This is a genomic window from Rhodovulum strictum (assembly GCF_009649175.1).
Lineage (GTDB): Bacteria > Pseudomonadota > Alphaproteobacteria > Rhodobacterales > Rhodobacteraceae > Rhodovulum > Rhodovulum strictum.
The window spans coordinates 1-55949 of sequence record NZ_WJPO01000017.1 but is presented as its reverse complement, the minus strand read 5'-3'; the positions used below and the strand labels follow the sequence as shown (position 1 = coordinate 55949).

Below are 55949 nucleotides of genomic sequence, written 5' to 3'. Positions count from 1 at the left end.
CGCAAAGGCGGCGCTGGTCGCGTCGCAGATCGTCAGGCCCTGACGGTCTGCCGGGATCGCATCGCCATTCGGCACGCGCACGCCCGAGGTGGTGCCGTTCCAGGTAAAGACCACGTCCTTGTCGAAATCGACCTCGGCGAAATCCACGATCTCGCCATAGGGCGCCTCGCGCACGGTGGCGTCCAGTTTCAGTTGCTTGACGACATCCGTCACCCAGCCCGCGCCGAAGCTTTCCCAGGCCAGCATCTCGACGCCGCGCGCACCCAGCAGCGACCACATCGCCATTTCAACGGCGCCGGTGTCCGAGCCGGGCACGATCCCGATGCGGTACTCGGCGGGGATCCCGAGGATCGCGCGGGTCTCCTCGATCGCGGCCTTCAGCCTGGCCTTGCCGATGGCGGCACGGTGCGACCGCCCCAGGGGCGCGTCTGCCAGCATGTCGAGGGAAAAACCGGGGAGTTTGGCGCAGGGGCCAGAGGAGAAACGCGGGTTTGCCGGCCGCGCAGCCGGAGTCTCGATGACCATTGATGCTATCCTTCCAGATAAGCGCCCCTCGTTGGGGAGGGGTGTCCCACCGCCGCCATTACGCCTGTTCCCTCACTGGCGCAAGGGGGAAAACCGCGCGCAAGCGCCGCTTTCGCCGCCGTTTGCGACATCAGCGTAGCGGATCGGAAACCGGCGGGATCACGGCGGTCGCGGCGCCCGTCCGGGTGAACATCGCGCGCGCGTCCAAGGCCACGACCAGCGCCGCCAGCGCCACGAAGAACACCGTGTCGTTCGGCTGGGCGTCGGGCCAGAGGGGGCTGTTCAGCTGGGCATGGGCCAGCACCGGCAGCAACAGGCTGCCGCGGGCGGCGTTGACCATCCCGGTAACGATGACGCCCACCGCGACCGAGCCCGCCAGAAACGGCAGGAACCCCCAGGCACTTTGCGGCGTGCCCGACAGGAAGAAGGCCGGCAGGTGCCAGACGCCCCAGACCGTGCCCACGGCAAGCCCGGCCCAGAGCGGCGCCATGTGCCGTTGCAGCAGGGGTTGCAGAACCCCGCGCCAGCCGAGTTCCTCGACGGGGCCGGTCAGGCTGCGCAGCGCGACAAGGCCCAGCAGTGGCCCCCACCCGACCGCCAGCGGCTCGGTCAGGGACGCACCCTTGACCAGCGCCCCCGCCACGAAGGCGGCCGGCATGCCGACCAGCAGCACAAGGTACCAGCCCGGGGCGCATCGCCACAGCAGCAGCCGGCCGAGGAATCGCGCCAGGCCAGCGCGGCCACCCCGCGCCAGCACCAGCACCAGGGCGGCGATGGCCGGGGCGTAGACCGCCAGCAGGAAGCTGGGGTTGGAACCCGAGATCTCGCCGAAGAGGGCGGCCATCGGCCCCGGCGCGGCCATCCACAGCCCCAGGATGCCCCAGGACAAGCCGAAGGTGATGGCAAGGAAGGGCAGGATGGCACCGGTGCCCAGGTCGGCCGGTGCCGGGCTTTCGGATCGTGGCGTCGCCATCGAGGCTCTCCGGTTGCGGCGCGTTCCGGGGAGAGCCTGCGCAACCGGGCCGCCGCCGTCCTTGATCGGGGACAAACCGCCGTCCGCTGCTCTGGCCCTTGCCGCGCGGGCGTGCTTAAAGACGCCCGATCCCTGTGAGGCCGGAGCCCGCCCATGCATGTCGTCACCCTGCTGACCAATCCCGCCCGCCCGGTGCTTGACCCTGCGGCGGTCGAGGCGTTGCGCAATGCCTGGGGCGGGGGCGATCTGCGCTGGCTGGCGCCGGGCATCGCGGCCGAGTTCGGGGTGCCCGCCCTGCCCGCCAACCTGTGGGAGGTGTGGACCGAAATGCAGGCCCTCGGCATCGACCTGATCGCCCAACCGGCCGAGGGGCGCAGGAAACGCATGCTGATCGCCGACATGGATTCGACCATGATCGGGCAGGAATGCATCGACGAACTGGCCGACGAGGCCGGCGTCGGCGCCCGCGTGGCCGAGATCACCGCCCGCGCGATGAACGGCGAGCTGGACTTCGAGGGCGCGCTCCGCGAACGCGTGGGCCTGCTGGCCGGCCTGCCCGCCGAGGTGATCGGCAAGGTGCTGGCCACCCGCATCACCCACACCCCCGGCGGGCGCGAACTGATCGCCACGATGAAGGCCAGCGGCGCCTATTGCGTGCTGGTCTCGGGCGGCTTCACCAGCTTCGCCGCGCGCGTCGCCGCCGATCTGGGCTTCGACGAATACCGCGCGAACACGCTGCTGGTCGCGGACGGCAAGCTGACCGGAAAGGTGGCCGAGCCGATCCTGGGGCGCGAGGCCAAGGTGGCCGCGCTGACCGAGATCTCCGCCCGGCTGGGCATCGCGCCCGACCAGGTGATGGCGGTGGGCGACGGCGCGAACGATCTCGGCATGCTGGGCCTTGCCGGGGCGGGTGTCGCGCTGCATGCCAAGCCCGCGGTCGCCGCCCAATGCGATATTCGCATCAATCACGGCGACCTGACGGCGCTTCTGTTCGTCCAGGGCTACACACAGGCCGAATTCATCGCCTGACCCGCCAGCCGCGTTGCGGCCACGTCACCCGCAGGGCCGCACCCTGCCCTTCTTCTTGGCCGAAATACCCCGGGGGTCCGGGGGCAGCGCCCCCGGCATGGGTCGCCCGGGCGTTAGCCCGGGCGAAAACTCTCAAATGCAGAGGACGACAACCCTAGCGCCGGTTGCCCATCCGGTCGGCGGTTTCCTGCACGATGTTGAACATCCGCGACGACAGTTGCACGCCGGTCCGCATCTTGCCCAGGATCACGGTGGTTGCCTGCCCGGTATCGTCGGTGATGACCCATTGGCGCAGTTCCACCGGGTTGCCGGTAAAGACCAGCGCGATGGTGCCGTATTCGGGATGCTCGGGATCCTGCGCGATCACCCGTGTCGTGGTCGCGTCGCCGTCATGGCCCACCACCATCCGCGCCCGCGACAGATCCACGTTGCGTTCCAGGATGATGTTCAGCGGGGTACGGCGCAGCGGGTATTGTTCGGGCGGCTGGTTCGACTTGGTGTCGAAGATCGCCACCTGCCCGCCGCCCGCGATCACCAGCCCGCCATTGGGCGGATCGTATTCGAAGCGCGCCCGGCCGGGCCGCTGAAGCAGCATCCGCCCGGTCGAGATCGAGCCGTCGGCGTTGACCTGCGTGAACTCGGCCCGCGCGGTCGAGAAGCTGTTGAGATAACCCGAGAGTGCCGACAGGGGAATCTTGTCGGCAAGTCCGGGGGCGGCGGTGGCCGCCCAGAGGGCAAGGCCAAGGGCAAGGCGTCTGATCATGGCGGCAATCTAGTCGCTTGCATGCGCCTTTGCATCAGCCAAAGCGTCACGAATTGGCGAGGGCGCCCGGCCCCCGCCCGCGCGCCCGTTCAGCCCTGTTCGGGCACCAGGATCTCGCGCTTGCCGACATGGTTGGCCGGGGTGACCACGCCCTGTTCCTCCATCTGCTCGACCAGCCGCGCGGCCTTGTTGTAGCCGATGGCCAACTTGCGCTGGATGTAGGAGGTGGAGCATTTGCGATCCTTCAGCACGATCGCCACCGCCTGATCGTAAAGCGCGTCGTCGCCATCGGCAGTGCCGCCCAGCCCAAGGACCATGTCGATCTCGCCCTCGCGATCCTCGTCCGGCCCCTCGACCACGCTGCCGACATAGGAGGGCGGGCCGAACCCTTTCAGGTAGGTGACGATCTCCTCGACTTCCTCATCCGACACGAACGGCCCGTGAACCCGGCTGATTCGTCCGCCGCCTGCCATGTAAAGCATGTCGCCCATGCCCAGCAGCTGTTCGGCCCCCTGTTCGCCCAGGATCGTGCGGCTGTCGATCTTGCCGGTCACCTGGAAACTGATCCTTGTGGGGAAGTTCGCCTTGATCGTGCCGGTGATGACATCGACCGAGGGCCGCTGGGTGGCCATGATCAGGTGAATCCCGGACGCGCGCGCCATCTGCGCCAGCCGCTGGATGCAGGCTTCGATCTCCTTGCCCGCCACCATCATCAGGTCGGCCATCTCGTCGACGATCACCACGATATAGGGCAGCGTCTCGGGCAGGAATTCCTGGGTCTCGAAGACCGGTTCGCCGGTCTCGTCATCGAATCCGGTCTGGATGGTGCGCTTGAACAGCTCGCCCTTGGTCTGCGCATCGCTGACGCGGCCATTATAGCCCTCGATGTTGCGCACGCCCATCTTGGACATCTTGCGATAGCGTTCCTCCATCTCGCCCACGACCCATTTCAGCGCGACGACGGCCTTTTTCGGGTCGGTGACGACGGGCGAAAGCAGATGCGGGATGCCGTCATAGACCGACAGTTCCAGCATCTTGGGGTCGATCATGATCAATCGGCATTCGTCGGGCGTCAGCTTGTAGAGCAGCGACAGGATCATGGTGTTGATCGCCACCGACTTGCCCGAGCCGGTGGTCCCCGCGATCAGCAGGTGGGGCATCTTGGCCAGGTTCGCCACCACGGGCTCGCCGCCGATATCCTTGCCCAGCGCCAGCGGCAGCCGCATCGTGCTGTCGCCAAAGGCGCGCGCCGACAGGATCTCGCGCAGGACCACCTTTTCGCGCTGGGCGTTGGGCAGTTCGATCCCGATCACGCTGCGCCCGGGCACGGTCGAGACCCGCGCCGACAGCGCCGACATGCTGCGCGCGATGTCATCGGCCAGCCCGATCACGCGGCTGGCCTTCAGCCCCGGCGCGGGTTCCAGTTCGTACATGGTCACGACCGGGCCGGGCCGGACGCTGACGATCTCGCCCTTGACGCCGTAATCGTCCAGCACGTTTTCCAGCATCCGGGCGTTTTCCTCCAGCGCCTCGTCGGACAGGACATGGCGCGTCACCGCGTCGGGGCTGGCCAGCAGCGACAGCGGAGGGTGTTCATAGCCGCTGCCGGGTTCGTCGAATTGCAGCGCCGGTTGCGCCTCCTCAATGGCGCGGCGCGAGGGCGGCGCGGGCTTGCGGACAGGGTGCTGCACCACGCGGCGCGGCTCGTCGATCAGTTCGTCGTAATCGGGCAGGGCCGCATCCATGACCGGCGCGCTCAGCGGCGGTTCGACCGGCAGTGCATCCAGCGCCGCCTGATCGCGCCGCACGGGCGGTTCGGCACGAAAGGCCGGGCGGGCGGTCTGGCGGCTGCGGTTGCGGATCACATCGGCGATGCGCGCTTTGATCCGGTCCTCGGAAATCGGGCCGATCCCGTCCGCCGTGTCGGGCAGGTCGCGCTCGATCAGCTCCAGCTCGGGATCGGCCATCCGCCGTCCCAGAACCGGCACCCGCGCCAGAAGCCCGCCAAGACCCCCGGGCCGCGCAGGTTCGGCGGCCGCCGGGGCCCGGGTGGCGACAAGCCGCGCGCCGCCCTGGACGCGGGCGGGCTGGGCCGCCTCGGCGCGGCGATTCTGGACGCTTTCGCCCAGCCGCAGCCCGGCGGTCAGCGCGCCGCGCGCGGATTTCCCGGCCAGCCGGCGCAGCCCCTCATAGCTCAGGATCAGGCCGAACAGCAGGAACCGGCCAAAATTGCGCAGCTCGTTCCGGTCCACGCCCGCCACGAACAGCCCCATGCCGATGGCCGCCATCCAGACCAGCGCCGCCACCACACGCAGCCCCGCGACCGTGTCCACCGGCGCCACGCCCAGGATCGCGCCCAGTACCGTATCGCCAAAGAGCCCACCCATGCCGAAGGCGTGGGTCCAGCTTGCGGGCGGCACATGGGTCGAGGCATAGACCGCTGCCAGCGCCACCGCGACGGGGGCAAAGATCAGCCGTGACAGCGCGCGTTCCTCGCCCCAATGGCCCGCAAAGCGCAGCCCCCAGACCGCCGGAATCGCCACCAGCCCCCAGGATCCCCAGCCCACGATGATATGCAGCGGCGCCGCGATCGAGGCGCCGAACCGGCCCAGCATGTTTTCCGCCGGGGCGTCCGTTGCCGACAGCCAGCTTGGGTCGTCGGGGACGTAGGAGCCCAGGATCAGCGCCATGACCAGCGCGGCGCCGATCAGCGAGAAGCCCAGCAATTCCTTGCCGCGCCGCTCGATCGCGGCCTGGACATTGGAATCGAGCAGAGGTTCACGCCGTTTCATCTGATACGAAGCCATAGCCTTGCCGTCCTTACCCGTAGAGGCAGTCACGCAGCCGCATCAGCCCGTGCCGCATTTCTTGTTCTGGGGCGACCATCGCGACCCGGACATATCCCGCACCCGGGTTTTCACCGTTCACCGCGCGCGACAGATACGCACCGGGCAGCACCCGAACCCCCGTCTCGCGCCAGAGCTTCAGCGCCGCCGCCTCGCCATCGCCGACCGGCAGCCACAGGAAGAACCCGCCTTCGGGCGGGCGATAGCCCGGCACCGGCCCGAGGATTTCGTCCGCGATGGCATATTTGCGCCAGTACTGCGCAAGGCTTTCGGCCACATGCGCCTCGTCCGCCCAGGCCCGTTCCGCCACCCGTTGCAAGGGCAGGGGCAGGGGCGCCCCGGCATAGGCGCGCAGCCGCTTGATATGGGCCAGGCTCTCGGCCCCGCCCGCGCAGAATCCAGACCGCAACCCCGGCAGGTTCGAGCGTTTCGAGAGCGAGTGAAACACCAGCACCCGTTCGGGATCGGCGCCGATCTCGCGGGCCACGTCCAGCGCGCCGGGGGGCGGGTTGCCCCGGTAGATCTCGGAATAGCATTCATCGGCGAAGATGCGGAAATCATGCTTTTCGGCCAGCCGGATCAGATCCGCCCAATAGCCCCGATCCGCCACCGCGCCCTGCGGATTCGCGGGCGAACAGAGAAAGGCGATCGACACCCGGTCCAGCAATTCACCCGGCAGCGCGGCGTAATCGGGCAGGAACCCGGTTTCGGCCGTGGCGGGCACATAGACAGGCTCCGCCCCCACCGCCAGCGCGGCCACCGCATAGACCTGATAGAACGGGTTCGGCGTCAGGATCGCGGGCCTTTGATTGCGCTTTTCCTCTGGGCAGAGCGCCAGCACCGCGTTGAACAATCCCTCGCGCGTGCCGTTCAGCGTGCTGATCTGCGTTGCCGGATCGACCGTCACGCCATAGCGCCGCGCCAGCCAGTCCGAAATCGCGCCCAGCAATTCCGGCGTGCCCTCGTTCGGCGGGTATTTCCCGAATTCCTGCGCATGGTCTGCGATGATGCCCGTCACCCAGTCGGGAAAGGCATGCTGCGGCTCGCCGATGGTCATGTGCAGGGGCGCGCCGCCGGGGGCGTGGCCGTCCAGCAGACGCCGCAACCTCGGAAACGCGTAATCTGGCAGGTTCGAAAACCGCTCGGGAAAGGTCATGGACCCCTGTCTGCCTGTGCTGCCTCTGATCGGGGCATCTGACGCACCCCGTTTCGACAAGCATACCGGCTGGAACGCCTCCGGTCCAGAAAAGCCCCCCGGCCCCGCGGCTTGCGGGGCGAGGTTGTGGCATTTAGGCCAGCGCCGCCTCGGCCGCTGCGCCCAGCCGCAACAGCCGCTCCTCGGACATCGGCGGCCCCATCAGCGAAAGCCCCGTGGCAGGAACCCCGCTGGGCAGCGTCAGCACCGCCAGTCCCATCAGATTGCCGATCCGCGTATTGCGCAGCGTCATCAGGTTCTCGGCGACAAAGAACTCCGGGTCGGCCATCAGCGCCGCCACATCGGGCGGCAGGATCGGGCAGGTCGGCACCAGTACCGCGTCGAATCCGGCGGTCGCGGCGGCATAGGCGGCGCGCAGCCGGTCCAGCTTGTGCCAGGCGGCGACATAGTCGGCGCCCGAATAATCGCGCCCGCCGCGAAAGCGGTTCAGGATCGCGGGATACATCTTCTCTGGCGCGGCCTCGATGGTCGCGCCCCAGGTGCCATAGGCTTCGGTCGCAAACAGCACCCCCGACAGCGCCAGCGCCTCGGCGACCTCGGGCACCGCGCCCCGCGTGATCGCCGCCCCGGCCCGCGCCAGCCGTTCCACCGCCTGCTCGAACCCCGCAAGGGGGGCATCTCGGATCCCGTCGAAGGCGGCGGTCTCCAGCACCATCAGCCGCGCGCCCGCCAGCGTCGCGCCGCGCAGATCCGCGGGTCTGCCGCCCTCCAGCGCCGCCAGCAGCAGCGCCGCATCCTCGACAGTGCGCGTCAGCGGCCCCACCGTGTCGAAACGCGGGCAAAGCGGCACGACCCCTGTCAGCGACACCCGCCCCGCCCCGGTCTTGAGCCCCACCAGATCGTTCCACACCGCCGGCACCCGGACCGAGCCGCCGGTATCCGACCCGATCCCGGCAGCCGCCAGCCCGAACGCCACCGACGCCGCCGCCCCCGAGGACGAGCCCCCCGGCGCGGCGCCCGCATCATGCACGTTCGGCGGCGTCGCCGTCACCGGGTTCAGCCCCAGCCCCGAAAAGGCCAGTTCCGTCATATGCGTCTTGCCCAGACAGACCAGCCCCGCGGCACTCGCATTGGCCAGCACCTCGGCATCGCGCCCCGGCACCCGGCCCGCCAGCAGCGCCGATCCCGCCTCGGTCGCCACGCCCGCCGTATCGAACAGATCCTTCCACGAGACCGGCACGCCGTCGAGCAGCCCCAGCCTGTGCCCCGTCTTTGCCCGGTGCCGCGCGGCCCGCGCCTCGGCCCGCGCGCGGGTTTCGGTCGTCCGGGCATAGATGCGGCCCGCCTCGGGATGCGCCGCGATGGCCTCCAGATAGGCTTCGGTCAATTCCACCGGGTCGATCCGGCCCGCCCCGATCCCGCGCCCCAGATCGCCCGCGCTCATCCCCCGCCAGTTGCCCGTCATCGCCCGCCTCCCTGTCATCTGCGAAAGGCTAGCGGGCGCGGCTCTTATGGACAATCCCGCCCGCGCCGCCATATTGCGGGACATGGAACGCGACTCCGATATCCTGATCGTCGGCGGCGGGCTGAACGGCCCCGCGCTGGCGCTTGCACTGGCCCAGGGCGGGCTGTTCGTCACCGTGATCGACAGCCTGCCCAAGGCCGCCCGGGCCGAGGATCGTTTCGACGGCCGCGCCTATGCGCTGGCGCTGGGCTCGACCCGGCTGCTGCGCGCCATCGGGATCTGGGACAAGGTGCAGGCGCGAAGCCAGCCGATCCTCGAAATCGTTGCCTCGGACGGGCGCGCGGGCGAAGGCCCGGCGCCCTTCTTCCTCGATTTCCACCATGGCGAGATCGAGGAAGGCCCGATGGGCTACATGCTCGAAGACCGCTACCTGCGCCGCGCCTTCCTTGACGCGATGGCAGCCGATCCGCGCATCACCACGATTTCCGGCGAGACGGTGATCGCCCAGACCCCCGACGCGACCGGCGTTACCGTCACGCTGGCCTCGGGCCGCAGCCTGCGCGGGCTTGTGCTGGTCGGCTGCGACGGGCGGCGGTCGGGCACCGCGGAACGGGCAGGCATCCGGCGCACCGGTTGGGATTACGGCCAGACCGCGCTGGTCTGCGCCATCGCGCATGAATTGCCCCATAACGGGGCCGCGCATCAGTTCTTCATGCCCTCCGGCCCGCTGGCGATCCTGCCCTTGCCCGGCAACCGCTGTTCCATCGTCTGGAGCGAGACGCATGCCAACGCCGCCGCGATCCAGGCGCTGGACGATGCGGGCTATCTGGCCGCGCTGCGCCCCGCATTCGGCGATTTCCTGGGCCAGATCACGCTCGCGGGCGAGCGTTTCAGCTATCCGCTGAACCTGACGCTGGCCAATGCCTATGTCGCGCCGCGCATCGCGCTGCTGGGCGATGCCGCGCATGGCGTGCATCCGATCGCGGGGCAGGGTCTGAACCTTGGCCTGCGCGACGTGGGCGCGCTGGCCCAGGTGCTGGTCGAGGCCAAACGGCGCGGCGAGGAGATCGGCGCCATCGACGTTCTGGAACGCTACCAGACCTGGCGGCGCTTCGACACGACCCTGATGGCGGTCGGCACGGATGCGGTGAACAAGCTGTTTTCCAACGACAACCCGATCCTGCGGCTGGGCCGCGATCTGGGCATGGGCGCGGTCAATGCGCTGCCCGCCCTGCGCCGCCGCTTCATCCGCGAGGCCGCCGGGCTGACCGGCGACCTGCCCCGGCTGATGACCGGCCGGCCGATCTAGGCCGCCCGGCTCAGTCCAGAAAGACCCGGTGCGGGTGCAATTCCCCCGCCTTGTAGATCCCGACCGCAACCGCCTGCCCGTCGAGCGAGGCCCAGGCCTCGTCGCCATACTCCGCCTCGGAGGTCAGCACGATCCCGGGATTGCCGTTGCGCAGCCGCGCAGCCCCCTCGGCCGTGGTGCGCAGTTCGGGCAGGTCGGCCAGCCCGTCCTCCAGCGGGCGCAAATGCTCGTCCAGCGCGGGGGTCTTCGCCAGCGATTCGATCAGCTCCATGCTGATCCCGTCCTCGGCGTCGAAGGGTCCAGACCAGACCCGCCGCAACGCGGTCACATGACCCAGGCAGCCCAGCAACTGCCCCAGATCGCGCGCGATGGACCGGACATAGCCGCCCTTGCCGCAGATCATTTCCAGAACGACATGATCGGCATCGGGCCGCTCGACCATGTCCAGGCTTTCGACATAAAGCGGGCGGGGCGCGATCTCGACCTCCTCGCCCGCGCGGGCCAGCGCATAGGCGCGCTCGCCGTCGATCTTGACGGCCGAGAATTGCGGCGGCACCTGCGCGATATCGCCGACAAAGCCCGTCAGGGCCGAGCGGATCTCGGCATCCGTGGGCCGCTCGTCCGAGGTTGCGATCACCTCGCCCTCGGCATCGTCGGTATTGGTCGCGATCCCGAACCGCACGGTGAAGCGATAGGCTTTCAGCGCATCGGTTATATAGGGCACCGTCTTGGTCGCCTCGCCCAGCGCCACGGCCAGAACGCCGGTTGCCGCCGGGTCCAGCGTGCCCGCATGACCCGCCTTCTTGGCGCCGAAGGCCCAGCGCACCTTGTTCACCACCGCGTTCGAGGTGATCCCGGCAGGCTTGTCCACCACCAGCCAGCCCGAAATGTCGCGTCCCTTGCGGCTGCGTCCCAAGCCCGTCGCTCCCGAAATGTTGCAAGACCCGCCTGCTAGCGAAGCCCGCGCGCGCCGTCAACGCGCCGCGTCAGCGGTTGGCATCCACCACGGCGCCGATGATCGGCCCCATCGGCAGGCCGATATCCGCCCGCCCCAGCCCCGGCGCATGCAGCCGCGAGATCTTGCCGTCGAGATACAGCGCATTCGGCGTGCCCAGCACATCGCGAAACAGCCGCCCGAATTCATGGAACGTCACCGGCCGGTCGGAAATCGCAAAGACCGCCAGCCCGTCCTGCGTGACGCCGACCCCGTTGCGCACGAAGCGCGAGTCGCTGTCGACCAGAAACCGCGGATGCAGCTTGCCCCCGATCACCAGCATCGGCCCCGATTGCGTGGCAAAGCGGCACTCGGGCGGATCGGCCAGATAGGCGCGCGTCTCGATCACCCGCGCGACACCATCGCCCAGACACAGGATCCCGTTCGGCAGCATCCCGAAATTGCCCGGCCCCGCGCTGGCCACCGCAGGCGCCAGTTCCTCGCCATTCTCGACATAGAGGCCGACGGGGCTCCGGTCGGGGTGATACATCCCCCCGTTCATCGCAAAACCCAGCGTCTTGCCCTCGGTCGCCAGCAACCGCTCGACCCGGACGAAACTGCCCAGAACCGCCCCATCCGGCCCCAGCCGGAACAGCCGCAACTCGGTCTCGGCCGGATCGGCGGTGCAGACGACGTAGCCGCGACTTTCATGGCTGATGCGTTCGCAAAACGCCTGCGCCATCCCGGGCAGCAGCAGGGCCAGCAGGACAGCGGCCGCCCTAATCCTCATCGGATTCGGGCGCGGCGGTATCGCGGCGCACGATGTCCTGCGCCAGCAGCCGCCGCGTCTCGTCCATCCGGTCAAAGGTCTCGTCCAGGGCAAAGCGAAGTTCGGGGGCGAATTTCAGCTCCAGCCTGCGCGCCACCAGCCGCCGCAACTCGCTGCGGTTGCGCCGCAGGGCGGCCAGCGCCAGCTCGGCACCGCGCCCGCCCAGCGGCAGCACGAAGGCGGTGGCAACCTTCAGATCGGGCGAGGTGCGCACCTCGCCCACCGTGATCGACATGGCGTTCAGTTCGGGATCGTGCACGTCGCCGCGCGCCAGAACTTCGGACAGCGTGCGGCGGATCAGTTCGCCGACGCGAAGCTGCCGTTGCGAGGGGGCGGAGGATCGTGACATGGCACCGATCTAGGCGATGGCAGGCACTTTGCCAAGCGGGCGCGAACCGGCTAAACCGGCGCAAAGACGCATGGAGGGCGAAATGGCGGACCTGCCGGGCATCGTGATCATGGGCGCGTCGGGCCGGATGGGCCAGATGCTGGCCCAGACCGTTCTGCAAAGCGACAAGGCCCGCCTCGTCGGCTGCGTCGAACGGCCCGGCCACCCCTGGATCGGTCGCGACATGGGCGAGGCGATGGGCAGCGCGCCGCTCGGCCTGTGCTTGACCGACGACGCCATCGCCGCGATTGCGCGCGCCCAGGCCGTGATCGACTTCACCACGCCCGAGGCGACGGTCGCCACCGCCACCCTGACCGCCCAGGCCCGCGCCGTGCATGTGATCGGCACCACCGGCTTCGGACCGGACCACCTGCAACGGATCAAGGCCGCCGCGCGCCATGCCGTGATCGTGCGGGCCGGCAACATGAGCCTCGGCGTCAACCTGCTGGTGCAACTGACCCGCAAGGTTGCCGCCGCGCTCGATGCCGATTTCGACATCGAGGTGGTCGAGGCGCATCACCGCCACAAGGTCGACGCCCCCTCGGGCACCGCGCTCATGCTGGGCCAGGCCGCGGCCGAGGGGCGCGGCGTCGCGTTGTCCGAGATGTCCGAACGCGGCCGCGATGGCATCACCGGCGAACGCGCGCGCGGCGCCATCGGGTTTTCCGCGATCCGGGGCGGCGACATCGTGGGCGAACATGACGTGATCTTTGCGGGGATGGGCGAACGGATCGTGCTGCGCCATGTCGCGACCGACCGCGCGATCTTTGCCCGCGGCGCGCTGCGCGCAGCCCTCTGGGGGCAGGATCGCAAGCCCGGCGAATACGACATGCTGGACGTGCTGGGGCTATAGGCCGGGCGCGCCCTGCCCCCTGGTCTTCTTCTGGCTCCAAATATCCCGGGGGAGACGCCGCGACAGCGGCGGCGGGGGCAGCGCCCCCTTTTGCCCGCCCGGCGAAAGCGGTTCCGAACCCGGCCCTCGACGATTCATCCGATGGCAACAGTTCTGCGTAACAGTCACGGCACCGAGCCAGTCAGAACGACACCGGAGAAACGCGATGAAACGCGCAACCTTGCTCGCCTCAGCGGCGCTGGCCATGCTGGCCGCCGCACCCGCCTCCGCCGAGGGGTTTCGCCCGGTCGAAAGCCGGTCGGGATTCGTCAGTCTCGTGGATGGCAAGACCCTCAAACGCCTTGGAATCAACCTTGCAGTGACGCCCGGCGGTGAAATCCGCGGTCAGGCCTTCGGGCAGCGCGTCACCGGGGCCTGGCGTTGGGATGGCAGGTATTTCTGCCGCGATCTCAAGTTCGGAGCGCGTGATCTGGGCCCGAATTGCCAACTTGTCCTGGTCAATGGCCGGACGGTGCGATTCATTGCCGACAAGGGCAGGGGCGATCACGCGGATCTGAGGATCGAATAGCGGCGCAAAACACGCGCCCGGCACATGCGCCCCGCCTGCCCGAACGGTCGGCGGGGCGTTTCCATGTAGGCCGCCCGCTCAAAAATCGACCGCGATTCCCTTTCTTTCCCAATCCCCATAACGCACCGGTTCCGGACCGTCGCGGCCACCCAGTTCGCGCGGCATGTCCTGCGCGCGGGCCGCCTTGCGCCGCTCTTCGGCCTCTTGCAGGGCGCGGATCGCGGCGGGCGGCAGGTCTTTCGGGGCTGTGTCGGTCATTGCGGGGCCTCCTTGCCGGGTCGCGTCCCGTGATATACCCCGGCCCCGGCAGGGAACAAGCAGGACCAGGGCGATGGGCGATACCGGAGACAGCGCGCGGCGCGCGGCCTTGCAGCTTCTGGCCGGGGTTCTGGACGAGCACCGCACCCTGGCCGAACTGGCCGGGCCCGAGGGGCCGCTTGGCGCGCTGGGTCCGTCGGACCGGGCGCGCGCGCAGCGGCTTGCAAGCGCCACGCTGCGCCATCTGGAGCGTGCCGACAGCTTGCTGAAACCGCATCTGCGCAAGCCGCCGCCCCCCGCGCTGCGTGCGATCCTGCGGCTGGCCATTGTCGAGATGCTGGAGGAGGGCGCCGCCCCGCATGGCGCGGTCAATGCCGCGGTGACGCTTGCGCGGTCCGGGCAGCGCACGCAGGCGATGGCGGGGCTGGTCAATGCGGTGCTGCGCAAGCTGGCCGATACCCCGCGTGCCGAATGGCAGGCGCTGCCGCCGCAACGCCTGCCCGGCTGGCTGCGCGGGCGTCTGGACAGTGCCTGGGGCCGCGCCGCCGTCACCGGGATCGAGGCGGCGCATACCGCGGGTGCGCCGCTCGATCTGACGCCGAAGGATGGCGATGCGGCCGCGCTGGCCGGGCTGACGGGGGGCGTCGCGCTGCCCACCGGGTCGGTGCGGCTGGCCACGCCGGGGCAGGTTTCGGCCCTGCCCGGTTACGCGACCGGCGCATGGTGGGTGCAGGATGCTGCCGCGGCGCTGCCTGCCAGGATCCTCGCCCCGCGTCCCGGGGAACGGGTCTTCGACCTGTGCGCCGCGCCGGGGGGCAAGACGCTGCAACTGGCCGCTGCGGGGGCCCAGGTGACGGCGGTGGACGTTTCCGCGGCGCGGATGGCGCGGGTGGCCGAGAACCTGGCACGCACCGGGCTGGCGGCCGAGCTTGTGACCGCCGATCTGCTGGACTGGACCCCGCCCGCCCCCGCCCAGGCGATCCTGCTGGATGCGCCCTGTTCGGCCACCGGCACGATCCGCCGCCACCCCGACCTGCCCTTTGCCAAGGATGCCGCCGCGATCAAGCCGTTGTTCGCGATGCAGGCACAGATGATCGACCGGGCGCTGTCCATGCTTGCACCGGGCGGGCGGCTGGTCTTCTGCACCTGCTCGCTTCTGCCCGAGGAAGGCGAGGCGCAGATCGAGGCCGCGCTGGCGCGTCACCCCGCGATCGCCGCCCGCGCGCCCGAGGCGCCCTGGATCGAGCCCAACTGGCGCACCGCCCATGGCGCGCTGCGATTGCGCCCCGATTTCTGGGCCGAGCGCGGCGGGATGGACGGGTTCTATATCGCCTGTCTTGTCCGGACCGGCTGAGAGGGTTTTCGCCGGTGACAGCGCAGGCGCCCGCCGGTATTGTCCCGCCGCAGGCCCAAGGCCCAAGAGCAGACCCCAACCGATGGCAGACGCCCTGAAAAGCGATCCCCCGCCCCGGCGGCGCGGCGCGACGATGAACCACCTTCAGGCGCGGCTGTGTGCGCTGTCGCGCGCGGCGGCGGGTATCGCGTTGCAACCCGAGCCGCGCTCGATCGGCAGTTTCGCGCGCGGGCGGCAGCTTTGCGCGGGCACGTTCCTGTTCGCGGGCGGTCTGGTCGAGGCGCCCGACACCCCGATCTGGGATATTGCCATGCCCTCGGCGCGCTTTGCCGAGGATGTGCATGGCTTTGCCTGGCTTGACGATCTGGCCGCCGCGGGCGACGGGACGGCGCGCAGGCGGGCGCAGGACTGGACGCTTGCCTGGATCGACCGGTTCGGGCGCGGGCGTGGGCCGGGCTGGGCGCCCGATCTGGCCGGGCGGCGGCTGATCCGCTGGCTGCACCACGCGCTGATGCTGCTGAACGGGCTGGACCCGGCCCGGTCAGGGGCCGTGTTCCGGTCCCTTGCCCAGCAGACGCGGTTCGTTGCCCGCCGCTGGAAAAGCGCCGATCCCGGCCTGCCGCGGTTCGAGGCGCTGACCGGGCTGGTCTATGCCGGTCTATCGCTGAAGGGGATGGAGGGGCAGCTTGCCCCGGCGCTGAAGGCGCTGGAACGGGAATGCGACCGCGAGATCGGCGAGGGCGGGGGGCTTGCCTCGCGCAATCCCGAGGAATTGCTCGAGGTCTTTACGCTGCTGACCTGGGCCGCGGCCGCGCTGACCGCTGCCGGGCGCGAACCTCTGCCCGGCCATCGCGGCGCGATCGCCCGCATTGCGCCGACGCTTCGGGCGCTGCGCCATGCCGATGGCGGGCTGGCGCGGTTTCATGGTGGCGGGCGCGGGGCCGAGGGGCGGCTTGACCAGGCGCTGGCCGAGGCAGGCGTCAAGCCGCGCCCGGTGCGCGGGCTGGCGATGGGCTATGCACGGCTGTCCGCGGGACGGACCACGGTGATCGTGGACGCCGCCCCGCCGCCCGTCACGGCAGGGGCGCATGCCTCGACGCTGGGGTTCGAACTGACCTCGGGCCGTCGGCCGGTGATCGTCAATTGCGGTTCGGGCGCCGATCTGGGGGCCGAGTGGCGCCGGGCCGGGCGGGCGACGGCCTCGCATTCGACGCTGGGGGTCCGGGGCTTTTCGTCCTCGCGCCTTGCGCCGGGGGTCCGGGGCGGCAGCCCGGCCCCCCTGGCCGAGATACCCAGGACCGTCGAGTTCCGCGCCGAAAGCGGGACCACCGTTCACAACCTGACCGTCTGGCATGACGGCTACGGGCCGACCCACGGGCTGACCCATGTGCGCCAGCTGATGCTGGCCTATGACGGGCGGGCGCTGTCGGGCGAGGATACGCTGGCGGCCTTTACCGATGCCGAGCGCGCGGCCTTCGACCGCATGATGGGCCGCAGCGGCGGCGAGGGCATCGCCTTCGATATCCGGTTCCACATCCATCCCGATGTCGATGTCGAGATCGACATGGGCGGCGCGGCGGTGTCGCTGGCCCCGAAAAGCGGCGAGATCTGGGTGTTCCGCCATGATGGGGCGGCCGAGTTGCAGCTTGTGCCCAGCGTCTATCTGGAAAAGGGCCGCGCCGGGCCGCGCGCGACGAAACAAATCGTTCTCTCTGCCCGCGTGATGGATTATGCGAGCCTCATCACATGGACCCTGGCCAAGGCCCAGGATGGCAGCACCGCGCCCGCTCCGCGCGACCTCGGGCAAGAGGACGAGGCAGAGCAGGACTGGGTGCTGCCATGGGCGCGGCGGGACCGACCTGACCACGAAGGATAGACCATGACCGATCTGGTGCCCCTGCGCCGCGCGCTGATTTCCGTTTCCGACAAGGCGGGCCTTGTCGAGCTTGGCCGGGCGCTGGCCGCGCGGGGGGTGGAACTGCTGTCCACCGGCGGCACGGCGCGCAGCCTGCGCGAGGCGGGGCTGGGGGTGATCGACGTTGCCGACGTGACCGGTTTCCCCGAGATGATGGATGGCCGGGTCAAGACGCTGCACCCGATGGTGCATGGCGGGCTTCTGGCGCTGCGCGACAACCCTGCCCATGTCGCCGCGATGGAAAGCCACGGGATCGGCGCGATCGACCTTCTGGTGGTCAATCTCTACCCGTTCGAGGAAACCGTGGCCGCGGGCGGCGATTATGCCGAGTGTATCGAGAATATCGACATCGGCGGCCCGGCGATGATCCGGGCGGCGGCAAAGAACCATGCCTTTGTCAACGTGGTCGTGGATACCGAGGATTACGCCCCCCTGCTGGCCGAGCTTGAGGCCAATGGCGGGGCGACGACGCTGGCCTTTCGGCAGGCGCTGGCGCAGCGGGCCTATGCGCGGACGGCGGCCTATGATGCGGCGGTGTCCGGCTGGATGGCGGGCGCGCTGGGCAAGACGGCGCCGCGGCGCCGCGCCTTTGCCGGGACGCTGGCCCAGACGCTGCGCTACGGCGAGAACCCGCATCAGCGCGCGGCCTTCTATGTCGACGGCTCGGACCGGCCGGGCGTGGCCACAGCGACCCAGTGGCAGGGCAAGGAACTGAGCTACAACAACATCAACGACACCGATGCGGCGTTCGAACTGGTCAGCGAGTTCCTGCCCGCCGATGGCCCGGCCTGCGCGATCATCAAGCACGCCAACCCGTGCGGCGTGGCCCGTGGCGCGACGCTGGAAGACGCCTATCGCCGCGCCTTTGACTGCGACCGGACCTCGGCCTTTGGCGGGATCGTGGCGCTGAACAGCCGCCTTGATGCGGTGACCGCACAGGCGATCTGCGAGATCTTCACCGAGGTCGTGATCGCGCCTGCCGCCGACGATGCGGCCAAGGAGATATTTGCCGCCAGGAAGAACCTGCGCCTGCTGACCACCGGGGGTCTTGCGAACCCGGCCGCGCCGGGGCTGGCATTCCGGCAGGTTTCGGGCGGGTTTCTGGTGCAGGACCGCGACAATGGCCGGCTTTCCCGCGCGGATCTGAAGGTGGTGACGAAACGCCCGCCGTCCGAGGCCGAGATCGCCGACATGCTGTTCGCCTGGACGGTCGCCAAGCATGTGAAGTCGAACGCCATCGTCTATGTAAGGGACGGCGCGACCGTGGGCGTCGGTGCGGGCCAGATGAGCCGGGTGGACAGCACCCGCATCGCCGCGCGCAAGGCGCAGGACATGGCCGAGGTGCTTGGCCTTGCCGCCCCGCTGACGCACGGATCGGTTGTCGCGTCGGACGCCTTCTTCCCCTTCGCCGACGGTCTGTTGACCGCGGCCGAGGCGGGGGCGACGGCCGTGATCCAGCCCGGCGGGTCGATGCGCGATGACGAGGTGATCGCAGCCGCGGACGAGGCAGGGCTGGCGATGGTCTTTACCGGCATGCGCCACTTCCTGCACTGACGCGATGCGCCTGCTTGCCATCATCACGGCGCTGGTCTTCGCGCTGGACCAGGCGACCAAACTCTATGTCGTGCAGGTTCTGGGCCTGGCCGAGCGGCTGCGCATCGACGTGGTTCCGCCCTATCTGAACCTTCGGATGGCGTGGAATCGCGGGATGAATTTCGGGCTTCTGTCGAATGACGGCGATCTTGGCCGCTGGCTGCTGATCGGCGTGGCGCTGGCGATCTCGGCGGGGGTGACACTTTGGCTGGCGCGCGGGCCGCAGCGGCCCGTCGCGCTGGTTTCGGGCGGGTTGCTGGTGGGCGGCGCGCTGGGCAATGTGGTCGACAGGCTGGTCTATGGCGCGGTCGCGGACTTCCTGAACATGTCCTGCTGCGGGATCGAAAATCCCTATGCATTCAACGTCGCCGATATCGCGATCTTCGCGGGGGCCCTGGGACTTGTGGTCTTTACTGGCCGCGACAAGACCCCGTGACGCCGCCCGAGCCTTGCGCTAAAGAGGGCGGGACCGGACGGAGGGACAGGCGTATGCGATCCGCGCGCATGGTGGTTCTTGGGGTGCTGATGGCCGCAACGCTTGCGGCGTGCAGCCGTGACAAGACGCCCGAACTGATGAACCTGCGCAAGCCGAACCGCGGCCCGGACGAATTCGCGATCCTGCCCGGCAAGCCCTTGGAAATGCCGCAGGACTTTGCCCAGCTTCCGCTGCCGACCCCGGGCGGGCCGTCGCGCACCGATCCCACGCCCGAGGCCGACGCGATCGCGGCGCTGGGCGGCAACGCGGCGCGCGCCGTGCCGGGCGATGCGGGTCTGATGGCGCATGCCACGCGCTTTGGCGTCAGCCCCACGATCCGCCAGACGCTGGCCGCCGAGGATCTGGAATACCGCCGCCAGAATGACGGGCGGCTTCTGGAGCGCTGGTTCAACGTCAACGTCTATTACAAGGCGTATCGCAAGCAATCGCTTGACCAGCATGCCGAACTGGAACGCTGGCGGGCCGCAGGCGCGCGCAACGTGGGCGCCCCGCCCGAAGGCGTGACGCCCTAGCGGCTCACAACTCCGTGCCGCGTGCTTGAAAAAGCCGGCGCTCCGCGTAGCTTGAGCGGAACCTTTCGCGCAAGGACTGGACCCGATGCACGCGATCCGACTGGCGTTTGTGGCGCTTCTGCTGACGGCCCTGCCGCTGCGGGCCGAGACTGTGGCATCCTTTACCCTGGACAATGGCCTTGAGGTCGTGGTGATCGAGGATCATCGCGCCCCGGTGGTCGTGCAGATGGTCTGGTATCGCGTTGGTGCCGCCGACGAACCGCCCGGCAAGTCCGGCATCGCGCATTTTCTGGAACACCTGATGTTCAAGGGCACCGAGACGCTGGCCCCCGGCGAATTCTCGGCCATCGTGCAGGCCAATGGCGGGTCCGACAACGCCTTTACCTCGTGGGATTACACCGCCTATTTCCAGCGCGTCGCGGCCGACCGGCTGGGCCTGATGATGCAGATCGAGTCCGACCGCATGGCCAATCTGCGCCTTGCCGCAGAGGATGTGCTGACCGAGCGCGACGTGATCCTTGAGGAACGCAACCAGCGCACCGAGAACGACCCCGGCGCACTGTTTTCCGAACAGCGCCGCGCCGCGCAGTTCCAGAACCACCCCTATGGCATCCCCATCATCGGCTGGCGCCACGAGATCGAGGGGCTGACCAAGGCCGATGCGCTGGACTTCTACGAAACCTACTACGCGCCGAACAACGCGATCCTCGTGGTGGCGGGCGATGTGACGGTGGACGCGGTGCGCGCGCTGGCCGAGGAACATTACGGCACGCTCGCCCCTTCCGAGGCCCTGCCCGAGCGCATCCGCCCGCAGGAACCGCCGCAACGGGCCGAGCGGCGCCTGACCTTTGCCGATCCGCGCGTGGGCCAGCCCTATGTTCTGCGTACCTATCTGGCGCCCGAACGCGACCCCGGCGCACAGGAAACCGCCGCTGCCCTGACCTATCTGGCCGAGATACTGGGCGGCGAGGGGGCGAATTCGGTTCTGGGCGACAAGCTGCAATTCGACACGCAGACCGCGATCCACAGTTCGGCCTTCTATGACGGGCTGTCGCTGGACGCGACGACCTTCGGTCTGGTCGTGGTGCCCGCGCCGGGTGTCACGCTGGCCGAGGCCGAGGCGGCATTGGATGCCGCGCTGGCCGAGTTCCTGGAGGAAGGCATCGATCCCACCCTGTTCGAAACGCTCAAGATGCGCACGCGGGCGGCCGAGATCTATGCGCTGGACAGCGTTCAGGGCCGCGCGCGGCGCTATGGGGCGGCGCTGGCCTCGGGGCTGACGGTGCAGGATGTGCAGGACTGGCCTGCGATCCTTCAGGCGGTGACGCCCGAGGATGTGATGGCCGCCGCCCGCGCGGTCCTGAACCGCGACAATGCGGTGACCGGCTGGCTGGAACGCCCGGCCGAAAGCCGCAGCGAGGTAAGCCAATGAGCATGATCCGTCTTTTCGCGCTTGCCGGTCTGGTGCTGTGGCTGGCGCTGCCTGCCCGCGCCGCCATCGAGATCCGCGAAGTCACCTCGCCCGGCGGGATCGGCGCATGGCTGGTCGAAAGCCACGATATCCCCTTCGTCGCGCTGGAAATCCGGTTCCGCGGCGGCACCAGTCTGGATGCGCCGGGCAAGCGCGGGGCGGTCAACCTGATGACCGCACTGCTTGAGGAGGGCGCGGGCGAGATGGATGCGCGTGCCTTCGTGCGGGCCCGCGACGCGCTTGCGGCCTCGTTCCGGTTCAGCGCGGGCAGCGACTCGCTGTCGGTCTCGGCCCGGATGCTGACAGAGACCCGCGACCATGCTGTTGCGCTGCTGCGTCAGGCGCTGCACGCCCCGAGATTCGATGCCGACGCGGTAGAGCGGGTGCGGGGGCAGGTGCTCGCCTCGATCCGTTCCGATGCGCAGGATCCGGCGACCATCGCTTCGCGCACCTTTGACCGGCTGGCCTTTGGCGATCATCCCTATGGCAGTTCGATCGACGGGACCGAGGAAAGCGTTGCAGCCCTGACCCGCGAAGATCTGATCGAGGCGTATTCCCGCAGCATCGCGCGCGACCGCATCTATGTTGCCGCCGCCGGCGATATCACCGCAGAGGAACTGGGCGTTCTCCTTGACGCGCTGTTCGACGGGTTGCCCGAGACCGGCGCACCGATGCCCGAAACGGCGGAATACCTGCTTTCTGGCGGGCTGACCGTCGTACCATTCGACACGCCGCAATCGGTCGCGGTATTCGGGCATGAGGGGATGGAACGCGACCATCCAGATTTTTTTGCCGCCTTCGTAATGAACGAAGTTCTGGGTGCGGGCGGCTTCGAATCGCGCCTGATGAAGGAGGTTCGCGGCAAGCGCGGGCTGACCTATGGCGTATATTCCTATCTCTACCCGATGGATTCCGCCGCGCTCGTGCTGGGGCAGGTGGCATCCGCCAACGACAGAATTGCCGAGGCGATTTCGGTGATCCGGGACGAGTGGGCGAAGATGGCCACGGACGGCCTGACCGAGCAGGAGCTTGATGACATCAAGACCTATCTCACCGGGGCCTATCCGCTGCGCTTTGACGGCAATGCGCCCATCGCGCGCATTCTTGTCGGCATGCAGATGGAGGGGCTGGGCATCGACTATGTCAACAGCCGCAACGACAGGATCATGGCGTTGACGCTGGAGGATGTGCGGCGTGTGGCGGGCGAGTTGCTGCAACCGGACAGGCTGCATTTCGTTGTGGCGGGACAGCCCGAGGGGCTTGAGACGACCAACTGATCCCTGTGGCAGAATCGGGGTGGTCGTGCTAACCCTTGTGGGATGAACTCGCCCAACCCCAATATAAGCGCCAACCTGCCGCGGATACGCCAGCTTGACGAGGCCGCGGTCAACCGTATCGCGGCGGGCGAGGTGGTCGAACGCCCGGCCTCGGCGGTCAAGGAACTGCTCGAGAACGCGCTGGACGCGGGCGCGCGGCGGATCGAGGTGGCGGTTGCCCATGGCGGCAAGAGCCTGATCCGCGTCACCGATGACGGCCACGGCATCCGCGCGGGCGATCTGCCGCTGGCGCTGGCCCGGCATGCGACCTCCAAGATCGACGGCTCGGACCTGCTGAACATCGCAAGCTTCGGCTTTCGCGGCGAGGCGCTGCCCTCGCTGGGGGCGGTCGGGCGGCTGACCATCACCAGCCGCGCGCCGGGCGAGGCGGCCGCGCGGATCGCCGTTTCGGGCGGACGGATGGGGCCGGTCACGCCCGCCGCCCTGACCCGCGGCACGGTGGTCGAGTTGCACGACCTGTTCTTTGCCACCCCTGCCCGGCTGAAATTCCTGCGTTCCGACCGCGCCGAGGGGCAGGCGATTGCCGATGTGATCCGGCGGCTGGCCATGGCCGAACCCTTTGTGGCGTTCACCCTGCGCGATGTCTCGGACGGGGGCGAGGGGCGCGTGATCTTTCGCGCCGATGCCGAGACGGGCGATCTGTTCGACGCGATGCGCGGGCGGCTGGCGCGTGTGCTGGGGGCCGATTTCGCCGAGAACGCGCTGCGCATTGACGCCCGGCGCGAGGGCGTATCGCTGCTGGGCTATGCCGCGCTGCCGACCTATTCGCGTGGGGCGGCCGTGGCGCAATACCTGTTCGTCAATGGCCGCCCGGTGCGGGACAAGCTGCTGATCGGCGCGCTGCGGGCCGCCTATGCCGATTTCCTGTCGCGTGATCGTCACCCCGCGGCGGCGCTGTTCGTCGAATGCGATCCGACCTTCGTCGATGTGAACGTCCACCCCGCCAAGGCCGAGGTACGTTTTCGCGAGCCGGGGCTGGTGCGGGGGTTGATCGTGTCCGCCCTGCGCCATGCGCTGGCCGAGGCCGGGCACCGCGCCTCCAGCACGGTTGCGGGGGCAACGCTGGGCGCGCTGCGGCCCGAACCGGTGGCCCCGCGCCCCTATCAGATGGACCGCCCCGGCCCCCGCGCGATTGCTGCGGCCTTTGCCGCACAGGCGCCCGCGCCGCTCTCGCCCGGTCTGGCCGAACCCTCGGCCCGGTTCGAGGCGACCGAGCCTGCGCCCGAAGCCGAAGCCCTGCCGCTGGGGGCTGCGCGGGCACAGCTCCACGAGAATTACATCATCGCCCAGACCGAAACCGGGTTTGTCATCGTCGATCAGCATGCCGCGCATGAACGGCTGGTCTATGAGCGGCTGAAACGCCAGATGGCCGAGACCGGCATCGCGGCACAGGCGCTGCTGATCCCCGAGATCGTCCAATTGTCCGAAGACGATGCCGCGCGGCTGATCGACCATGCCGCCACGCTGGCCCGGCTTGGCCTGAGCGTCGAGCCCTTCGGCCCCGGCGCGGTGGCGGTGCGCGAAACCCCGGCCCTGCTGGGCGAGGTGAATGCGGGCGCGCTGATCCGCGACATCCTGGACGAACTGGCCGATCTGGGCGACAGCCAGACCCTGCAAGCCCGGATCGAGGCGATCCTCAGCCGCGTCGCCTGTCATGGCTCGATCCGCTCGGGGCGGCGGATGCGGGTGGACGAGATGAACGCGCTCCTGCGCGAGATGGAGGCGACGCCCCATTCCGGGCAATGCAACCACGGCCGGCCGACCTATGTGGAATTGCGGCTGGCCGATATCGAAAGGCTGTTCGGGCGGCGATGATCCAGATCGGCAAGGATATCGTGATCGGCGGGCGGACCTATGGCTGGGACGATCCGGCGGTGATCGGCGCGGGGGGCATTGCGGCGCTGGTGATCCTGGTCGTCACGCTTCTGATCCTTGCTGTGCGCCGGGCCGGGCAGTCGGCGGCGCTGGCGGAACCCCTGATCTATCAGATGGACCAGTTGACCCGCCGGGTGGAGGCATTGGGCGAAGGCCAGCACCGGCTGGCGGGCGGTCTGACCCATGTCTCGGAGGCGCAGGCGGCGAGCCAGGCCAACATGCTGCGGCTGATGGAGGCGCGGCTGTCGCAGGTCACCGAGCAGATGAACCAGAACCTCGAAGGCGCCTCGCGGCGGACGGCGCATTCCCTGGGGGAATTGCAGCAGCGGCTGGTGACGATCGACAAGGCGCAGGCCAATATCGAAAAGCTGTCCGGCGATGTGCTGTCCTTGCAGGACATCCTGTCGAACAAGCAGACCCGCGGCGCATTCGGCGAGATCCAGTTGCACGACATCGTCGGCAAGGCGCTGCCGAAGGACAGTTACGGGATGCAGGTCACGCTGTCGAACGGCAAGCGGGCGGATTGCCTGATCCACCTGCCCAACCCGCCCGGTCCCATCGTGATCGATTCGAAATTCCCGCTGGAAGCCTATGAGGCGCTGCGGCGGGCGGAAACCCAGTGGGAACTGAACGAAGCGGCGAAGCAATTGCGCGTCTCGGTCCGGGCGCATATCCGGGCGATTTCCGAGAAATACATCCTAGAGGGCGAAACCGCCGATGGCGCGCTGATGTTCCTGCCCTCCGAGGCGGTCTATGCCGAACTGCACGCCAATTTTCCCGAACTTGTCCGCGAGGGGTTCGAGGCGCGGGTCTGGATCGTTTCGCCCACCACCTGCATGGCGACGCTGAACACGATGCGCGCGATCCTCAAGGATGCGCGGATGCGCGAACAGGCGGGCGCGATCCGCAAGACGCTGAAGCAGTTGCACCGCGATGTGGAACTGGTGGTCGAGCGGGTGGGAAAGCTGAACACCCATTTCGGGCAGGCGCGGGCCGATCTGGAAAGCATCGGAACCGCCGCCGAACGGGCGGGCAAGCGCGCCGCCCGGCTGGACAATTTCGACTTCGAGGATCTCGAAACCGATGCGCCCCGCGTCGTCGCGCTGGGCAAGCCTGCCGAGTGACGCCTAGATCCCGATGAAGGGCTGGGCGATCCGCGGCAGCAGGCCCGAGAATTTCAGCGGCGCATCGGTGGCCACAAGGCAGATGCAGTCGGGGCCGGGTGCTGCGACCGGGGTGTGCTTGAGATCCTCGTTCGCCACCTCGACATCGCCCGGGCCGTAATAGCCGTCCTCGTCATGGAACGCGCCTTGCAGGACCATCGTCAGTTCCATCCCCGCATGGCCATGGTCGGGCATCGCCGCCCCGGCGGGGATATAGAGAAGCCGCACGCTTGCATCCCGTGCGGTCGGCAGTACCGCCTGCCGCAGCTTGCCGCCGAGCGAGCGCCATTGCACGGCATCGACATCGCCACCCACATAGTCGCGCAGGGGTTTCGGGAACAGGCCCCGGGTTTCGGGGGCGGCCTCGATCCGCGCCTCGGCGGGCATTCCGGCGATCAGGCGCATCGTGGCGGCGAAACTGTCCTCGGACATCGCGCATTCGGGCGCGTCCTCCAGCACCGCGCCGCCGACCGCCTCGAAGCTGGCCAGACGCGCGCGGCACTCGTCGCACATCGAGATGTGGGTCGCCACGACCAGACTGAACGCCTCGGGCAGGTTGCCCGCGGCATAGGACATCAGAAGCGCATCGGTCAGGTGGTGGGTGATCGTGGTGCTCATGGGTACTGTCTTCTCACTGCATCTCTTGGCGCAGACGCTCCAGCGCCAGGCGTATCCTCGACTTGATCGTGCCAAGGGGCAGGCCCGTCTCGGCGGCGATCTCGCTGTGCGAAAGTTCCCCGAAATAGGCCCTTTCGATCAGCACTCTCTGGTTCTCGGGCAGCGCGGCAAGCGCGCGGCCCAGCAATTCGCTTTCCTGTTGCAGGGCGATGGTTTCGGACTGGTCGGGCTCGTGCTCCGGTCCCCAGGTCAGATCCTCGGGCTCCGGGCGGCGCTGCTTTCTCAGCGCGTCGATCCGTCGGTTCCGGGCGATGGTAAAGACCCAGGTCGCCACGCTCGCCCGTTCCGGGTCGAACAGTTGCGCCTTGTGCCAGACCGTCGCCATCACCTCCTGCGCACACTCCTCGGCAAGGGACGAATCCGCCCCGGATTTCATCAGGAACGCCTTCACGCGCGGGGCGAAATGGGCGAACAATTCGGCAAAGGCTGCCTGATCCTTGTCGGATCGCACCCGCTCCACCAGCCGCACCCAGCGCGCATCGGACGTCTGTCTTTGGTTCACGACCCTCGCCTCGATCAATCGCAACGCACCCTTCGATGCGGCAGGATAGGCCCTGTCCGAAGGGGCTGCATCCGATTTTTCGAAGGCACAAGCGCCGTTCAACATGACTTGAGTACGCGCCGGAACGGCAAGCGGATCACTTGACTGCCGAAAAAAGCGTCGGAACGCCCATTCCGGCCGCCGCGTTGCGGCAGACGCAACTGGACACGGGCGGGGCCGGGACCATATGCAACCGACGGACAGTGCAGGAGCAGATCATATGCCATTCGAAACCGCCGCGGGCGCCCCCCGCCGCATTGCCGTGATCGGTGCCGGGATCTCGGGTCTTGGCGCGGCGCATTTGCTGGCTGCGGATCACCGCGTCATCCTGTTCGAGGCCGAGCCGCGGCTGGGCGGGCATGCGCGCACGGTGCTGGCGGGCAAGCGGGGCGATCAGCCGGTCGATACCGGCTTCATCGTGTTCAACTATGTCAACTACCCGATGATGACGCGGCTGTTCGACGAGCTTCAGGTGCCGGTGGCGAAATCCGACATGAGTTTTGGCGCCTCGCTCGATGGTGGGACGTTCGAATACGGGTTGCGCGATCTCAAGGCGGTCTTCGCCCAGCCCTCGAACGCGCTGAACCCGAAATTCCTGGGCATGCTGCGCGACGTGATGAAGTTCAACGCCAACGCGCTGAAGGTCGCACGCGCCCATCCCGACGCCACGATCGGCGAGTTCCTGTCGGCGCTGGGCACCGGCGAGTGGTTCCGCGACCGCTACCTGCTGCCGCTGTCGGGCGCGATCTGGTCGACGCCGGTGCAGGGCATCCTGGATTTCCCGGCGCATGCGATGATCCGCTTCTTCGAGAACCACGCGCTGCTCAGCCACAAGGGCCAGCACCAGTGGTACACGGTGCGCGGCGGGTCCATCGAATATGTCCGCAGGCTGGAAGCCGCGCTAGCGGGCCAGGGCGTCGAGATTCGCACCGGAACCCCGGTCGAGGCGGTGCGCCGGATCGAGGGCGGGGTCGAGATCCGCGCCAGGGGGGCCGAATGGGCGGTGTTCGACGAGGTCGTGTTCGCCACCCATTCCGACGACACGCTGGCGATGCTGGCCGATCCCAGCCCCGAGGAACGCGCCGCCCTTGGCGCGGTGCGCTACCAGCCGAACGATGCGGTGCTGCATTCCGATACCGGCCTGATGCCGAAGCGGCGCGGGGCCTGGGCAAGCTGGGTCTATACCGAGGATCGCGGCCAGCGCGCCGACCGGATCGACCTGACCTACTGGATGAACTCTTTGCAGCCGATCCCCGAAAGCGATCCGCTGTTCGTCACGCTGAACACCCGCCGGACGATCCGCGAGGAACTTATCCACGATCAGGTCACTTTCCGCCATCCGGTCTATGATCTGGCCGCGCTTGCGGCGCAGGCCCGCATCCGCGAGATGAACGGGGCGAACCGTACCTGGTTCTGCGGCGCCTGGATGCGCAATGGATTCCACGAGGACGGGCTGGCCAGTGCGCATGCCGTCGTCGAGGCGATGAAGCGGCGCGAACACGAGACGGTGGCGCCATGACCGCTGTTGTCGAACATGTCCGCGGCACGACCTTTCACCAGCGGCGCGGCAAGGTGGATCACAAGCTGCGCCATTCGGTCGATTACGTCCTTTACGATGCCGAGGCCCCTGCGCCGAAACGCCCGCGCCTGTTCTCGCTCAATCGGCGCAACATCATGTCGGTCTGGGACCGCGACCATGGCGGGCCGTGGGGACAGGGGCGCGGCGCGGAATGGGTGCGCGAGGTGCTCAAGGCGCATGACCTGTTCTCGGCCAAGGGGCGGCTCGAACTGCTGACCCTGCCGCGCGTGCTGGGGGCCGAGTTCAACCCGGTCAGCTTCTGGCTGTGCTACGGCAAGGACGAGACGCTGCGCGCGGTGATCGCCGAGGTGAACAACCCCTGGCGTGACCGCCATTCCTATCTGTGCCGCCATGCCGACCAGCGCCCGATCGAGCCATCGGACATCCTGACGGCGGTCAAGCTGTTCCATGTCTCGCCCTTCCTGCCGATCGAGGGGGGCTATCGCTTCCGCTTCGACATCCGGCCCGACAAGGTCGGGATCTGGATCGATTATTCCGCGAATGGCGAAGAAGGGCTTTACGCCACGCTGACGGGGCCGCGCCGACCGCTGAGAAACCGGCATATCCTGACGGGCCTGGTCCGGCGGCCCTTTGGCTCGATCCGGGTGCTGAGCCTGATCTACTGGCACGCCCTGCGGCTGAAGCTGAAGGGCGCGCGCTACCGCACCCGCCCCGAGCCCCCGGCCAAAGAGGTCAGCTGATGGCCGGGGCCGCGCCGCTTTCGGGCTATGCGGTGTTTGCCGCGCTTCTGGCCTCGGCGGGGCTGCCGATCTACATTCACGCGCCGAAATTCTATGTCGACGAATACGGCGTCAGCCTTGCGGCGCTGGGCGCGGTGCTGTTCGGACTGCGGCTGTTCGACGTGGTGCAGGATCCGGCGCTGGGCTGGCTGTCGGAACGGCTGCGCCGGGCGCGGGGGCTGGCGGTGGCGGGCGCCGTGGCGCTGCTGGCGGGCTCGATGTGGGCGCTGTTTGCCGTGACGCCGCCCGTGGCGCCGCTGCTGTGGTTCGGGCTGACGCTGACCGGGCTGTTCACCGCCTTCAGCTTTCTGACCATCACCTTCTACGCGCAGGGCGTATCGCGGGCCGGGCAACTGGGCGCGGGCGGGCATGTCCGCATCGCGGCCTGGCGCGAGACCGGCGCGCTGCTGGGGGTCAGCGCGGCGGCGGTCGCGCCTACGCTGCTGATCGGGACCGGCGCGCCCTTTGCGGCCTTTGCCGCAGGGTTCGCCGGGCTTGCGCTGGTTGCCGCACTGGCGATGCGCCGCGAATGGCGCCTGCCCGCCGCCGCGCAGGAGGGCGGTTTCCGCGAGGTTCTGGCCGATCCCGTGGCGCGGCGGCTGCTGGTCGTGGCGCTGGTCAATGCCACACCCGTTGCCGTGACCTCGACGCTGTTTCTGTTTTTCGTCGAAAGCCGGCTGGCCGCCCCGGGATGGGAGGGGCCGCTTCTGCTGCTTTTCTTTCTGTCGGCGGCGGCCTCGGCGCCGGTCTGGGGCCGGGTCGCGCGCATCTGGGGCGCGAAGCGCACGCTGATCGGGGGCATGATGCTGTCGATCCTTGCCTTCGCCTATGCCGCCTTTCTGGGCGCGGGCGACATCCTGCCCTTTGCGCTGATCTGCATCGCCTCGGGCGCGGCGCTGGGGGCCGACATGACACTGTTGCCCGCGATCTTTGCCGGGCGCATGGTCCATGTGGCGCCGAATGCGGGCCGGGCCTTCGGGCTGTGGACCTTCGTTTCGAAATTCACCCTGGCCTTTGCGGCGGTGACGCTCTTGCCGCTGTTGCAGCGTGCGGGCTTTGCCGCCGGGGCCGACAACCCGCCGGGCGCATTGGTGACGCTGAGCGTGCTTTATGCCCTTGTGCCCTGCGCCCTGAAACTGTTGGCGATCGCGCTTCTGGCTGCGACGCCCCTGACCCGGGAGACGGACCGATGAGTTTTTTCCTGGCCTTCGTTCTTGGTGCGCTGGCAGTCCTCGCGCTGGCTATCCTGCGCGGGCGGATGCTGGCCTTTCCGGCCCAGAAAGCCGGGGATTATGCCGCCAAGACCCCCGAATTCGACATCCGCCGCCATATCAACGGCCCGATCCTGTGCGAGGGCGTGATCTATGGGCCGACGGGCCGCGTCGCCTCGCGTTTCGTGGCCGATTTCGAGGCGCGGTGGGAGGGCAATGCCGGTACCATGACCGAGGAATTCCGCTATGACAGCGGCGCGACGCAAAGTCGGCGCTGGGCCTTCACGCTGGGCAATGACGGGCATATCCGCGCACAAGCGCCCGATGTGGTCGGCTATGGCGAGGGCTGGCAAAGGGGATCGGCAGTGCATCTGCGCTATCGCATCCGCCTGCCCGAGGATGCGGGCGGCCATGTGCTGGACGTGATCGACTGGATGTATCTGATGGAGAACGGCACGATCATGAACCGCAGCCAGTTCCGCAAGTTCGGCATTCCCGTTGGCGAACTGGTCGCGACCATGCGTCCCAAAGGTGCCGCATGAGCGACTGGGCCGGCAGGCGCTACTGGATCGTCGGCGCAAGCGAGGGGCTGGGCCGTGCGCTTGCCGAACAACTGAGCGCGCTAGGGGTGGAACTGGTGCTCAGCGCCCGGACTGCGGGGCGGCTGGACGCGCTGGCCGCATCGCTGCCCGCCCGCGCCCAGGTGGTGACGATGGATGTCTCCGACAGCCAGTCCGTGCGCGATGCCTTTGCACAGGTCGGCGATATCGACGGCATGGTGTTTCTGGCCGGTGTCTACTGGCCGCAGCCCGCCCAGGCCTGGAATGCCGACGAGGTCGAGGCGATGTGCGACATCAACTTCACCGGCGCGGCGCGGGTGCTGGGGCAGGTCGTGCCGCATTTCGTCGCGCGCGGGCGCGGCCATATCGTTCTGACCGGCAGCCTGTCCGGCTTTCGCGGCCTGCCCGGCGCCATCGGCTATTGCGCGTCCAAGGCGGGGCTGATGTCGCTGGCCGAAAGCATGTATGCCGATCTGCGCGGCAGCGGCATCAAGGTGCAACTGGTCAATCCGGGCTTCATCCGCACGCGGCTGACCGACAAGAACGATTTCGCGATGCCCTTCATCATGGACCCGGACCCGGCGGCGCGGATCATGGTCGAACACATGATGACCGACAGGTTCTCGCGCAGCTTTCCCACACTATTCTCGTGGCTGTTCCGGCTGTCGCAATTCCTGCCCGAGGGGCTTTATTACCGGATTTTCGCGCCCAGACGCTGAGCAAGGCTTGTGCATCGGGCGGGGGCGGGCGAAACTGGCGGGAAGTTCGGAGGAAACAGCCCGTGATCAACGACCTGCTTGAGATAAGCCCGCGCAAGGTGGTGCAGGTAATCTTCTATGCCCGCGAAAAACGCATGGCCGAGGCCGAATTGCGCGCCTTCATCGGGGCGATGAACGAGGACGAAAAGGCCAGCCTGGTCGCGCTGACCTGGATCGGGCGGGAGACCTTCGATCCCGAGGATCTGGCCGAGGCGGTCGAGACCGCCAAGGCCGAGGCGACGACGCCGACCGAGGATTATCTGGTCAACATGCCGCTCTTCGCCGATTACCTCGAGGCCGGGCTGGACGCGCTGGGCATCAATCCCACCGACCTTGAGGAAGATTTCTTCGACCGCTGAGCGCGGGCTTCAGCCCGTGCGGTGATCGACGACTTGCAGATGCTGGGCCAGCCCGGCGACCTCGTCCATCCAGCGGGCCAGAAGCGGCGGTTCATGCGGCGCGGCGCTGATGCCTGCGGGGATCTCGCGGCTCAGCACCGCCTCGACCGCCAGCGCCACCGGCACCGAGACCAGCCGCGCCATCGCGCTGCCGCGCGCATCGCCCCAGGCATCCATCGCATAGGTCTTGTGATAGACCGTCTCGCCCGCCCGGGTGACATGCAGCGTGACGCAAAGCACCACGCGGTCGGGCTCGTCCGGGGCATAGGCGTTCTGGGCCCAGAGCCGTTCCGACAGCGCGACCAGCGCCGCCTCGCCCTCTGGCCCTTGGGCGGCGGCTATGGTGTCGAAGACATCCGCCCAGGCGTCGGCCCAGCCGTCCAGCCGCAGCGTGCCGCGCACGAAATCGCGTATCTGCCAGTCCGGCTCGAAGCCGTATTGCGCCATGAAGGGCAGCGAATCGCGGTTCGGATAGACCTCGAATGTCTCGGGCCGGGGCAACGGCGCCTCGTAGCGGCCGAGCGCATCCCAGGGCCGCAGGGCCGAGAATTCCGCGCCGTCGCGGATCGAGCGCGAGGGCGAGCGCAGCGCGCGCAGCACGCCCAGCGGCGACCAGCTGAACTTGTAGCGAAAGGCATTCGGCTGTTTCGGGATGCCGCCGCAATAGGACAGGAAGCCGAAGATGTTGTCCGGCGCATGGGCGCCCGAGGCGCGGTAATCGGCCATCAGCCAATGCGCCATCAGATGGTCGATGCCGGGATCAAGCCCGACCTCGTTGACCAGCGCCACCCCGGCGGCGCGCGCCGCATCGTCAAGCGCGCGCATCTCGGGCGAGATGTAGCTTGACGTCACCAGATGCGCGCCATGGCGGATCGCCAGTTCGGCCAGCGGCACATGCCGGTCGGCGGGCAGCATCGAGACCACGACATCGCCCGGCCGCAGCACCGCGGCCAGCGCGCCCATGTCGAAGGCGCGGATGTTGTCGGTCAGATCGCCCACCGCGTCGCGCGCCTTGTCCGTGGTCCGGTTCCAGACCGTCACCGGATGGCCCGCCGCGATCAGCCTCCTCAGCCCCGGAATCGCCGAAAGCCCCGTTCCGCACCAGTGAATCGTCATGCCCGTTCGTTCCTTATCCCGCTGATGTGACTTTGGAAAACCGCATGCGCGCGGCCCCAGACCCCGGCTTGCAGATCATGCAGCCCCAGCAGCGAGGGCAGCAATTGCGCAGCATAATCCTGCGAGGATTCGACCGGCAGCATCGAGGGCAGGTTGTCGATTGCGGTCACATCGAGCGGCGGCGCGTCATGGACCCGGATCGCGGGTTCCTGCCAGTCGGTCGCGCGGTCATAGACCTTGATCGGCGAGAAATCCGAACCGGGATCGCAGGCAATGTCGCCGATCACGGACAGGCGGCGGGGGGCCTGTGGCGCGTGTTCGGGCACGAAGACCGGCGTGCCGGGCATCGCGAGGATGCAGTTGAGAAGGATCTCGTGATTGAGGATTTCGGGGAAGGGGCCGCCATGGGCGGTTTCGGCCATGTCCCAGGGCGTGACCTCGACACCCATCGCGCGGCAGAGGTCGCTGGCGCCTGTCCCGACCCGGCCCAGCGCGCCGATCACGATGGCGCGCGGGCGGCCAAGACCCGCAAGCGCCGCGCCCAGTGCCGCGCGCAGGTCTTGGGAACCGGCATGCTTGCCGACGGGCCCGGCGATGCCGCCGCGTTGCTGCGCGGCCCAGCAGATCAGGCTGACCGCCGCCCCCGCATAGCCCGCCCAGTAGCCAAAGGCCGCCACCCGCCGCCCGCCCTCGTCCACCAGATATTCCAGGTCGTATAGCATGCCGCCCCCCGCCGCGAAGCGGTCGAGCAGCACGCGGCCCGCCGCCTGGCCCTTGAAGGCATGGCCGAACATGATGTGGCGGTGGGGCAGGGGCGTGCCGTCCTCGGGCAATTCCTTGAGGCCGAAGATGATGGCGTCGTCCGGCGCGTCGGGCCAGGAATGGGCGGCGACGATCTGACAGCCCGCCGCCTCGTAGCCCTCGATGGGGATCGCGCGGACGGGGCTTTGCTCGATGCTGACGCGGGCGCCGGCTTCGACCAGCGCCCGCGCGCCCTCGGGCATCAGCCCCACCCGTTCCTCGTTCGGCCGCTGCTCGGCCCTGACCCACAGATGCGTCATCGGTCCCCCGTTCGGTTCGCCGCCGGTCTAGGCCATGGCGCGGGCCGGGCCAAGGGGCCGTGCCGTTACGGCAGGCTTGCGCAATCTGTCGCGGCGGCGTGCATCCTGCGCAATTTCCTAACCTTTTGCTTGACCGGAATCCGACCTTGGGCAAATGTGCCCTCGACCCCGGTGCGGAGAGGGCTGGTGCGGCCAGGTGAGCCGGGGTCAAGCGAGGAAATTCGGGCGGTTCAGGCCGCCTCAGGGGCCGGAAGACCGGCCACGCCCGGGGGGATGGGGGATCCGCGATGCAAGCGGGTTAACCCGATTTCCGGGTGAAGGGGAGGAGACATTCTTGGCACCACATGGCACGTCTGCGGACGAGCTCTGTTCTGTTCCCGCGTTGCTTGCGCGGAACGTGCAGCTTTATGGCGACAAGCCCGCCTATCGCGAAAAGGAATTCGGCATCTGGCAATGCTGGACTTGGGCGCAGGCGAACGAGGAAATCCGGTCCATCGCGTTGGGCCTGCTCGCGCTCGGGATCGAGCGGGGCGAGTATGTGGCGATCATCGGCCGCAACCGCCCGGCGCATTATTGGTCGATGGTGGCCGCACAGATGTGCGGCGCGATCCCGGTGCCGCTGTATCAGGACGCCGTGGCCGAGGAGATGGCCTATGTGCTGGACCATTGCGGCGCGCGTTTCGTGGTCTGCGGCGACCAGGAACAGGTCGACAAGGTCATCGAGGTCCAGGACCGCATCCACCATATCGAGCATGTCCTTTACAACGACAAGCGGGGCATGCGGAAATACGACCACACGCATCTGAACTGGCTGGCCGATATCGAGGCCGAGGGCCGCGCGGCCCGCACCCGGCTGGAGCCCGAGCTTGAGGCGCGCATCGCCGAGCTGACCTGGGATTCGACCTGCGTCATGCTCTATACCTCGGGCACGACCGGCAAGCCCAAGGGCGTGGTGCTGTCGAACCGCAACATCATCGAGACCGCCAAGGCATCGGTTGCCTTTGACCATCTGGGCCAGGACGAGGAAGTGCTGGCCTATCTGCCGATGGCCTGGGTGGGCGATTTCATCTTCTCCATCGGTCAGGCGATGGTGGCAGGCTTCTGCGTGAACTGCCCCGAAAGCCCCGAGACGATGATGACCGACCTGCGCGAGATCGGGCCGACCTATTTCTTTGCGCCACCGCGCATCTTCGAGACGATGCTGACCAATGTCATGATCCGGATGGAGGATGCGGGCGATCTGAAACATGCGATGTTCAAGCATTTCATGGAGTTCGCCAAGACCACCGGCGAGACCTACGGGATGCCGCGCTATCGCAACAAGCAGTCCAAGCCGACGCTGCGCCGCCGGGTGCGCTGGGCCTATCGCTATGCAATGGGGATCGGCTTCGCCGTCGAGACCATCGTCGAGAACGCGGTGCGGGGCTTCTTCGTGCGGCTGCGCCACCCGATCGAGGCGCGCAAGTACTTCAAGGCGCGCGGGCCGCTTCTGAACCTCTATCCGCAGCCGCTGCGCGATTACTTCAACTATCGCACGGGCGATGTGCTGATCTACGGGCCGCTCAAGAACACGCTGGGGCTGTCGCGCATCCGCGTCGCCTATACCGCGGGAGAGGCGATCGGCCCCGAGATCTTCGATTTCTACCGCTCGCTGGGGATCAACCTCAAACAGCTCTATGGCCAGACCGAAGCATCGGTCTTCATCACGCAGCAGCCCGACGGGCAGGTGCGCTCGGATACGGTGGGCGTGCCCTCGCCCGGTGTCGAGGTCAGGATCGCCGAGAATGGCGAGGTGTTCTATCGAAGCCCCGGCACATTTGTCGAATACTACAAGAATGCCGAGTCGACCGCCTCGACCAAGGATCCCGAGGGCTGGGTGGCGACGGGGGATGCCGGCTTCTTCGAGGAAGGCACCGGGCATCTGCGGATCATCGACCGGGCCAAGGATGTGGGCAAGATGGCCGATGGCCGGCTGTTCGCGCCGAAATACGTGGAAAACAAGCTGAAATTCTATCCCGACATCCTCGAAGCCGTGGTGTTCGGCGCGGGCCGCGACCGCTGCACCGCCTTCATCAACATCGACCTGACTGCGGTCGGCAACTGGGCAGAGCGCAACAACATCGCCTATGCCAGCTATCAGGAACTTGCCGGGCATCCGCGCGTGCTGGACACGATCCAGGCCCATGTCGAGGAGGTGAACCGCTCGGTTGCGGCGGACCCGATGCTGTCGGGCTGCCAGATCCACCGCTTCCTGATCCTGCACAAGGAACTGGATGCCGACGATGGCGAACTGACCCGTACCCGCAAGGTGCGCCGCAACATTATCGCCGAGAAGTTCGGCGATCTGGTGACCGCGCTCTATGACGGGTCGGACAGCATCTACACCGAGACCGAAGTCACCTACGAGGACGGCCGCAAGGGCAGCATCCGGGCGACGCTGCAAATCCGGGACGCCAAGGTGGTCGAGACGCGGCAGGCCGGGCAGGTGGCGGCATGAGCATGGCCAGCGTCGAATCCTATGTCACCGAGGACGGCCGCACCATCGGCGGCGTGGTGATGGAACTGAAGAACATCACGCTGCGCTTTGGCGGCGTGGTGGCGATCAAGGATATCAGCTTCGACATCCGCGAGGGCGAGATCCGCGCGATCATCGGCCCGAACGGGGCGGGCAAGTCGTCGATGCTGAACGTCATCTCGGGCTTTTACACGCCGACCGAGGGCGAGGTGTGGTTCGAGGGCAAGCGCCGCCCGCAGATGCGCCCCTATCAGGTGGCGCAGCAGGGCATCGCGCGGACGTTCCAGAACATCGCGCTGTTCGCGGGCATGTCGACGCTGGACAACATCATGACCGGCCGCATCACCCGGATGAAGTCGGGCCTGTTCAGCCAGGCGCTGTGGATGGGCAAGGCCGAGCGCGAGGAGACCGAGCATCGCGAGGCGGTCGAGAAGATCATCGACTTCCTGGAAATCCAGCACATCCGCAAGACGCCGGTGGGCCGCCTGCCCTATGGCTTGCAGAAGCGGGTGGAACTTGGGCGCGCGCTGGCGGCCGAGCCGCGGCTTCTGCTGCTGGACGAGCCGATGGCGGGCATGAATGTCGAGGAGAAGGAGGACATGTCCCGCTTCATCCTGGACGTGAACGACGAATTCGGCACCACCATCGTCCTGATCGAGCATGACATGGGCGTGGTGATGGACCTGTCCGACCGGGTCGTGGTCATGGATTACGGCAAGAAGATCGGGGATGGCCCGCCCGCCGAGGTCCGCAACAACAAGGAAGTGATCGACGCATATCTGGGGGTGTCCCATGACTGAGCGCATGACCCTCGCGCCCTGCCGAAAGGAGACCCGCTGATGCCGGATCAGTTTCTTTTTGCCGTCGAGGTGATGATCAACGGCCTGATGGCCGGCGTGCTTTATGCGCTGGTGGCGCTGGGCTTCGTGCTGATCTTCAAGGCCTCTGGCATCTTCAACTATGCCCAGGGGGTGCTGGCGCTGTTCGCGGCACTGACGCTGGTGGGCCTGCAAAACGGGCAGATACCCTTTGCGCATCTGATCAACGCGGCGTTCGGCACGAAGGTTCATTACTTCGGCTGGACGATGCCGACATTCCTGGCGATCGCCCTGACGATCGTCGTGATGGTCTTGCTGGCCATCGCGATCGAGCGGTTCATCCTCAAGCATCTGGTCAACCAGGAGCCGATCATCCTGTTCATGGCGACCATCGGTCTGGCCTATTTCCTTGAGGGGCTGGGCGATGTGATGTGGGGCGCCGACGTCAAGACGCTGGATGTGGGCCTGCCGCAGGGGGCCAGCGAATGGATCGAGGACCGATCCGCGGTGCTGGGGGGCGATGGCTTCTACGGCTTCTTCATCGACAAGCTGGACATCGTGGCCGCGCTGGTGGCGGCGGTGCTGGTGATCTCGCTGACGCTGTTCTCGCAATACTCGAAACAGGGCCGGGCGCTGCGCGCAGTGGCCGACGATCACCAGGCGGCGCTGTCGGTCGGCATCTCGCTGCGGTTCATCTGGGTGCTGGTGTGGTCCATCGCGGGCATCGTCGCGCTGGTCGCGGGCATCATGTGGGGCGCCAAGTCGGGGGTGCAGTTCTCGCTGTCGCTGATCGCGCTCAAGGCGCTGCCGGTGCTGATGCTGGGTGGCTTCACCTCGATCCCGGGCGCCATCGTTGGCGGGCTGATCATCGGGGTGGGCGAAAAGCTGTTCGAGTTCACCATCGGCCAGATGATCGGCGGCGCGACCGAGAACTGGTTCGCCTATGTCCTTGCCCTGGTCTTCCTCGTGTTCAGGCCGCAGGGCCTGTTCGGCGAGAAGATCATCGAGAGGGTCTGACCATGCAGAAGTTCCATGCCATTGCCTGCGTCATCGGCTGGGCGTTCTTCTACGTCTTTTCGTTCCTTGCCGTCAGTTCGCTGAACGATGCGGCCTGGATGCCGGCAACCTATGCGCTGCTTGCCTTTGGCGGCTTCCTGACCGGGATGCTGTGCTGGGTGCGCATCGTCGGCCTGCGCCGCGATGCGGTGCGTCCGGTGGCGCTGCGCGCGCCGCGCCGCGTTCAATTCACGAGGGAGATCGCCTGACATGTTCTATCGCGAGGCCGGCGATTTCAAGACATCCTACCGGGAGGACAGCCAGACCTTCCCGATCAAGTTCGACCGCTACCGGTATTACGCGGTCCTTCTGGTCGCGCTGGCGGTCGTGCCCTTCTTCATCGACAGCTACTGGGCCAACGCCCTTCTGGTGCCGTTCCTGATCTATGCCATCGCGGCAATCGGGCTGAACATCCTGACCGGCTATTGCGGGCAGGTGAGCCTGGGCACCGGCGGGTTCATGGCGGTGGGGGCCTATGCCTGCTACAAGTTGATGACCGCCTTTCCCGACGTGAACATCCTGCTTCACATCATCGCCGCGGGCGGGATCACGGCGGCCGTAGGGGTGCTGTTCGGGTTGCCCTCGCTCAGGATCAAGGGGTTCTATCTGGCGGTGGCGACGCTGGCGGCACAGTTCTTCCTGATCTGGCTGTTCAACAAGGTGCCGTGGTTCTACAACTACTCGGCCTCGGGCCAGATCTCGGCGCCCGAGCGCACCGTCTTCGGCATCGCGGTCACCGGTCCCCATACCGAAGCCTGGGCGAAATACCTGGTCTGCCTGCTGTTCGTTGCGGTGCTGGCCTGGGTGGCCCGCAACCTGACGCGCGGTTCGATCGGCCGGTCGTGGATGGCGATCCGCGACATGGATATCGCCGCCGAGATCATCGGGGTGAACCCGCTCAAGGCCAAGCTGACCGCCTTTGCGGTGTCGTCCTTCTATATCGGCATCGCCGGGGCGCTGTTCTTCGCGGTCTATCTGGGCGCGGTCGAGGTCGGCGAGGCGTTCGGCATTCAGAAATCGTTCCTGATCCTGTTCATGATCATCATCGGCGGGCTGGGGTCGATCTTTGGCAGCTTCGCGGGTGCGGCGTTCCTGGTGCTGCTGCCGGTCCTGCTGAAGAACGTGCTGGTCGGCACGCTGGGCTGGCCCACGGATCTGGCGGCCCATATCGAGCTGATGATCGTGGGGGCGCTGATCATCGTGTTCCTGATTGCCGAGCCGCACGGGCTGGCCCAGCTCTGGCGGATCGCCAAGGAAAAACTCAGGCTTTGGCCGTTCCCGCACTAGCGCGGGAACGGGGAGACGCGCGAAGGCCGGGCCAACCCGGCAACCGACTGAACCAATGGGAGGAGACAACATGAAACTGAAACTGGCATCCGTCGCCATCGGCGCGCTGCTGGCCGCAAGCCCGGCGCTGGCCGATCTGGTATTCCCCGATCTCAGCTACCGCACCGGGCCTTTTGCTGCGGGCGGCATCCCGTTCTCGGACGGCTATCAGGACTACTTTACCCTCGTGAACGAGCGCGACGGCGGCATCGGCGGGGTCAAGGCGCGCGTCATCGAGTGCGAAACCGCCTACAACACCGAAAAGGGCGTGGAGTGCTACGAGGCCACCAAGGGCCAGGGCGCGCTGCTGTACCAGCCGCTGTCGACCGGCATCACCTATCAGCTGATCCCGAAGGTCTCGGCCGACAAGATCCCGCTGCATACCATGGGTTATGGCCGTACCTCTGCTGCGAATGGCAGGGTGTTCGAGTGGGTGTTCAACTACCCGGCCAATTACTGGGACGCCGCCTCGGTGACGATCAACTACCTGCTGGACGAGAATGGCGGCAGCCTCGAAGGCAAGAAGATCGCGCTGCTTTACCACAACTCGGCCTATGGCAAGGAGCCGATCCCGACGCTCGAGGCGCTGGCCCAGAAACATGGCTATACCCTGACGCTGATCCCCGTGGACAGCCCCGGCCAGGAGCAGAAAAGCCAGTGGCTGCAAATCCGGCGCGAACGGCCCGATTTCGTGGTGATGTGGGGCTGGGGCGTGATGAACCAGGTCGCCGTGCAGGAGGCCGCCAACATCCGCTTCCCGATGGAGAATTTCATCGGCAACTGGTGGTCGGGCGCCGAGCATGACGTGACCCCGGCCGGCATGGCAGCCAATGGCTACAAGTCGCTGAACATGAACCGCGTGGCCGATTACCCGGTGTTCGAGGATATCCGGACCCATGTGGTCGCCAAGGGCAAGGCGGCGGGCGACGGCTCGAACGTGGGCAAGGTGCTGTACACCCGGGGCATGTATGCCGCGATGCTGGCGGTCGAGGCAGCCAAGAAGGCGCAGGAAATCCACGGCACGGCCGACATCAACGCCGCGATGATGCGCGACGGGATGGAAGCGCTGGAGATGACCGACGAGTTGATGGCGTCGCTGGGCGCCCCCGGCATCGGCCCGGAATTCGGCGTGACCTGTGAAGATCACGGCGGATCGGGCATGGGCATCGTCCAGCAATGGAACGCGGCCGAGGGCAAGTGGGTCGCGCTGACCGACTATATCGCGCCCGACCGCGATGTGATCGCCCCGCTGATCGAAGGGGACTCGATGGCCTTCGCCGCCGAGAACAACCTGTCGCTGCGCTGCGATTGACGTGACACTTTCCCGGCGCGGGCCAAGCCGCCCGCGCCGGGGCTTTCCGGAATATCAGGGGACCGCCCGGGGATGCTCGACGCAGGCCGCACGCAAGAGACGCTTCTTGAAGTCAACAATATCGAGGTGATCTACAACCACGTGATCCTCGTCCTGAAGGGCGTGTCGCTCACGGTGCCCAAGGGCGGCATCACCGCGCTTCTGGGGGGCAACGGGGCGGGCAAGACCACCACGCTCAAGGCGATCTCGAACCTGCTGCGTTCTGAACGCGGCGAGGTGACGAAGGGCACGATCCTCTATCGCGGCGAGCGGGTACAGGATCTCAGCCCCTCGGATCTGGTCAAGAAGGGCGTGATCCAGGTGATGGAGGGTCGCCACTGCTTCGAGCACCTGACGGTCGAGGAAAACCTGATGACCGGCGCCTATACCCGCACCGACGGCAAGGCCGCCATCGCCGCCGATCTGGAGATGGTCTACAATTATTTCCCCCGGCTCAAGGAGCGGCGGAAATCCCAGGCGGGCTACACGTCGGGCGGCGAACAGCAGATGACGGCCATCGGCCGCGCGCTGATGTCCCGGCCCGAAACCATCCTGCTGGACGAACCCTCGATGGGGCTGGCGCCGCAGCTTGTCGAACAGATCTTCGAGATCGTGAAGGCGGTGAACGAGGGCGAGGGGGTGACCTTCCTTCTGGCCGAGCAGAACACCAACGTCGCGCTCAGATATGCCCATTACGGCTATATCCTTGAATCGGGCCGTATCGTGATGGACGGCCCGGCGGCGGATCTGCGCGAGAATCCCGACGTCAAGGAATTCTACCTCGGCATGTCCGATCAGGGCCGCAAGAGCTTCCGCGACGTGCGGTCCTACCGGCGGCGCAAGCGCTGGCTGAGTTGACCCCGCCTCCGGCCCGGCGCAGTCTGGTGCCGTCCGTCCTATGCGACCGTCAGGAATACCCATGAGCGCCCATTTCGACGATCTCGAAACCCGTTCCGCGGACGCCCGCGCCGCCTCGCTGGCCGAATGCCTGCCCGCGCAGATCGCCGCGGCCCGGAACCTGCCCGGCTATGCCGCGACGCTGGCCGATGTGGACCCCGACAGCATCCGCGACCGCGCCGCACTGGCCGCGCTGCCGCTTCTGCGCAAGTCCGCGCTGACCGGCGCCCAGGCCGCGCATCCGCCCCTTGGCGGTTATACGGTGTGGCCCGCCTCGGGTTTCGACCATATCTTCCAGTCGCCCGGACCGATCTATGAACCGGGCTGCGTGTCCACCAACTGGTGGCGTCTGGGCCGCTTCGTCCATGCGGTCGGCATCGGCCAGGGCGACATCGTGCAGAACTGTTTCGGCTATCACCTGACGCCTGCGGGCATGATGTTCGAGAACGCCGCCCGCGCTGTCGGTGCCGCCGTCCTGCCCGCCGGTACCGGCCAGACCGAGTTGCAGGCGCGCGCCGCCCATGACGTGGGCGTGACCGCCTATGCCGGCACACCGGATTACCTGAAGGTGATCCTCGACAAGGCCGACGAGATGGGGCTGAACCTCTCGCGCATCCGCCGCGCTGCGGTTTCGGGCGGAGCGCTGTTCCCGTCGCTGCGCAAGGAATATGCCGATCGGGGCATCACCTGCCTGCAATGCTATGCCACCGCCGATCTGGGCAATGTCGCCTATGAAAGCCCCGCGATGGAGGGGATGATCGTCGACGAGGGCGTGATCGTGGAAATCGTCCGCCCCGGCACCGGCGACCCGGTTCCCGATGGCGAGGTGGGCGAGGTGGTCGTGACCTCGCTCAACCCCGATTACCCGCTGATCCGCTTTGCCACTGGCGATCTTTCGGCCGTGCTGCCGGGCGTCTCGCCCTGCGGGCGCACCAACATGCGCATCAAGGGCTGGATGGGCCGGGCCGACCAGACCACCAAGATCAAGGGCATGTTCGTCCGCCCCGAACAGGTCGCCGACCTTGTCGCGCGCCACCCCGAGATTGCGCGCGCCCGCGTCATCGCCGGGCGCGAGGGCGAGATGGACACAATGACCGTGCAGATCGAGACCACCGCCACCGACCCCGCCCCCTATGAGGCCAGCGTCGCCGAGCTTCTCAAGCTCAAGGGCAGGGTCGAGCTCGTTGCGCCGGGCAGCCTGCCCAATGACGGCAAGGTGATCGACGACCAGCGCAGTTATGGCTGAGCCTGTCCTTCTTCTGGCCTCAAATATCCTCGGGGGTCCGGGGGTGAAACCCCCGGCTATTTCCTGAAGACATAGGTTCCCGGCGCCGGACCCAGCGGCGGCAGACCGGCCTCGGGCGCGCCCATCGCGGGCGGCGGCACCTGTTCGGGCCCGCTCTTGGCGGCCAGCCAGGCCACCCATTCCGGCCACCACGACCCCTCCTGCGGGGGATGGCGCTGGAACCAGGTGTCGGGGTCCATGTAGTTCTTGTCCAGCGTGCGGTGTCCGATCCGGTAGCGCCGCCCCTTGTGGCCCGGCTCGGACAGGATGCCGCCATTATGGCCGCCACCGGTCAGCACGAAGGTCAATTCGTTCTCGGTGAACAGCGTCGCCTTGTAGACCGAATGCCAGGGCGCGATATGGTCCTTTTCGGTGCCCAGAACGAACATCGGTGCGTCGATATCCTTGAGCGCGATCACCCGCCCCTCGACCGCGAAGCGCCCGGCGGTCAGGCGGTTCTGCATGAACAGGGCCCGCAGGTATTCCGAATGCATCCGCGCGGGCATCCGTGTCGCATCCGCGTTCCATACGGAAATGTCGAATTGCGGCTCGTCCTCGCCCAGAAGGTAGCGGCGCACCGAATGCGACCAGATCAGTTCCTCGGACCGAAGCGCGCGGAAGGCGCCGGCCATCTGGCTCTGGTCCAGATAGCCCTGATCCCACATCATGTCCTCGAGATAGGCGACCTGGCTTTCGTCGAGGAACAGCATGATCTCGCCGGGTTCGGTGAAATCGGTCTGCGCCGCCAGCAGCGTGATCGAGGCCAGCCGGTCATCGGCCTCGCGCGCCATGGTCGCGGCGGCAATGGCAAGGATCGTGCCGCCTAGGCAATAGCCGCAGGCATGCAGGCGGGTCTGCGGCACGATTCGGCCGACCGCCTCGATCGCGGCCATGACGCCGAGACGCCGGTAATCGTCGAGCGAGACATTGCGATGCGCCGCGGTCGGGTTGACCCATGAAATCGCGAAGACGGTGAAACCCTGGCCGACAAGATAGCGGATCAGCGAATTCTCGGGCGACAGGTCGAGGATGTAGTATTTCATGATCCAGGCGGGCACGATCAGCACCGGCTCGGGATGCACGCTGCCGGTCTGGGGCGTGTACTGGATCAGTTCGAACAGATCGTTGCGATAGACCACCTCGCCGGGCGTGCAGGCAAGGTTGCGCCCCACCTCGTAGCCGCTTTCGGGCACCGGGATCTCGCCCGTCATCATTGCCGCGGCATCCCCGGCAAGACGGGCCGCCCCAAGCGCCAGATTCGTGCCACCGCTTTCCAGGGTCTTCTGAAGGATCTCGGGATTGGTCAGAACCCCGTTCGAGGGCGAGAACAGATCCAGCATCTGCCGCGCCATGAAGGCCACGCGCGCCGAATTGTGTTCCGTCGTGCCGCGTGCGGGTTCGGCCGCATGCTCCCACCAGTCCTGCCAGGCCAGAAAGCCCTGTTTCCACAGGCTGAAGGGGGCCGTCTCCCAGCCCGGATGCTCGAACCGGCGATCCCCGGGGCGGGGGGCGAAGGGGGCCGGGCCCTGGCCAAGCCCTGCGGCGTGAACGGCAAGCTTCGCGGCTGCCCGCACCCCATGTTCGGCCAGTTCCAGTTGCCGCCCCGGGGCGCGGGCCAGATGGATCGCCCAGTCCGCCCAGGCGGTCAGCGCCGCGGTCGGCGATGATCCGCCCGTCAGCCGCGCCGACAGCGCACGATTGGCCCGGTCGAGCGTTTCATAGGGGTGTTGGCGTTCGCCATGCCCGTTCGGTGCCTTCATCGCCAGCCTCCGCCTTGGATCGTACCGGTCCGGTGTCCCAGACCGACATGACAGTTTTGCGATAGCAGCCGGGGCGGCCGGGGTAAATGTGACGCACAAAGAAAACCGCCCCGGCGCTGGCCGGGGCGGTTCTGAAAAATCCGAAGCTCTCGCCGATCAGCCCTGACGGGCCTTGTAGCGGCGCTGGGTCTTGTTGATGACGTAGACCCGGCCCTTGCGGCGCACAACGCGGCAGTCGCGGTGACGCTCTTTCAGCGAGCGGAGCGAGTTGCGAACCTTCATCGGTCGTCTCCTCATGTCGCGGCGCGTCCTTGCGCCTCTGGGTTTCAACGGCTGCCCCTGTGGGGCAGCGATTTCTATGGTGGGCGGTACTGGGATCGAACCAGTGACCCCTACGATGTCAACGTAGTGCTCTACCGCTGAGCTAACCGCCCTTGCCGTCCCGATCCCGCGCGCCCAAACAAAACGGACGCGGGCGGGTCCGCGTCGGTTCGCAGGTCTATAAAAGGAGTCGGATCGCGGTTCAAGGGCTTTCGGTGCGCGCGGAATCGCCGCTATATTTGCTGCGAAGGAGGACGCGGAAATTGTGCGCCTACAGGTTGTTCCGGCCCGACCGTCTATCAACGAGCGTGGTGTTTTCCTCGCCCCATAGCGGGCGCGACTATCCCTGGAGCTTTCTGCGCCAGACGGTTCTGGACGAGCGCGCGATCCGTTCGTCCGAGGATGCCTTTGTCGACATGCTCTTTGCCGATGCGCCCGCCCATGGCGCGCCGCTGATCGCGGCGGATGCCCCGCGCGCCTATGTCGATCTGAACCGCGCCGCCGAGGAACTGGACCCGGCCGTGATCGATGGGGCGCGGCTGGCCGGGCATAATCCGCGGATCAGTTCGGGGCTGGGCGTGATTCCGCGCGTGGTGGCGAACGGCCGGGCGATCTATCACGGCAAGATCGGTCTGGCCGAGGCCGAGGCCCGCATCGCCAGCTACTGGCGGCCCTATCACGACTGCCTTCAGGCGCTGATGAACGAGGCGCAGGTCCGGTTCGGCGAGGCGATCCTGATCGATTGCCACTCGATGCCGCGCGAGGCGATCGAGAGTATCTCGCCTGCGGGCAGGCGCCGCCCCGATGTGGTGCTGGGCGACCGGTTCGGGGCCTCGGCGGCTGCCGATGTGGTCGACCGGATCGAGGGGGCCTTTGCCGCGGCGGGGCTGCGGGTGGGGCGGAACGCTCCCTTTGCCGGGGCCTATATCACCCAGCGTTATGGCCGTCCGGCGCGGCGCATGCATGCCGTCCAGGTCGAGATCGACCGCTCGCTTTACATGGACGAGACCGAAGTCAGCCCGAGCCAGGGATTCGAGGCGTTCCGCCGCCTGATGGCTTCGGTGGTGGCCGATCTGGCCGAGATCGGCCGGGCCGGCGAGGTGCCGCTGGCCGCCGAGTGAGCAGCGTCATCAGCGCAGCGCCCTGCCCTTGAGAATCGCGTCATGCCCGAACCGGGCGCGGATGCGGTCGCTGGCCCGCTCGGCGCCGGCCCGCAGCGCCGCCTGCGGATCGAACAGATCGCCCGACAGATCCGCCCCCGTGGCCGGAACGATGTCGGAAAGCCCCACGCCGACCAGTCGGAACGGCCCCGCCGCGCCCGCCTGATCGAACAGCGCGCGCGCCTCGCGATAGAGGCGGTCGGCGATCTGGGTGGGCTCGGCCAGGGCATGGCGCCGGGTCAGCAGCCGGTGATCCGCGCGTTTCAGCTTCAGCGTCACGACGCGGCCCGCGCGCCCCCTGGCCTTGGCGCGGCCGGCGACCTTTTCGGCAAGGCGCCAGATATGGCCGTCCAGCAGGTCCGGATCGGATATGTCCTCGGCAAAGGTCGTCTCGTTCGAGATGCTTTTCACCGGCGCATTGGGCGAGATGCGGCGGTGATCCTGCCCGCGCGCCAGATGCCACAGCCGGTCGCCCATCGACCCGAAGCGGGCGGCAAGGTCGGGTTTGTCCCAGCGCCGCAGATCGGCAAAGCTGCGCACGCCCGCCCGTTCCAGCGCCGCCTGCCCCGCCGCGCCCACGCCCCAGATCAGCCCCACGGGGCGGTCGGCCAGGAAATCCAGCGTTTCGGCCCGGCCGATCACGGCAAAGCCGCGCGGCTTGTCCAGATCGGAGGCAAGCTTGGCAAGGAACTTGTTGTGCGACAGCCCGATCGAGCCCGACAGGCCCAGCTCGTCCTCCATCCGTTTCACCAGCCGCGCCAGCAGCAGCGCAGGCGGGGCGCCATGCAGCCGCGCCGTGCCCGTAAGGTCCAGAAACGCCTCGTCCAGCGAGAGCGGTTCGACCGCGGGGGTCAACGCCTCCATCATCGCGCGGATGGCGCGCGACGCCTCGGCATAGGCGGCGCCGCGGGGTTTGACCACCACCGCCTCGGGGCAAAGCTCCAGCGCCTTGAACATCGGCATGGCCGAGCGCACGCCGCGGATGCGGGCGAGATAGCAGGCGGTGGATACCACGCCGCGCCGCCCGCCGCCGACGATCACCGGTCGGTCGCGCAGCGCGGGATTGTCGCGCTTTTCGACGGCCGCATAGAAGGCGTCGCAATCCATATGCGCGATGGACAGGTCGAACAGTTCGGGATGCGCGATCACGCGCGGCCGTCCGCAGGCGGGACAGCGGGTGCCGGTCTGGAAGGGTGTCAGGCAGTCGCGGCAGAGGGCGGGCATCGCTCTGGTCCCATGGATGACACGGGTGTTGCACATTTCCGGCAAGGTTGCGGGGCATGATGCGCCCGGTCGCATGGGCGGGGCAAGGGCTTCCGCATCGCATCCGTGCGGCGCATAGTGACAAGGAAAACATACGAGGACGGGCAGACCATCATGGACGATTCCCTTGACGCGCTGATCGGCGGCAATCTTGTCGTCCTGCTGTTCGCGGCCTTCGTCATCCTGTGCATCGTGCTGGGGGTGCGGATCGTGCCGCAATCCGAAAAGCATGTGATCGAACGGTTCGGGCGGTTGCGCGCGGTGCTGGGGCCGGGGATCAACTTCATCGTGCCCTTCCTTGACAAGGTGGCGCACAGGATCTCGATCCTGGAGCGGCAATTGCCCAATGCCAGCCAGGATGCGATCACCGCCGACAACGTGCTGGTGCAGGTGGAAACCAGCGTGTTCTACCGCATCATCGAGCCGGAAAAGACGGTCTACCGCATTCGGGACGTGGATGCCGCCATCGCGACCACTGTCACCGGCATCGTCCGGGCCGAGATCGGCAAGATGGAACTTGACGAGGTGCAGTCGAACCGCGCGCAACTGATCTCGACGATCAAGGCCAGCGTGGCCGACGCGGTGGACGACTGGGGGATCGAGGTGACGCGGGCCGAAATCCTGGACGTCAACCTGGACGCCGCCACGCGCGAGGCGATGTTGCAGCAGTTGAACGCCGAACGCGCGCGGCGCGCGCAGGTGACCGAGGCCGAGGGCAAGAAGCGTGCCGTGGAACTGGCGGCGGATGCCGATCTTTATGCCGCCGAGCAACAGGCCAAGGCCCGCCGCGTTACCGCCGAGGCGGAGGCTTACGCGACCCAGATCGTTGCCAAGGCGCTGGCCGATAACGGGATCGAGGCGGCGCAGTATCAGGTGGCGCTGAAACAGGTCGAGGCGCTGACCGCTGTCGGGCAGGGGCCGGGCAAGCAGACGATCATCCTGCCCGCGCAGGCGATGGATGTCTTTGCCGATGCCTTCAAGTTGCTCAAGGGGCGGGGCTGATGCTGGCGACGACCTGGTGGGTCTGGCTCACGGCCGCGGTTCTGCTGGCGATCCTCGAGGTGCTGGCGCCGGGCTACGTGTTTGTCGGTTTCGCCATCGGGGCGGCGGCGGTGGGGCTTGGCCTGTGGCTGGGGCTGTCGGCGGGCTGGCCCTGGCTGGTGCTGATCTTTGCGCTGGTCTCGCTGGCTGCATGGCTGGGGCTGCGGGCCGTGCTTGGTGTGCGCAAGGGGCAGGTCAAGGTCTGGGACCGCGACATCAACGAGGATTGAGCGCTCAGGGCAGCTCTGCCTGAACCGCCAGCGCGGTGGCGCGGGGATCGGCGGCCTGCCAGATCGGGCGGCCGACCACGATATGATCCGCGCCATCGGCAATGGCCCGGGCCGGGGTCGCCACCCGCTTCTGATCGCCCGGATCGGCGCCGGCGGGCCGCACGCCCGGCGTCACGATCAGCCGCCCCGCCGCACCCGGCAGTGCGCGGATCATCGCGGCCTCTTGCGGGCTGGCGATCACGCCATCGGCCCCCGCCGCAAAGGCCCGCGCCGCGCGCTCGGCCACGATCTCGGGCAGATCGCCCGGACGGATCAGGCTGGCATCAAGATCGGCGCGGTCCAGCGAGGTCAGGATCGTGACCGCCAGAATCTTCATGCCGGACCCGCCTGCCCCCTCGCGCGCCGCGCGCACCACATGGGGGTCGCCATGCACGGTCAGGAAATCCAGATCGAACCGCGCCAGCCCGCGCACCGCCGCCTCGACGGTCGCGCCGATGTCGAACAGCTTCATGTCAAGGAAGATGCGTTTGCCATGCTCGTCCTTGAGTTCGCGCGCCAGCGCCAGCCCGCCGCCCGTCAGCATCCCCAGCCCGATCTTGTAGAAACCGGCCGCGTCGCCGATCCGGCTGGCAAGCTCAAGCCCCGAATGGGCGTCGGGCACGTCAAGGGCAACGATCAGGCGGTCATCTTGCATGTCGGATCCTCCGTCGGGGTCGCGCCTTGCTAGGCTACCGGTCGCGATAGGTCCAGCACGACAAAGCGTTGTGGCGCCCTTGCAACGTGTTGGACCCTCTCCCACATCAGCGGTCGAGGCCCGCGACGAAGGGTGTGCTGCCGGTCAGGCACCGCAAGCGACGGGCGCTTTGGCAAAGGAGAGTACCGATGAACCTGGAAAAGTTCACGGAACGGTCGCGCGGATTCCTGCAAGCCGCCCAGACCATCGCGATGCGCGAAAGCCACCAGCGGCTTGTGCCCGAACATCTGCTGAAAGCGTTGATGGATGACGACCAGGGGATGGCCGCGAACCTGATCCGCCGGGCCGGTGGCGCGCCCGAACGCGTGATCGAGGCGGTGAACGCGGCGCTGGCGAAGATGCCCAAGGTCTCGGGCGATGCGGGCCAGACCTATCTGGACCAGAGCACCGGCCGCGTTCTGGACGAGGCCGAGAAGCTGGCGAAAAAGGCGGGCGACAGTTTCGTGCCGGTGGAACGGGTTCTGATGGCGCTGGCCATGGTGCCATCGAAGGCCAAGGACGCGCTGGATGCAGGCGCCGTCACGGCGCAGAACCTGAACGCCGCGATCAACGATATCCGCAAGGGCCGCACCGCCGATACGGCCAGCGCCGAGGAAGGCTATGAGGCGCTGAAGAAATACGCGCGCGACCTGACCGAGATGGCCGAACAGGGCAAGATCGACCCGATCATCGGCCGCGACGAGGAAATCCGCCGCGCCATGCAGGTGCTGAGCCGCCGGACCAAGAACAACCCCGTCCTGATCGGCGAGCCCGGCGTCGGCAAGACCGCGATCGCCGAAGGTCTTGCGCTGCGCATCGTCAATGGCGACGTGCCCGAAAGCCTCAAGAACAAGCGGCTGATGGCGCTGGACATGGGCGCGCTGATCGCGGGCGCGAAATATCGCGGCGAGTTCGAGGAGCGGCTGAAGGCGATCCTGAACGAGATCACCGCCGCCGCGGGCGAGGTGATCCTGTTCATCGACGAGATGCACACGCTGGTCGGCGCGGGCAAGTCCGAAGGCGCGATGGACGCCGCGAACCTGATCAAGCCGGCGCTGGCGCGGGGCGAGTTGCACTGCATCGGCGCGACCACGCTGGATGAATATCGCAAGCATGTGGAAAAGGACGCGGCGCTGGCGCGGCGGTTCCAGCCGGTCTTTGTCGAGGAACCCACCGTCGAGGACACCGTGTCGATTCTGCGCGGCATCAAGGAGAAATACGAACTGCACCACGGCGTACGGATCACCGACTCGGCGCTGGTGGCGGCGGCGACGCTGTCGCATCGCTACATCACCGATCGTTTCCTGCCCGACAAGGCCATCGACCTTGTGGACGAGGCCGCCAGCCGCCTGCGGATGGAGGTGGACAGCAAGCCCGAGGAACTGGACGCGCTGGACCGCGACATCCTGCAAAAGCAGATCGAGGCCGAGGCGCTGAAGAAGGAGGATGACGCGGCCTCGAAGGATCGGCTGGTCAAGCTGGAGGCCGAACTGGCCGACATGCAGCAGCGGTCGGCCGAGATGACCGCACGCTGGCAGGCCGAGCGCGACAAGCTGGAAAGCGCGCGCGAGTTGAAGGAACAGCTTGACCGGGCGCGGGCGGAACTGGACCACGCCAAGCGCGAGGGCAATCTGGCCCGCGCCGGGGAACTGTCCTATGGCGTGATCCCGCAGCTTGAACGCCAGCTTGCCGAGGCCGAGGCCAAGGAAGCCGATCTGCTGGTCGAGGAGGCCGTCGGCCCCGAGCAGATCGCGCAGGTCGTGGAACGCTGGACCGGCATCCCGACCTCGAAGATGCTGGAGGGCGAGCGCGAGAAGCTTCTGCGCATGGAAGAGGAACTGGGCAAGCGCGTGATCGGCCAGCGCCAGGCATTGACCGCAGTCGCCAATGCCGTGCGCCGCGCCCGGGCCGGGCTGAACGACGAGAACCGGCCGCTGGGCAGCTTCCTGTTCCTGGGCCCCACGGGCGTCGGCAAGACCGAACTGACCAAGGCAGTGGCGGAATACCTGTTCGACGACGATCAGGCCATGGTGCGCATCGACATGTCCGAGTTCATGGAGAAGCACGCGGTCAGCCGCCTGATCGGCGCCCCGCCGGGCTATGTCGGCTATGACGAGGGCGGCGTCCTGACCGAGGCGGTGCGCCGCCGCCCCTATCAGGTGGTGCTGTTCGACGAGGTCGAAAAGGCCCATCCCGAGGTGTTCAACGTCCTGTTGCAGGTGCTGGATGACGGGGTGCTGACCGACGGGCAGGGCCGCACGGTCGATTTCAAGCAGACGCTGATCGTGCTGACCTCGAATCTCGGGTCGCAGGCGCTGAGCCATCTGCCCGAGGATGCCGATGCCAGCGAGGCCAGGGCCGAGGTGATGGAGGCGGTGCGGATGCATTTCCGCCCCGAATTCCTGAACCGTCTGGACGAGATGGTGGTGTTCGACCGGCTGACCCGCGCCGACATGACCGGCATCGTCGAAATCCAGTTGCACCGCCTGCAAAAGCGGCTTGCCGCACGCAACATCGCGCTCGATCTGGATGGGGATGCGCGGCAATGGCTGGCGGATGCGGGCTATGATCCGGTCTATGGCGCGCGGCCGCTGAAACGTGTGATCCAGCGCAGCCTTCAGGACCGGCTGGCCGAGATGATCCTGGCCGGCGAAGTTCAGGATGGCGAGACGCTGCATGTCACCGCCGGGGCCGATGGGCTGATCATCGGTGGCCGGGTTGTCGGCTTGAACCGGCCCAAGCCCGAGGATGCCGTGCTGCACTGAGCCACGGGTGCGAAATGGAACGCCTCGCAGGTCAATCGCCTGCGGGGCGTTCGCGCCCGGATCAGCTTGCGGGCAGGATCACCGCGTCGATCACATGGATGACGCCATTAGTGGCCTCGATATCCGCGGCGGTGACATTGGCGCCGTTCACCGTGACGCCGCCCTCGGCGCCGATGGTCACGTCAGACCCCTGCACCGTGGTCGCGGTCATCCCGTCGCTCAGATCGCCCGACATCACCTTGCCCGGCACCACGTGATAGGTCAGGATCGCGGTCAGTTGATCCTTGTTCTCGGGTTTCAGCAACTCGTCCAGCGTGCCTTCGGGCAGGGCGGCAAAGGCGTCGTCGGTCGGCGCAAAGACGGTGAACGGGCCGTCGCCTTGCAGCGTCTCGACCAGATCCGCCGCCGTTACCGCGGCAACCAGCGTGCTGAACTGCTCGGATTCCGATGCGATGGTCACGATGTCCTTGCCTGCGTGCTCGTCGGCCAGCACGGGTCCGGCAAACAGCGCAGTGGCGCCAAGCGCCGCGAGGGTCTTGCGAAGCATGTGGGTTCTCCCTTCGTTATGTCAGACGACCCCGTTGTTCGGGTCGTTCCGTCTACGCGGAGAGACCGGCGCCGGATGAGCGGGGATTCCCGCCGATCCGGCTTGACGATCCCGCGCGGGGACCTAAGCCCGGCCGCCGCGCGAAGTCACTTAAAATGGCGTTGAGTTCATTTGAGATTTCGTGAGCGCAAGGCGCCGTCAGTCCATCCCCACGGCCTTGCGCGTGATGGTGTCAAGCAGGGCCTCGACTTCTTTCATCGGGCCGTCGGGGAATTGCCGGAAGCCGATCGTGGTCTGGTCGGGCGTGTCGGGGGATTGCAGCACGAAGATGCCATAGGGGCAGAACTGCACGTTCATCGGATCGGCCTCCATCACCTTGCGCGACAGGGCCGCCGAGCAGAAGCTGAAGACATCCGCCTTGAGAAAGATCGTGACGTCCGAACCGACATCGGCCCTGGTACGCTCCAGCATGTCACCGACATGGCTGACGGCGTCGATCACGAGTCCCTCGCCGACGATGGCGTTTTCCAGCCCGAACACCACGTCGTCGAAACCCTGATCCACGGTATAGGTGACGACACCCTCGGCCTGGGCCGAAGCTGCGGCAAGGGCCAGCGCGGCGGCTGCGATCAATCTCTTCATCTGTTCCTCCCTGAACTGCACGCCTGGCATGTCGCGGCGCGCCGGGGTCAAATCTAGCGGCCGGGGGGGCGTGCTCCTTGATCGAGGTCAACCGCCCCGGCGCGCTGCCACGCGGAGTTGTGAGGCGGCCGGGTCTGGCTTGCCGCGCCCGGCGTCCTAGGTGCAGGATCAGGAAGACACAGCGAGGAGCCGGAACGATGGCGGGCCGTTGGCGCAACAGTCTTGGATGGTCGGACGTGACACCCGAGGCGGCTTATCTGAACCGGCGTCAGGTGATGGCAGGGGCGGCGGCGCTGGGGCTTGTCGCGGGACCGGCGCGCGCCGACGCGCTGGTGCCCAACACCTGGGACGAGATCACGAGCTACAACAATTTCTACGAGTTCGGCACCGGCAAGGACGATCCGAGGAACAAGGCCGGGCGTCTGACAACCGACCCCTGGGCGGTCGAGATCGGCGGGCTGGTGGACCGGCCCGGAAGCTATGATCTTGCCGATATCCTGAAGGGCGTCAGTCTTGAGGAACGCATCTACCGTCTGCGCTGTGTCGAGGCCTGGTCGATGGTGGTGCCCTGGGTCGGCTTCGAACTGGCCGATCTGTTGAACCGCGTGGGCGTGCAGCCCTCGGCGCGCTACGTCGCGTTCCAGACCCTGCACCGGCCCGCGGAAATGCCGGGCCAGCGCAGCGCGATCATCGATTGGCCCTATGTCGAGGGGCTGAGGCTGGACGAGGCGATGCACCCGCTGACGATCATGGCCACGGGGCTTTACGGACGCGATCTGCCGAACCAGAACGGCGCGCCGATCCGCCTGGTGGTGCCGTGGAAATACGGGTTCAAGTCGATCAAGTCGGTGGTCCGCATCACCCTGACTGCGGACGAGCCGCCGACAAGCTGGAACCTCTATGCGCCGAGGGAATATGGCTTCTATGCCAATGTGAACCCGGACGTGGATCACCCGCGCTGGTCGCAGGCGACCGAGCGGCGGATCGGCGGGGGCCTGTTCGCGCCGCGCCAGCCGACGCTGATGTTCAACGGTTATGCCGACGAGGTGGCGGGGCTTTACGCGGGCATGGATCTCGCGCGCTTCTACTGATGGGGCTGGCCGGGCGGATCAACGGCGCGCTGCGCCGGATCCCTGTCTGGCCGGTCTATGTGCTGGGTCTGGCGCCCGTGCCCTGGCTGTTCTGGCTGGCGGCGACGGGCGGTCTGGGGGTCGAGCCGATCTCGGCCTTGCAGCAGCGTCTGGGGCTGGCGGGGCTGCAAGTTCTGGTCGCCGGATTCGCGGTGACGCCGCTGCGGCGCCTGACCGGAGTGAACCTGATGCGATTTCGCCGGGCGCTGGGGCTGGTCGGATTCGGCTATATCCTCGTGCATGTGCTGGTCTGGCTTCTGCTCGACCTGCAATCCTGGGCGCTTGTGCGCGCCGACATCCTCAAGCGGCCCTATATTACTGTCGGGATGGCGGCGTTCCTTCTGCTGGTGCCGCTGGCGCTGACCTCGGCCGACCGGGCGCTGCGCTGGCTGGGGCCGGTGCGCTGGCGGCGGCTGCACCGGCTGGTCTACTTCGCCCTGCCGCTGGGGGCGGTGCATTTCGTGATGCAGGCGAAGGGCTGGCAGATCGAACCGTTCGCCTATCTGGCCGCGATCATGCTGCTGCTGGCGCTGAGGATGCGCCTGATCCGGGCAAGAGTCGCGACCTGAGCGGTCCCGCGACCCGGATTCTGGGGGCGACTCTGTGGATAACCTGCCGGGCCGGGCATTTCGGGCGCGCGAACGCCGTTTCCGGCTTGGCGCGTTGTGGCCATCCGGGCGCTAACCGCAAGATTTTGTATGGAAAACAGGCAACACGAAAAAAATGTGACGATCCCGCGAAAAAGCTCTTGCGGCCCCCGACGCCGATCCGTAAACACCCCTTCACCGGCGGCGCTGAGGCGCGGCTGGGGCGGCGGCGGGGCTTGGTGGTTCGGTTGTCGGTAAAAAGCAGGGA

The 55949-nt window shown here is 67.6% G+C and carries 54 protein-coding genes and 1 tRNA gene (1 of these 55 running past the window's edge); 34 read left to right on the top strand and 21 right to left on the bottom strand.

Translation table 11 applies throughout. The features are described 5' to 3' along the window. Nucleotides 1-525: the 5' portion of a phosphoserine transaminase gene (locus tag GH815_RS11600; RefSeq protein ID WP_153748938.1), read on the bottom strand. 630 nt of this gene lie to the left of the window's left edge; 525 of the gene's 1155 nt are visible here — the first part of the coding sequence; its start codon is at nt 523-525; the stop codon falls past the left edge of the window. Nucleotides 526-655: 130 nt separating this feature from the next. Beyond that, nucleotides 656-1498 (bottom strand): CPBP family intramembrane glutamic endopeptidase, encoded by an 843-nt coding sequence (locus GH815_RS11595; RefSeq protein WP_153748937.1) that lies wholly within the window; start codon nt 1496-1498, stop codon nt 656-658. Nucleotides 1499-1651: 153 nt separating this feature from the next. Here GH815_RS11595 and serB point away from each other — a divergent pair, with 153 nt between their 5' ends. Further along, nucleotides 1652-2527, top strand: a complete 876-nt coding sequence (gene serB / locus GH815_RS11590) for a phosphoserine phosphatase SerB (protein ID WP_153748936.1) — start codon at nt 1652-1654, stop codon at nt 2525-2527. Nucleotides 2528-2681: 154 nt separating this feature from the next. On the opposite strand, the gene GH815_RS11585 is transcribed toward serB, so the two are convergent. The 4 genes from GH815_RS11585 to GH815_RS11570 form a co-directional block, all read right to left on the bottom strand. Continuing rightward, a complete protein-coding gene (locus tag GH815_RS11585; RefSeq protein ID WP_153748935.1) occupies nt 2682-3290 on the bottom strand; it encodes a LolA family protein in 609 nt (202 codons plus the stop codon). An 89-nt stretch (nt 3291-3379) separates the two neighbouring features. After that, the gene (locus GH815_RS11580) at nt 3380-6082 is read right to left on the bottom strand and encodes a DNA translocase FtsK (protein WP_246176401.1); all 2703 of its coding nucleotides are present in this window, start codon (nt 6080-6082) and stop codon (nt 3380-3382) included. Nucleotides 6083-6110: 28 nt separating this feature from the next. Next, a complete protein-coding gene (locus tag GH815_RS11575; protein WP_153748933.1) occupies nt 6111-7292 on the bottom strand; it encodes an aminotransferase class I/II-fold pyridoxal phosphate-dependent enzyme in 1182 nt (393 codons plus the stop codon). 133 nt (nt 7293-7425) lie between these two features. Further along, nucleotides 7426-8775 (bottom strand): amidase, encoded by a 1350-nt coding sequence (locus GH815_RS11570; RefSeq protein WP_246176400.1) that lies wholly within the window; start codon nt 8773-8775, stop codon nt 7426-7428. 64 nt (nt 8776-8839) lie between these two features. On the opposite strand from GH815_RS11570, the gene GH815_RS11565 reads away from it, so the two are divergent. Next, nucleotides 8840-10066, top strand: a complete 1227-nt coding sequence (locus GH815_RS11565; RefSeq protein ID WP_153748932.1) for a UbiH/UbiF/VisC/COQ6 family ubiquinone biosynthesis hydroxylase — start codon at nt 8840-8842, stop codon at nt 10064-10066. A gap of 10 nt (nt 10067-10076) precedes the next feature. Here the strand turns inward: GH815_RS11565 and truB are convergent, their stop codons facing one another. The 3 genes from truB to rbfA all read right to left on the bottom strand — a co-directional run bounded on the left by truB (nt 10077) and on the right by rbfA (nt 12178). Next, nucleotides 10077-10982 carry a tRNA pseudouridine(55) synthase TruB gene (gene truB / locus GH815_RS11560; RefSeq protein WP_153748931.1) on the bottom strand — a complete coding sequence of 302 codons (906 nt, stop codon included), beginning with the start codon at nt 10980-10982 and terminating at the stop codon, nt 10077-10079. 70 nt (nt 10983-11052) lie between these two features. Beyond that, complete coding sequence (locus tag GH815_RS11555; RefSeq protein ID WP_153748930.1) at nt 11053-11790, bottom strand: phosphodiester glycosidase family protein; 738 nt, start codon at nt 11788-11790, stop codon at nt 11053-11055. Further along, complete coding sequence (rbfA, locus tag GH815_RS11550; protein WP_153748929.1) at nt 11780-12178, bottom strand: 30S ribosome-binding factor RbfA; 399 nt, start codon at nt 12176-12178, stop codon at nt 11780-11782. Before rbfA ends, GH815_RS11555 begins: the two co-directional genes overlap by 11 nt. 82 nt (nt 12179-12260) lie before the next feature. Between rbfA and dapB the strand changes: the two genes are divergently transcribed. Together dapB and GH815_RS11540 are read left to right on the top strand one after the other, a co-directional pair. After that, nucleotides 12261-13070: a 4-hydroxy-tetrahydrodipicolinate reductase gene (dapB, locus tag GH815_RS11545; RefSeq protein WP_153748928.1), complete on the top strand. Its 810-nt coding sequence runs from the start codon at nt 12261-12263 to the stop codon at nt 13068-13070. 205 nt (nt 13071-13275) lie between these two features. Then, nucleotides 13276-13638, top strand: a complete 363-nt coding sequence (locus tag GH815_RS11540) for a dihydrodipicolinate reductase (RefSeq protein ID WP_153748927.1) — start codon at nt 13276-13278, stop codon at nt 13636-13638. Nucleotides 13639-13716: 78 nt separating this feature from the next. On the opposite strand, the gene GH815_RS11535 is transcribed toward GH815_RS11540, so the two are convergent. After that, nucleotides 13717-13896 (bottom strand): DUF1674 domain-containing protein, encoded by a 180-nt coding sequence (locus GH815_RS11535; RefSeq protein ID WP_153748926.1) that lies wholly within the window; start codon nt 13894-13896, stop codon nt 13717-13719. 73 nt (nt 13897-13969) lie between these two features. On the opposite strand from GH815_RS11535, the gene GH815_RS11530 reads away from it, so the two are divergent. The 9 genes from GH815_RS11530 (at nt 13970) to GH815_RS11490 (ending at nt 25573) form a co-directional block, all read left to right on the top strand. Then, nucleotides 13970-15250: an RsmB/NOP family class I SAM-dependent RNA methyltransferase gene (locus GH815_RS11530; protein ID WP_153748925.1), complete on the top strand. Its 1281-nt coding sequence runs from the start codon at nt 13970-13972 to the stop codon at nt 15248-15250. Between the two features lie 82 nt (nt 15251-15332). After that, on the top strand, nt 15333-17126 hold the full coding sequence (locus GH815_RS11525; RefSeq protein WP_407072177.1) for a heparinase II/III family protein: 1794 nt from the start codon (nt 15333-15335) through the stop codon (nt 17124-17126). A gap of 3 nt (nt 17127-17129) precedes the next feature. Then, the gene (gene purH / locus GH815_RS11520; RefSeq protein ID WP_153748924.1) at nt 17130-18719 is read left to right on the top strand and encodes a bifunctional phosphoribosylaminoimidazolecarboxamide formyltransferase/IMP cyclohydrolase; all 1590 of its coding nucleotides are present in this window, start codon (nt 17130-17132) and stop codon (nt 18717-18719) included. Nucleotides 18720-18723: 4 nt separating this feature from the next. After that, entirely contained in the window at nt 18724-19194 is a 471-nt protein-coding gene (gene lspA / locus GH815_RS11515; RefSeq protein ID WP_153748923.1) for a signal peptidase II, read from the top strand. A 53-nt stretch (nt 19195-19247) separates the two neighbouring features. After that, complete coding sequence (locus GH815_RS11510; RefSeq protein WP_153748922.1) at nt 19248-19766, top strand: DUF3035 domain-containing protein; 519 nt, start codon at nt 19248-19250, stop codon at nt 19764-19766. A gap of 85 nt (nt 19767-19851) precedes the next feature. Beyond that, complete coding sequence (locus GH815_RS11505) at nt 19852-21198, top strand: M16 family metallopeptidase (RefSeq protein ID WP_153748921.1); 1347 nt, start codon at nt 19852-19854, stop codon at nt 21196-21198. Nucleotides 21199-21200: 2 nt separating this feature from the next. Then, nucleotides 21201-22514: a M16 family metallopeptidase gene (locus tag GH815_RS11500; RefSeq protein ID WP_153748920.1), complete on the top strand. Its 1314-nt coding sequence runs from the start codon at nt 21201-21203 to the stop codon at nt 22512-22514. 42 nt (nt 22515-22556) lie between these two features. Further along, nucleotides 22557-24389 carry a DNA mismatch repair endonuclease MutL gene (gene mutL, locus GH815_RS11495; protein ID WP_153748919.1) on the top strand — a complete coding sequence of 611 codons (1833 nt, stop codon included), beginning with the start codon at nt 22557-22559 and terminating at the stop codon, nt 24387-24389. Continuing rightward, nucleotides 24386-25573 (top strand): DNA recombination protein RmuC, encoded by a 1188-nt coding sequence (locus GH815_RS11490; protein WP_153748918.1) that lies wholly within the window; start codon nt 24386-24388, stop codon nt 25571-25573. The genes mutL and GH815_RS11490 overlap by 4 nt, the downstream gene beginning before the upstream one ends. 3 nt (nt 25574-25576) lie before the next feature. Here the strand turns inward: GH815_RS11490 and GH815_RS11485 are convergent, their stop codons facing one another. Further along, nucleotides 25577-26230, bottom strand: a complete 654-nt coding sequence (locus GH815_RS11485) for a ChrR family anti-sigma-E factor (RefSeq protein WP_153748917.1) — start codon at nt 26228-26230, stop codon at nt 25577-25579. A gap of 13 nt (nt 26231-26243) precedes the next feature. Continuing rightward, complete coding sequence (locus tag GH815_RS11480; protein WP_153748916.1) at nt 26244-26897, bottom strand: sigma-70 family RNA polymerase sigma factor; 654 nt, start codon at nt 26895-26897, stop codon at nt 26244-26246. A gap of 154 nt (nt 26898-27051) precedes the next feature. On the opposite strand from GH815_RS11480, the gene GH815_RS11475 reads away from it, so the two are divergent. The 6 genes from GH815_RS11475 to GH815_RS11450 all read left to right on the top strand — a co-directional run bounded on the left by GH815_RS11475 (nt 27052) and on the right by GH815_RS11450 (nt 32038). Then, on the top strand, nt 27052-28350 hold the full coding sequence (locus GH815_RS11475; protein ID WP_153748915.1) for an NAD(P)/FAD-dependent oxidoreductase: 1299 nt from the start codon (nt 27052-27054) through the stop codon (nt 28348-28350). Continuing rightward, nucleotides 28347-29111: a DUF1365 domain-containing protein gene (locus tag GH815_RS11470; protein WP_153748914.1), complete on the top strand. Its 765-nt coding sequence runs from the start codon at nt 28347-28349 to the stop codon at nt 29109-29111. The genes GH815_RS11475 and GH815_RS11470 overlap by 4 nt, the downstream gene beginning before the upstream one ends. Further along, entirely contained in the window at nt 29111-30343 is a 1233-nt protein-coding gene (locus GH815_RS11465; protein ID WP_153748913.1) for an MFS transporter, read from the top strand. The genes GH815_RS11470 and GH815_RS11465 overlap by 1 nt, the downstream gene beginning before the upstream one ends. Then, complete coding sequence (locus GH815_RS11460) at nt 30340-30903, top strand: DUF3833 domain-containing protein (protein ID WP_153748912.1); 564 nt, start codon at nt 30340-30342, stop codon at nt 30901-30903. The genes GH815_RS11465 and GH815_RS11460 overlap by 4 nt, the downstream gene beginning before the upstream one ends. Then, the gene (locus GH815_RS11455; protein ID WP_153748911.1) at nt 30900-31640 is read left to right on the top strand and encodes an SDR family NAD(P)-dependent oxidoreductase; all 741 of its coding nucleotides are present in this window, start codon (nt 30900-30902) and stop codon (nt 31638-31640) included. The genes GH815_RS11460 and GH815_RS11455 overlap by 4 nt, the downstream gene beginning before the upstream one ends. A gap of 74 nt (nt 31641-31714) precedes the next feature. Then, on the top strand, nt 31715-32038 hold the full coding sequence (locus GH815_RS11450; protein WP_153748959.1) for a DUF3775 domain-containing protein: 324 nt from the start codon (nt 31715-31717) through the stop codon (nt 32036-32038). Nucleotides 32039-32047: 9 nt separating this feature from the next. On the opposite strand, the gene GH815_RS11445 is transcribed toward GH815_RS11450, so the two are convergent. After that, nucleotides 32048-33193 carry a saccharopine dehydrogenase C-terminal domain-containing protein gene (locus GH815_RS11445; RefSeq protein ID WP_153748910.1) on the bottom strand — a complete coding sequence of 382 codons (1146 nt, stop codon included), beginning with the start codon at nt 33191-33193 and terminating at the stop codon, nt 32048-32050. Further along, nucleotides 33190-34254, bottom strand: a complete 1065-nt coding sequence (locus GH815_RS11440; protein ID WP_153748909.1) for a saccharopine dehydrogenase — start codon at nt 34252-34254, stop codon at nt 33190-33192. Before GH815_RS11440 ends, GH815_RS11445 begins: the two co-directional genes overlap by 4 nt. A 334-nt stretch (nt 34255-34588) precedes the next feature. Here GH815_RS11440 and GH815_RS11435 point away from each other — a divergent pair, with 334 nt between their 5' ends. From GH815_RS11435 to GH815_RS11400, 8 genes are all read left to right on the top strand, one after another. Beyond that, complete coding sequence (locus tag GH815_RS11435) at nt 34589-36751, top strand: AMP-binding protein (RefSeq protein ID WP_153748908.1); 2163 nt, start codon at nt 34589-34591, stop codon at nt 36749-36751. Between the two features lie 2 nt (nt 36752-36753). After that, the gene (locus tag GH815_RS11430; RefSeq protein ID WP_153748958.1) at nt 36754-37569 is read left to right on the top strand and encodes an ABC transporter ATP-binding protein; all 816 of its coding nucleotides are present in this window, start codon (nt 36754-36756) and stop codon (nt 37567-37569) included. Nucleotides 37570-37608: 39 nt separating this feature from the next. Further along, nucleotides 37609-38604 carry a branched-chain amino acid ABC transporter permease gene (locus GH815_RS11425; RefSeq protein WP_170290339.1) on the top strand — a complete coding sequence of 332 codons (996 nt, stop codon included), beginning with the start codon at nt 37609-37611 and terminating at the stop codon, nt 38602-38604. 2 nt (nt 38605-38606) lie between these two features. Beyond that, on the top strand, nt 38607-38852 hold the full coding sequence (locus tag GH815_RS11420) for a hypothetical protein (RefSeq protein ID WP_153748906.1): 246 nt from the start codon (nt 38607-38609) through the stop codon (nt 38850-38852). Nucleotide 38853: 1 nt separating this feature from the next. Next, entirely contained in the window at nt 38854-39930 is a 1077-nt protein-coding gene (locus GH815_RS11415; protein WP_153748905.1) for a branched-chain amino acid ABC transporter permease, read from the top strand. 70 nt (nt 39931-40000) lie between these two features. After that, the gene (locus GH815_RS11410; protein ID WP_153748904.1) at nt 40001-41281 is read left to right on the top strand and encodes an ABC transporter substrate-binding protein; all 1281 of its coding nucleotides are present in this window, start codon (nt 40001-40003) and stop codon (nt 41279-41281) included. A 72-nt stretch (nt 41282-41353) separates the two neighbouring features. Then, the gene (locus GH815_RS11405) at nt 41354-42178 is read left to right on the top strand and encodes an ABC transporter ATP-binding protein (protein WP_153748903.1); all 825 of its coding nucleotides are present in this window, start codon (nt 41354-41356) and stop codon (nt 42176-42178) included. 61 nt (nt 42179-42239) lie between these two features. Next, nucleotides 42240-43463 (top strand): phenylacetate--CoA ligase family protein, encoded by a 1224-nt coding sequence (locus GH815_RS11400; protein ID WP_153748902.1) that lies wholly within the window; start codon nt 42240-42242, stop codon nt 43461-43463. A 56-nt stretch (nt 43464-43519) separates the two neighbouring features. Here the strand turns inward: GH815_RS11400 and GH815_RS11395 are convergent, their stop codons facing one another. From GH815_RS11395 to GH815_RS11385, 3 genes are all read right to left on the bottom strand, one after another. Next, nucleotides 43520-45262 carry a PHA/PHB synthase family protein gene (locus GH815_RS11395; RefSeq protein WP_153748901.1) on the bottom strand — a complete coding sequence of 581 codons (1743 nt, stop codon included), beginning with the start codon at nt 45260-45262 and terminating at the stop codon, nt 43520-43522. 156 nt (nt 45263-45418) lie between these two features. Continuing rightward, on the bottom strand, nt 45419-45544 hold the full coding sequence (gene ykgO / locus GH815_RS11390; RefSeq protein WP_132693414.1) for a type B 50S ribosomal protein L36: 126 nt from the start codon (nt 45542-45544) through the stop codon (nt 45419-45421). A 77-nt stretch (nt 45545-45621) separates the two neighbouring features. After that, a tRNA-Val gene (locus GH815_RS11385) sits at nt 45622-45696 on the bottom strand. Nucleotides 45697-45846: 150 nt separating this feature from the next. Between GH815_RS11385 and GH815_RS11380 the strand changes: the two genes are divergently transcribed. After that, nucleotides 45847-46704 carry an N-formylglutamate amidohydrolase gene (locus tag GH815_RS11380; RefSeq protein ID WP_153748900.1) on the top strand — a complete coding sequence of 286 codons (858 nt, stop codon included), beginning with the start codon at nt 45847-45849 and terminating at the stop codon, nt 46702-46704. A 9-nt stretch (nt 46705-46713) separates the two neighbouring features. Here GH815_RS11380 and GH815_RS11375 read toward each other — a convergent pair whose 3' ends face one another. Beyond that, nucleotides 46714-47967 carry a DNA polymerase IV gene (locus GH815_RS11375; protein ID WP_153748899.1) on the bottom strand — a complete coding sequence of 418 codons (1254 nt, stop codon included), beginning with the start codon at nt 47965-47967 and terminating at the stop codon, nt 46714-46716. Between the two features lie 153 nt (nt 47968-48120). On the opposite strand from GH815_RS11375, the gene GH815_RS11370 reads away from it, so the two are divergent. Further along, complete coding sequence (locus GH815_RS11370) at nt 48121-49008, top strand: SPFH domain-containing protein (protein WP_153748898.1); 888 nt, start codon at nt 48121-48123, stop codon at nt 49006-49008. Continuing rightward, nucleotides 49008-49277 (top strand): NfeD family protein, encoded by a 270-nt coding sequence (locus GH815_RS11365; protein WP_132693418.1) that lies wholly within the window; start codon nt 49008-49010, stop codon nt 49275-49277. The genes GH815_RS11370 and GH815_RS11365 overlap by 1 nt, the downstream gene beginning before the upstream one ends. Before the next feature lie 4 nt (nt 49278-49281). Here GH815_RS11365 and pyrF read toward each other — a convergent pair whose 3' ends face one another. Then, on the bottom strand, nt 49282-49971 hold the full coding sequence (pyrF, locus tag GH815_RS11360; protein ID WP_153748897.1) for an orotidine-5'-phosphate decarboxylase: 690 nt from the start codon (nt 49969-49971) through the stop codon (nt 49282-49284). 188 nt (nt 49972-50159) lie between these two features. Between pyrF and clpB the strand changes: the two genes are divergently transcribed. Further along, nucleotides 50160-52775: an ATP-dependent chaperone ClpB gene (gene clpB / locus GH815_RS11355; protein ID WP_153748896.1), complete on the top strand. Its 2616-nt coding sequence runs from the start codon at nt 50160-50162 to the stop codon at nt 52773-52775. A gap of 61 nt (nt 52776-52836) precedes the next feature. Here the strand turns inward: clpB and GH815_RS11350 are convergent, their stop codons facing one another. After that, nucleotides 52837-53322 carry a fasciclin domain-containing protein gene (locus tag GH815_RS11350; RefSeq protein WP_153748895.1) on the bottom strand — a complete coding sequence of 162 codons (486 nt, stop codon included), beginning with the start codon at nt 53320-53322 and terminating at the stop codon, nt 52837-52839. A gap of 198 nt (nt 53323-53520) precedes the next feature. Beyond that, nucleotides 53521-53964, bottom strand: a complete 444-nt coding sequence (locus GH815_RS11345; protein ID WP_153748894.1) for a DUF302 domain-containing protein — start codon at nt 53962-53964, stop codon at nt 53521-53523. Nucleotides 53965-54161: 197 nt separating this feature from the next. Between GH815_RS11345 and msrP the strand changes: the two genes are divergently transcribed. From msrP to GH815_RS19025, 3 genes are all read left to right on the top strand, one after another. Then, entirely contained in the window at nt 54162-55055 is an 894-nt protein-coding gene (gene msrP / locus GH815_RS11340; protein WP_153748893.1) for a protein-methionine-sulfoxide reductase catalytic subunit MsrP, read from the top strand. Beyond that, complete coding sequence (gene msrQ / locus GH815_RS11335; protein WP_153748892.1) at nt 55055-55663, top strand: protein-methionine-sulfoxide reductase heme-binding subunit MsrQ; 609 nt, start codon at nt 55055-55057, stop codon at nt 55661-55663. The genes msrP and msrQ overlap by 1 nt, the downstream gene beginning before the upstream one ends. Before the next feature lie 86 nt (nt 55664-55749). Continuing rightward, nucleotides 55750-55949, top strand: a 200-nt coding sequence (locus GH815_RS19025) for a hypothetical protein (protein WP_211365071.1), incomplete at its 3' end; no start/stop codon positions are given.

Bases quoted from the DNA above. Each gene is read 5' to 3' on its own strand.
- GH815_RS11595 (WP_153748937.1), bottom strand. From the start codon at position 1,498: ATGGCGACGCCACGATCCGAAAGCCCGGCACCGGCCGACCTGGGCACC.
- serB (WP_153748936.1), top strand. From the start codon at position 1,652: ATGCATGTCGTCACCCTGCTGACCAATCCCGCCCGCCCGGTGCTTGAC.
- GH815_RS11585 (WP_153748935.1), bottom strand. From the start codon at position 3,290: ATGATCAGACGCCTTGCCCTTGGCCTTGCCCTCTGGGCGGCCACCGCC.
- GH815_RS11580 (WP_246176401.1), bottom strand. From the start codon at position 6,082: ATGAAACGGCGTGAACCTCTGCTCGATTCCAATGTCCAGGCCGCGATC.
- GH815_RS11575 (WP_153748933.1), bottom strand. From the start codon at position 7,292: ATGACCTTTCCCGAGCGGTTTTCGAACCTGCCAGATTACGCGTTTCCG.
- GH815_RS11570 (WP_246176400.1), bottom strand. From the start codon at position 8,775: ATGACAGGGAGGCGGGCGATGACGGGCAACTGGCGGGGGATGAGCGCG.
- GH815_RS11565 (WP_153748932.1), top strand. From the start codon at position 8,840: ATGGAACGCGACTCCGATATCCTGATCGTCGGCGGCGGGCTGAACGGC.
- GH815_RS11555 (WP_153748930.1), bottom strand. From the start codon at position 11,790: ATGAGGATTAGGGCGGCCGCTGTCCTGCTGGCCCTGCTGCTGCCCGGG.
- rbfA (WP_153748929.1), bottom strand. From the start codon at position 12,178: ATGTCACGATCCTCCGCCCCCTCGCAACGGCAGCTTCGCGTCGGCGAA.
- dapB (WP_153748928.1), top strand. From the start codon at position 12,261: ATGGCGGACCTGCCGGGCATCGTGATCATGGGCGCGTCGGGCCGGATG.
- GH815_RS11540 (WP_153748927.1), top strand. From the start codon at position 13,276: ATGAAACGCGCAACCTTGCTCGCCTCAGCGGCGCTGGCCATGCTGGCC.
- GH815_RS11535 (WP_153748926.1), bottom strand. From the start codon at position 13,896: ATGACCGACACAGCCCCGAAAGACCTGCCGCCCGCCGCGATCCGCGCC.
- GH815_RS11530 (WP_153748925.1), top strand. From the start codon at position 13,970: ATGGGCGATACCGGAGACAGCGCGCGGCGCGCGGCCTTGCAGCTTCTG.
- GH815_RS11525 (WP_407072177.1), top strand. From the start codon at position 15,333: ATGGCAGACGCCCTGAAAAGCGATCCCCCGCCCCGGCGGCGCGGCGCG.
- purH (WP_153748924.1), top strand. From the start codon at position 17,130: ATGACCGATCTGGTGCCCCTGCGCCGCGCGCTGATTTCCGTTTCCGAC.
- lspA (WP_153748923.1), top strand. From the start codon at position 18,724: ATGCGCCTGCTTGCCATCATCACGGCGCTGGTCTTCGCGCTGGACCAG.
- GH815_RS11510 (WP_153748922.1), top strand. From the start codon at position 19,248: ATGCGATCCGCGCGCATGGTGGTTCTTGGGGTGCTGATGGCCGCAACG.
- GH815_RS11505 (WP_153748921.1), top strand. From the start codon at position 19,852: ATGCACGCGATCCGACTGGCGTTTGTGGCGCTTCTGCTGACGGCCCTG.
- GH815_RS11500 (WP_153748920.1), top strand. From the start codon at position 21,201: ATGATCCGTCTTTTCGCGCTTGCCGGTCTGGTGCTGTGGCTGGCGCTG.
- mutL (WP_153748919.1), top strand. From the start codon at position 22,557: ATGAACTCGCCCAACCCCAATATAAGCGCCAACCTGCCGCGGATACGC.
- GH815_RS11490 (WP_153748918.1), top strand. From the start codon at position 24,386: ATGATCCAGATCGGCAAGGATATCGTGATCGGCGGGCGGACCTATGGC.
- GH815_RS11485 (WP_153748917.1), bottom strand. From the start codon at position 26,230: ATGAGCACCACGATCACCCACCACCTGACCGATGCGCTTCTGATGTCC.
- GH815_RS11480 (WP_153748916.1), bottom strand. From the start codon at position 26,897: ATGTTGAACGGCGCTTGTGCCTTCGAAAAATCGGATGCAGCCCCTTCG.
- GH815_RS11475 (WP_153748915.1), top strand. From the start codon at position 27,052: ATGCCATTCGAAACCGCCGCGGGCGCCCCCCGCCGCATTGCCGTGATC.
- GH815_RS11470 (WP_153748914.1), top strand. From the start codon at position 28,347: ATGACCGCTGTTGTCGAACATGTCCGCGGCACGACCTTTCACCAGCGG.
- GH815_RS11465 (WP_153748913.1), top strand. From the start codon at position 29,111: ATGGCCGGGGCCGCGCCGCTTTCGGGCTATGCGGTGTTTGCCGCGCTT.
- GH815_RS11460 (WP_153748912.1), top strand. From the start codon at position 30,340: ATGAGTTTTTTCCTGGCCTTCGTTCTTGGTGCGCTGGCAGTCCTCGCG.
- GH815_RS11455 (WP_153748911.1), top strand. From the start codon at position 30,900: ATGAGCGACTGGGCCGGCAGGCGCTACTGGATCGTCGGCGCAAGCGAG.
- GH815_RS11445 (WP_153748910.1), bottom strand. From the start codon at position 33,193: ATGACGATTCACTGGTGCGGAACGGGGCTTTCGGCGATTCCGGGGCTG.
- GH815_RS11440 (WP_153748909.1), bottom strand. From the start codon at position 34,254: ATGACGCATCTGTGGGTCAGGGCCGAGCAGCGGCCGAACGAGGAACGG.
- GH815_RS11430 (WP_153748958.1), top strand. From the start codon at position 36,754: ATGGCCAGCGTCGAATCCTATGTCACCGAGGACGGCCGCACCATCGGC.
- GH815_RS11425 (WP_170290339.1), top strand. From the start codon at position 37,609: ATGCCGGATCAGTTTCTTTTTGCCGTCGAGGTGATGATCAACGGCCTG.
- GH815_RS11420 (WP_153748906.1), top strand. From the start codon at position 38,607: ATGCAGAAGTTCCATGCCATTGCCTGCGTCATCGGCTGGGCGTTCTTC.
- GH815_RS11415 (WP_153748905.1), top strand. From the start codon at position 38,854: ATGTTCTATCGCGAGGCCGGCGATTTCAAGACATCCTACCGGGAGGAC.
- GH815_RS11410 (WP_153748904.1), top strand. From the start codon at position 40,001: ATGAAACTGAAACTGGCATCCGTCGCCATCGGCGCGCTGCTGGCCGCA.
- GH815_RS11405 (WP_153748903.1), top strand. From the start codon at position 41,354: ATGCTCGACGCAGGCCGCACGCAAGAGACGCTTCTTGAAGTCAACAAT.
- GH815_RS11400 (WP_153748902.1), top strand. From the start codon at position 42,240: ATGAGCGCCCATTTCGACGATCTCGAAACCCGTTCCGCGGACGCCCGC.
- GH815_RS11395 (WP_153748901.1), bottom strand. From the start codon at position 45,262: ATGAAGGCACCGAACGGGCATGGCGAACGCCAACACCCCTATGAAACG.
- ykgO (WP_132693414.1), bottom strand. From the start codon at position 45,544: ATGAAGGTTCGCAACTCGCTCCGCTCGCTGAAAGAGCGTCACCGCGAC.
- GH815_RS11375 (WP_153748899.1), bottom strand. From the start codon at position 47,967: ATGCCCGCCCTCTGCCGCGACTGCCTGACACCCTTCCAGACCGGCACC.
- GH815_RS11370 (WP_153748898.1), top strand. From the start codon at position 48,121: ATGGACGATTCCCTTGACGCGCTGATCGGCGGCAATCTTGTCGTCCTG.
- GH815_RS11365 (WP_132693418.1), top strand. From the start codon at position 49,008: ATGCTGGCGACGACCTGGTGGGTCTGGCTCACGGCCGCGGTTCTGCTG.
- pyrF (WP_153748897.1), bottom strand. From the start codon at position 49,971: ATGCAAGATGACCGCCTGATCGTTGCCCTTGACGTGCCCGACGCCCAT.
- clpB (WP_153748896.1), top strand. From the start codon at position 50,160: ATGAACCTGGAAAAGTTCACGGAACGGTCGCGCGGATTCCTGCAAGCC.
- GH815_RS11350 (WP_153748895.1), bottom strand. From the start codon at position 53,322: ATGCTTCGCAAGACCCTCGCGGCGCTTGGCGCCACTGCGCTGTTTGCC.
- GH815_RS11345 (WP_153748894.1), bottom strand. From the start codon at position 53,964: ATGAAGAGATTGATCGCAGCCGCCGCGCTGGCCCTTGCCGCAGCTTCG.
- msrP (WP_153748893.1), top strand. From the start codon at position 54,162: ATGGCGGGCCGTTGGCGCAACAGTCTTGGATGGTCGGACGTGACACCC.
- msrQ (WP_153748892.1), top strand. From the start codon at position 55,055: ATGGGGCTGGCCGGGCGGATCAACGGCGCGCTGCGCCGGATCCCTGTC.